The following is a 57,671-nucleotide window of genomic DNA, read 5'->3' on the forward strand; positions in this document are numbered from 1 at the left end:
GACCCAACGGCGCAGAACGCGGACCCCGCAGCCCCCGACCCGCACGGCGACGGGAACCGGGCGGTCGCCTCGCCCACCGGTACGTCCGCCGAGACCTCGGACGCCGACGGCGCAACCGAGGGCGCCGACGCCGTACAGCACCCCGCCCCCCACGACAACGCCGCCCAGGACACCCCCGCGCCGCACGGCGACGGCGATGTCCGAGCCGCCGGCAGCGGCACCCCCAGGGGGGACGCCGAGCACCCGCCCGCCCCCGGGACCGGCCCCGGCGAGGACGCCGACGCGGCGCACCGAGCGCCCGGCGCCCCCCACACCACCGACGATCACCGCACCCTCGCCCACTCCGGCGTCCCCACGAAGCCCCCGCCCCAGTCCCCCCAGCCGCGCGGCGGGCTGCTGATGGGCCGTCCCTTCGGGGTGCCCGTCTACGTCGCCCCCAGCTGGTTCCTCGTCGCCGCGCTCATCACCTGGGTCTTCGGCGGCCAACTGGACCGCGTACTGCCCGAACTCGGCGCCGCCCGCTACCTCGTGTCCCTCTTCTTCGCGATCGCCTTCTACGCCTCCGTCCTCGTCCACGAACTGGCCCACACCGTCGCGGCCCTCCGCTTCAAGCTCCCCGTCCGCCGCATCCAGCTCCAGTTCTTCGGCGGTGTCTCCGAGATCGAGAAGGAAGCCGAGACCCCCGGACGGGAGTTCGTGCTGGCCTTCGTCGGCCCCCTGCTCTCCCTGGTCCTCGCCGGCCTCTTCTACCTCGCCATGCAGCCCGTCGAACCCGGCACGGTCCCCGGCGTCCTGCTCGCAGGCCTGATGGTCTCCAACCTCATCGTGGCCGTCTTCAACCTCCTGCCCGGCCTCCCCCTCGACGGCGGCCGCATGCTCCGCGCGGTCGTCTGGAAGATCACCGGCAAGCCCATGAGCGGCACCATCGCCGCCGCCTGGGTCGGCCGCGCCCTCGCCGTCTGCGTCCTCATCGGCCTCCCCCTGCTCACCCAGTCCGGAGCCCTCGGCTCCTCCGCCGAGGACAACGTCGGCATGGACACCGTGATGGACGCCCTGCTCGCCGCGATCCTCGCCGCGATCATCTGGACCGGCGCCGGCAACAGCCTGCGCATGGCCCGGCTGCGCGAACACCTCCCCGACCTGCGCGCCCGTACGCTCACCCGCCGCGCGGTTCCCGTCGAGACCGACACACCCCTCTCCGAGGCCCTGCGCCGCGCCAACGACGCCGGCGCCCGCGCCCTGGTCGTCGTCGACGCCGACGGCACCCCGCTCTCCCTCGTCCGCGAGGCCGCCATCGTCGGCGTACCCGAACACCGCCGCCCCTGGGTCGCCGTCAGCGGCCTCGCCCAGGACCTCACCGACGGCATGCGCGTCTCCGCCGAACTCGCGGGCGAGGACCTCCTGGACACCCTCCGCGCGACCCCCGCCACCGAATACCTCGTCGTCGAGGAGACCGGCGAGATCTACGGCGTCCTGTCCGCGGCCGACGTGGAGCGCGCCTTCGTGAAGGCCATGGCCAGACCGTCCTAGTGGTCGGCGGCCCCTCCGTGGACCGGTAGGCTGTTCACATGTCCGAACCGACCGGTGCCGCCCGCAGGCGCGGGCCCTTCAAGGTCGGGGACCAGGTTCAGCTGACCGACCCCAAGGGCCGCCACTACACGTTCACGCTCGAAGAGGGAAAGAACTTCCACACCCACAAGGGTTCCTTCCCGCACGACGAGCTGATCGGCGCACCCGAGGGCAGCGTTGTCCGCACCACCGGTAACGTCGCCTACCTCGCGCTGCGCCCCCTGCTCCCCGACTACGTCCTGTCCATGCCCCGCGGCGCCGCCGTGGTCTACCCCAAGGACGCGGGGCAGATCCTCGCCTTCGCCGACATCTTCCCCGGCGCGCGCGTCGTGGAGGCGGGCGTAGGCTCCGGCTCGCTCAGCAGCTTCCTGCTGCGCGCCATCGGCGACCAGGGCATGCTGCACAGCTACGAGCGCCGCGAGGACTTCGCCGAGATCGCGAAGCAGAACGTGGAGCGCTACTTCGGCGGCCCGCACCCCGCCTGGCAGCTCACCGTCGGCGACCTCCAGGACAACCTGTCCGACACCGACGTCGACCGCGTCATCCTCGACATGCTCGCCCCCTGGGAGTGCCTGGAGGCCGTCTCCAAGGCACTCGTGCCCGGCGGCATCCTGTGCTGCTACGTCGCCACCACCACCCAGCTCGCCCGGACCGTCGAGTCCATCCGCGAGATCGGCTCCTTCAACGAGCCGACCTCCTGGGAGACGATGATCCGCAACTGGCACGTCGAAGGCCTGGCCGTCCGCCCGGACCACCGCATGATCGGCCACACCGGCTTCCTGCTCACCGCCCGCCGCCTCGCCGACGGCGTCGAGCCCCCCATGCGCCGCCGCCGCCCCGCCAAGGGCGCCTACGGCGAGGACTACACCGGCCCCAACGCCGACGGCGGCTCCGGCCGCTGAAGCGGCCCCTTGCCGCACCGCAACGTACAGGCGTCGGGGTGGAGTTCCCGCAGACCAGGGGAACTCCACCCCGACGCCTTCGTGTTGAGGCGGCGGCCCAAACCCCCGCAGGGGCGAACCAGCACAGGTACCCACCCCGCCGTTCCCCCCACCTGTGACGTGTGGCACCATGCTGGCCACCCACCCCACCGGCACAGCCCCCACAGGAGACGCTCCTAGTGCAGCAATCCGCCGTCCCGGAACTGGCACACACGCACACCCGCCCGATCCACTGGGTCGCCACCGCCACCGCCGTGGCGGGAGTCGTGGCCCTCTCCTCGGTCCTGCAGCCCAACCCCGCGACGGCGGCCCAGGCGGCCGGCCCCGGGGCCAGACCCGCCCCGGTGGTCACGACGGCGCCCGACCCCGCGGCCGTCCACTTCCCGATCGAGTGCGGCCCGGTCAAGGCGAAGGTGCAGAAGCGGGTCTCCGGAGACCTCGACGGCGACGGACGGCCGGAAACAGTCGTCGTGGTGCACTGCGACGCCCCCATGGGCACGCCTCCCGACGCCGTCTACGTCATCACGCGCGCGAAGAGCAACGGTGAACCCCGCATCGTCGCCACCCTGCTGAGCCCGAAGACCCGCAACACCGTCACCGACTTCACGGTGAGCGACGGAGCCGTCCTCGCGACCCTGCTCGGCTACTCCACGTCCGACGTGCCCAGTTGCTGCCCGGATGTGAAGGACGAGGCGAAATGGCAGTGGAAGGACGGCGCGTTCGTCCGCTCGACCCCCGCGGGCACGCACACCGTCTGACCGAAGCGGTCACATCTGTGAGAAATCAGACAGTGGTCACGCAGGGTGTCTTTCCGGTCACTCTGCGTCCGGTCCGTAGATCTCGACCCTGTCCGAAACTCGCCGTACGTGGATGCACTCGCCCGGACACTCCTTCGCCGAGTCGACCACATCGGTGAGAAGCGGCAGGGGTACGGGCGTTGTCGCGCCCCTGTCCTGGAGGAGCTCGTCGCCCGAGCCCTTCACGTAGGCCAGACCGTCGATGTCCAGCTCGAACACCTCCGGCGCGTACTGGACGCAGATGCCGTCACCCGTACACAGGTCCTGATCGATCCAGACCTCCAGGGTGTCGCCGTCGGCCCCGGCCTCCTGCTGCACTCTCATCTCTCCTGCCGTTTATGCGTCCGGCTGAACGGGAATCCGGCCAGCTCTGACGGGTGTTGAACACTTCGACCCTACCTTCGGCAGCTTTCCAATCATGTTCGGTGGGTATTCCCCTGGCGTGAGGGAGAGCGCAAGGGTGAAGATCGGACACACCTCGACAGTCTTTGTGATCTAGGGGTTTCAATCGACACCCACCCAGGTAGGGTCTGGAAGCGTCCAGCTCCCCTTGGAGGAGGTGAGGACCGTGGCAGCCCACGACGACGACATGAACCGCGGCATCCGCCCGGGACGAGGGTCCGACGACCCGTCCGGGCAGATTGCCTACCTTGAGCAGGAGATCGCCGTCCTGCGACGCAAGCTCGCCGACTCTCCGCGACACACGAGGATTCTCGAAGAGCGGATCGTCGAGCTGCAGACCAACCTGGCCGGCGTGTCCGCCCAGAACGAGCGACTCGCCAACACGCTCCGTGAGGCCCGCGACCAGATCGTGGCCCTCAAGGAGGAGGTCGACCGGCTCGCACAGCCGCCGGCCGGCTTCGGTGTCTTCCTCGAAGCGAACGAGGACGGCACCGCAGACATCTTCACCGGCGGCCGCAAACTGCGAGTGAACGTCAGCCCCAGCGTCGAGCTCGAAGAGCTCCGGCGCGGCCAGGAAGTAATGCTCAACGAAGCTCTCAACGTGGTCGAGGCCATGGCGTTCGAGAGCGTCGGCGACATCGTCACCCTCAAGGAGATCCTCGAGGACGGCGAGCGCGCCCTCGTACAGGGGCACACCGACGAGGAACGGGTGGTACGGCTCGCCGAGCCGCTACTGGACGTCACCATCCGCCCCGGCGACGCCCTGCTGCTCGAACCCCGATCCGGCTACGTCTACGAGGTCGTCCCCAAGAGCGAGGTCGAGGAACTCGTCCTCGAAGAGGTCCCCGACATCGGCTACGAGCAGATCGGCGGACTCGGCGGCCAGATCGAGGCCATCCGGGACGCCGTGGAGCTCCCCTACCTCTACCCGGACCTGTTCAAGGAGCACGAACTGCGCCCGCCCAAGGGCGTCCTGCTCTACGGACCCCCCGGATGCGGCAAGACGCTCATCGCCAAGGCCGTCGCCAACTCGCTGGCCAAGAAGGTCGCCGAGGTCACCGGCCAGGCCACCGGCAAGAGCTTCTTCCTCAACATCAAGGGCCCCGAGCTCCTCAACAAGTACGTCGGCGAGACCGAGCGGCAGATCCGCCTCGTCTTCCAGCGTGCCCGTGAGAAGGCCAGCGAGGGCACACCCGTCATCGTCTTCTTCGACGAGATGGAGTCCCTCTTCCGCACCCGCGGCTCCGGCGTCAGCTCCGACGTCGAGAACACCATCGTCCCGCAGCTCCTCGCCGAGATCGACGGCGTCGAAGGCCTGCAGAACGTGGTCGTCATCGGTGCCTCCAACCGCGAGGACATGATCGACCCCGCCATCCTGCGCCCCGGCCGGCTCGACGTGAAGATCAAGATCGAGCGGCCGGACGCCGAGGCCGCCAAGGACATCTTCGGCAAGTACCTGACCGAGCGCCTCCCCCTGCACTCCGACGACCTCGGCGAGCACGGCGGCAGCAAGGCCACCACCGTCCAGAGCATGATCCAGACGGCCGTGGAACACATGTACGCCGAATCCGAGGAAAACCGCTTCCTGGAAGTCACCTACGCCAACGGAGACAAGGAAGTCCTCTACTTCAAGGACTTCAACTCCGGCGCCATGATCGAGAACATCGTCGGCCGCGCCAAGAAGATGGCGATCAAGGACTTCCTCGACCACAACCAGAAGGGCCTCCGCGTCTCCCACCTCCTCCAGGCTTGCGTGGACGAGTTCAAGGAGAACGAGGACCTGCCCAACACCACCAACCCGGACGACTGGGCCCGCATCTCCGGAAAGAAGGGCGAGCGGATCGTCTACATCCGTACGCTCATCACCGGAAAGCAGGGCGCCGACACCGGACGCTCCATCGACACGGTGGCGAACACCGGTCAGTACCTGTAAACACAGGGTGGCTGCGGGTGCCCTCACCGGGGTACCCGCAGCCGACTGTTTTTCAGGCAACCAACCGGATCAAACGCGAGCAAGGCAATGACGCAAATGATCTCCCCACCGGCGCAGAGCCGTTCTAGGCTCTTCGGTACCGCCGAGTCGCGCAGTGCGGGGACGGGCACCGCACACGCACCGGAGCGCCAGCGGTACTTGAGCGCCGCCCCCGACCGAGGGCGCCGCCGGGCAAGGAGGGCCGCATGACCGTACGGCGAGTAATGGGCATCGAGACGGAGTACGGGATCTCCGTCCCCGGCCACCCCAACGCCAATGCCATGCTCACCTCATCCCAGATCGTCAACGCCTACGCGGCGGCGATGCACCGGGCCCGCCGGGCCCGCTGGGACTTCGAGGAGGAGAATCCGCTGCGGGACGCGCGGGGCTTCGACCTCGCCCGCGAAGCCGCCGACTCCAGCCAGCTCACCGACGAGGACATCGGCCTCGCCAACGTCATCCTCACCAACGGCGCACGGCTCTACGTCGACCACGCACACCCCGAGTACAGCGCCCCCGAGGTCACCAACCCCCGCGACGCCGTCCTCTGGGACAAGGCCGGCGAACGCATCATGGCCGAGGCCGCCGAACGGGCCGCCCAGCTCCCCGGCGCCCAGCCCATCCACCTCTACAAGAACAACACCGACAACAAGGGCGCCTCCTACGGCACGCACGAGAACTACCTGATGAAGCGCGAGACCGCCTTCTCGGACATCGTGCGCCACCTCACGCCCTTCTTCGTCTCCCGCCAGGTCTTCGCCGGAGCGGGCCGTGTCGGCATCGGCCAGGACGGCCACGAACACGGCTTCCAGCTCAGTCAGCGCGCCGACTACTTCGAGGTCGAGGTAGGCCTCGAGACCACCCTCAAGCGCCCCATCATCAACACCCGCGACGAGCCCCACGCCGACGCCGAGAAGTACCGCCGCCTCCACGTGATCATCGGCGACGCGAACCTCTCGGAGATCTCGACCTACCTGAAGCTGGGCACCACAGCCCTCGTCCTCTCGATGATCGAGGACGGCTTCATCGCGGTCGACCTGGCGGTGGACCAGCCGGTGCGGACGTTGCACCAGGTCTCCCACGACCCGACCCTCCAGCGGCTGGTCACCCTCCGCAGCGGCCGCACACTCACCGCGGTCCAGCTCCAGATGGAGTACTACGAGCTGTCCCGCAAGTACGTCGAGGAACGCTACGGCGCGGACGCCGACGACCAGACCAAGGACGTCCTGGCCCGCTGGGAGGACACCCTCAACCGCCTGGAGAACGACCCCATGAGCCTCGCAGGCGAGCTCGACTGGGTCGCCAAGCGGGAGCTCATGGAGGGCTACCGGCGCCGTGACGGCCTCGACTGGGACGCGGCCAAGCTGCACCTCCTGGACCTCCAGTACGCCGACGTGCGGGCCGACAAGGGCCTGTACAACCGACTCGCGGCCCGCGGCCGCATCAAGCGCCTGCTGGACGAGAACGAGGTCGAGCGGGCCCGCACCAAGCCCCCCGAGGACACCCGCGCGTACTTCCGCGGCCGCTGCCTGGAGCAGTACGCCGACGACGTCGCCGCGGCCTCCTGGGACTCGGTGATCTTCGACCTCCCGGGCCGGGACTCGCTCCAGCGGGTCCCAACCCTCGAACCGCTTCGCGGAACGCGAAATCACGTCAAGGAGCTCCTGGACCGCTGTCGCACGGCAGAAGACCTGGTCAGGGTACTGTCGGGCAACTGAACGGATGGCCGGGCCGGGTCGTCCCGCAGGGTGGAAAACCCGGCCAGAGGGAATCATCGAGATGGCCCCCGTACGTTGTAGGAACTGCGGGGCCGATGTCAGACCCTGCTTGTAGGGTCTGATCAAGAACGTCGAACCGAGCGGGGTGAGGGGTTATGGCGACCAAGGACACCGGCGGCGGACAGCAGAAGGCCACCCGCAACACCGAGGAGGTCGAGGAGCAGGCTGCGGAAGCGCAGGGTTCCGAGGACCTCAAGGAACGCCAGGAGAAGCTGAGCGACGACGTGGATTCCGTCCTCGACGAAATCGATGATGTGCTCGAAGAGAATGCTGAGGATTTCGTGAGGTCCTTCGTTCAGAAGGGTGGCCAGTAGGTTGCTTTTGCCTTCGAAGTGAAGGCGGGGCGGGGGAATCTGCATGGTCCAAGAGTCGGAGGTGCGGCGCTGCTCGCGGTGCAAGCAACACCTGCTGCGGGCAGCGTTCGCCAGTAACAAGTCCATGCCCGATGGACTCCAGGCGTACTGCCGGGAGTGCTCTGCGGAGTATTACCGGCAACGTCAGGAGAAAAAGGGGAAGAAGGTCCGGGTCAGGGCCCTGGTCCCGCAGGGACACAAGCGGTGCCCGCAGTGCGAAGAGGTGAAGCCGCACTCCGAGTGGGAGCGGAACAAGTCCTCGTCGGACGGCTGGTCGAGCTATTGCCGTGAGTGCCGTGCCGAACGGAACCGGGTCAGTTACTTCAAGCGCAAGTACGGTCTCACCCAGGCGGAGTTGGACGGGTTGATCGTGGCGCAGCGGGGAGTCTGCTGCATCTGCCTTGACGCTCCTGCCGAGCATGTGGATCACTGCCACAAGACGGGTAGGGTCCGAGGCGTACTGTGCTTCAGCTGCAATGCCGCACTGGGGCAGTTCAAGGATCGGCCCGATGCCATAAGGCGGGCTGCTGCTTACGTGGAAGGAATCGCGTGGAAGCCAACACTCGTAGCACCGGGCGTCTACCAGCTGCCTTCCTGACGCCTGGGTCGTCGTCCTTCATGGACTTCCTGTCCGAGCATCAGCCGGAGATGCTGCCGGGCAACCGGCAACTGCCGCCCACGCAGGGCGTGATCGAGGCGCCGCACGGGACGACCATCGTGGCCGTGACCTTCCCCGGCGGCGTCGTGCTCGCCGGTGACCGTCGGGCGACCATGGGGAATGTGATCGCCCAGCGGGACATCGAGAAGGTGTTCCCGGCCGACGAGTACTCGGCCGTCGGGATCGCCGGCACCGCCGGTCTCGCCGTGGAGATGGTGAAGCTGTTCCAGCTGGAGCTGGAGCACTTCGAGAAGGTCGAGGGCGCCCAGCTGTCGCTGGAGGGCAAGGCGAACCGGCTGTCCACGATGATCCGTTCCAACCTCGGCATGGCCATGCAGGGCCTGGCCGTCGTGCCGCTGTTCGCGGGGTACGACGTGGACCGGGAGAGGGGCCGGATCTTCTCCTACGACGTCACCGGCGGCCGTTCCGAGGAGCACAACTTCGCCGCCACCGGCTCCGGCTCGATCTTCGCGCGCGGTGCCATGAAGAAGCTCTTCCGCAACGACCTCACCGAGGACGAGGCCACCACCCTCGTGGTGCAGGCCCTGTACGACGCGGCCGACGACGACTCGGCGACCGGCGGTCCCGATGTCGCGCGCCGGATCTACCCGATCGTCACCGTGATCACCGAGGACGGCTTCCGCCGGCTCACCGACGACGAGTCCTCCGAGATCGCCCGTTCGATTCTCGAGCGGCGCCTTGAGCAGCCCGACGGCCCGCGGGCCGCGCTGCTGTAGGCGTCTGCTGTCTTGTTCAAGGTGATCGCAGTGACTTCCACAGAAAGGGACGGATAACCGGTGTCGACGCCGTTCTATGTTTCTCCTCAGCAGGCGATGGCCGACCGGGCCGAGTACGCCCGCAAGGGCATCGCCCGTGGTCGCAGCCTGGTCGTGCTGCAGTATGCCGACGGCATCGTGTTCGTCGGTGAGAATCCGTCCCGCGCGCTGCACAAGTTCAGCGAGATCTACGACCGGATCGGCTTCGCGGCCGCCGGGAAGTACAACGAGTACGAGAATCTGCGGATCGGCGGCGTCCGGTATGCCGACCTCCGTGGCTACACCTACGACCGTGACGACGTGACCGCGCGTGGTCTGGCCAACGTCTACGCCCAGACGCTGGGCACGATCTTCTCCTCGGCCGGTGAGAAGCCGTACGAGGTGGAGCTGGTCGTGGCGGAGGTCGGTGAGACGCCGGACGGCGACCAGATCTACCGGTTGCCGCACGACGGTTCGATCGTGGACGAGCACGGCTCCGTGGCGGTGGGAGGCAACGCCGAGACGATCAGCAGCTATCTGGACCAGCGTCACCAGGACGGTATGAGCCTGGCGGAGGCGCTGAAGCTGGCCGTGCAGGCGTTGTCCCGGGACACCAACGGCAGTGAGCGGGAGATCCCCGCGGAGCGGCTGGAGGTGGCGGTGCTGGACCGGACGCGTCCGCAGAAGCGCAAGTTCAAGCGGATCGTGGGGCGTCAGCTGGACCGGTTGCTGGAGGCCGGCGGTGCGTCCACCGAGGCGGAGAGCGCGGACGAGGCGGAGGGCTCCGAGAAGGAGTAGCCGTCCGTCCTGCCCGACCCTCACCCTTTCTGTGCCCCGGCCGATCACCTGGCCGGGGCACAGGGCGTTCAGGGGGTGCTGGGCGGGGCCGTGGAGCCTCGTACGACCAGCTCGACGGGGATGTCCCCGGCCTGCGGTGTACGGCCGTCCAGGACGGCCAGGAGGGCTTGCATGCCGCGCTCGCCGAACAGCTCGGCGTCCAGCCGTACGGTCGTGAGCTCGGGGTCGATGGCGGTGGCGAGGGCGAGGTCGTCCAGGCCGGTGACGGAGATGTCGTCGGGGACGCGCAGTCCGAGCCGTCGTACGGCCTTGTAGGCGCCGGCGGCGAGTTTGTCGTCGTCGCAGACCAGGGCGGTGGGGCGGGGGCCGGGGGCGGCGAGGGCGGCCGTGGCGGCGGTCAGGGCGCCGTCGATGGAGATGGGGGCGCGGGCCGTGCGGACGGAGGTGCCGGGGACCGTGGCGAGTTGTGCGGCCAGTTCGCGCGCGCGTACCTCGAAGGTCCAGGAGGGCACGTCGGCGGCGAGGTGCAGGAAGCGGCGGTGGCCGAGGCCCAGGAGGTGGGCGGCGACCTGGCGGACGCCGTCGGCGATGTCGAGGTTGACGGTGGCGGCGCCGAGGCTTCCGGAGGGGTCGCTGTCGAGCATGACGAGGGGGAGCTGGTCGCCGCGGATGGCGGTGAGGGCGTCGGCGGCCATGGAGGAGGCGATGACGCCGTCCAGGGCGGCCTGGGCGGAGGCGAAGGGGTCGCGGGCGGGGCCGATGCCCTCGGGGGAGGGGTAGAGGACGACGCCGAAGCCGTGGTCGGCGGCGACGCGCGCGGCGCCGGTGTAGACGCCGGCGAAGAACTCGGTGGTGAGGGCCGGGACGACGAGGAGGACCGTGCGGGTGTGGCCGAGGCGGAGGTTGCGGGCGGCGAGGTTGGGCCGGTAGCCGAGGTCGCGGGCGGCTTCCCGGACCCGTTCGGCGGTGGTCTCGGAGACGCGGCCGCGCCATTTGTCGCCGAGGACGAGTGAGACGGCGGCCTGGGACACGCCGGCCGCCTGTGCGACGTCACGGCTGGTCGGTCGCGTGCTGCTGCGTGCCACCGTGGGCCGCTCCTTCGTCTGGACGTCCGAACAGCGCACATGGTACGTATGGGAGGCGACGTTATACGTATTACTTGGAGGCGGGACATGGCCGCGGGATACCTGGAGATCCTCAGGGCGAGGCATGCGGCGCGCCTGCTGACGGGGACGCTGGTGGGGCGGCTGCCGAATGCCACCGCGGCGATCGCGATCGTGCTGTTCGTCCGGGCGGAGGGCGGCACGTACAGCCTCGCCGGGGGGCTCGCGGCCGTCTACGGGGTCGCCAACGCCGTGGGGCAGCCGCTGCTCGGGCGCCTCGTCGACCTGCACGGCCAGCCCCGGGTGCAGTTCCCCTCCGCCGTGCTGTCGGCCCTCGCGATGGCGCTCTTCGCCTTCACCGGCACCGACCCGCTCCCGCTCGCCTACGCGGCCGTGGCGGCCGCCGGGCTCTTCACGCCACCGCTGGAGGGCGGCCTGCGCGCGCTGTGGCCGAGCGTGCTGCGGCACGAGGGCCAGGTGCACACGGCGTACGCCATGGACGCGGTGGCGCAGGAAGTCATGTTCGCCGTGGGGCCGTTGCTGGTGACGCTGTGCGTGTCGCTGTGGTCGGCGCAGGCGGCGCTGCTGGTGCTGAACGTCGTCGGGGTGCTCGGCGCGCTCTCGGTCGTCCTGTCGCCGCCCTCGCGCGCGTGGCGGTCCGGTCCCCGTGAGGCGCACTGGCTCGGCGCCCTGCGCTCGCCCGGACTGCTGGCGCTGCTCGGTGCGTTCCTGTTCGTCGGTATCGCGCTCGGGTCCATCACGGTGGCCTCGGTGCCGTACGCGGACGAGCACGGCGGGGACGCGGTGTACGGCTGGCTGATGGCCGGGATCGGTCTGGGCGCCCTCCTGGGCGGTCTGGCGTACGGCGCTCGGCAGTGGGCCGGTGAGCCGGCGCGGCGACTGCAGGTCCTGGTGGGCTTCCTGGCGGTGTGTTACCTGCCGCTGACGCTGATGCCGGGCGCGGTGGCCATGACGCTGCTGACGGTGCTCGCGGGGGTGTTCCTGGCGCCCGTCATCGCGTGTGCCTTCGTACTGGTCGACCGGCACGCGCCGACGGGTACGGTCACGGAGGCGTTCTCCTGGCTGGTGACGACGTTCACCGTGGGCGCGTCGGTGGGAACGGGCCTCGCGGGCCCGGTCGTCGAGCGGGGCGGGGCCCTGTGGGGCTATGCCGTGCCGGGTGCCGCGGGGGGTGTGTCGCTGCTGGTTCTGCTGGTCACGGGAGGCGTCCTCACAGCTCCCGCCGGGCGGGGGGTGGTTGCGTCTTCATCGGAAAATGATCCAAACCGTGCTGCCGAACCCCGTTTCAGCTCGGGGGATCGGGCGTAATGTTCAGTCATGGACCGCCGCATTTTCGGGCTGGAGAACGAGTACGGCGTCACGTGTACGTTCAGGGGACAGCGACGCCTGTCTCCCGACGAGGTGGCTCGGTACCTCTTCCGCCGTGTCGTGTCATGGGGCCGCAGCAGCAATGTCTTTCTGCGAAACGGCGCACGCCTCTATCTCGACGTGGGCTCACATCCGGAATACGCGACACCCGAATGTGACAACGTGACCGAACTGGTCACCCACGACAAAGCGGGCGAGCGCATTCTCGAAGGACTCCTGGTGGACGCCGAACGACGCCTGCACGAGGAAGGAATCGCGGGCGACGTCTACCTCTTCAAGAACAACACCGACTCGGCCGGAAACTCCTACGGCTGCCACGAGAACTATCTCGTCGCACGCCACGGCGAGTTCTCCCGGCTCGCGGACATTCTCATTCCGTTCCTAGTCACCCGGCAGCTTCTCTGTGGTGCCGGCAAGGTGCTGCAGACCCCGCGGGGCGCGGTGTACTGCGTCAGTCAGCGGGCCGAGCACATCTGGGAGGGCGTCTCCTCGGCGACGACCCGCTCCCGGCCGATCATCAACACCCGCGACGAACCGCACGCCGACGCCGAGCGCTACCGCCGTCTGCACGTCATCGTGGGCGACTCGAACATGTCCGAGACGACCATGCTGCTCAAGGTCGGCGCCACCGACCTGGTGCTGCGCATGATCGAGGCGGGCACCGTGATGCGGGACCTGACCCTGGAGAACCCGATCCGGGCGATCCGCGAGGTCAGCCACGACATCACCGGCCGGCGCAAGGTGCGTCTGGCCAGCGGCCGGGAGGCCTCCGCGCTGGAGGTGCAGCGCGAGTACTACGAGAAGGCCGTGGACTTCTGCGAGCGCCGTGGCATCCGCACCGGGACCGTGGAGCAGGTTCTGGAGCTGTGGGGCCGCACGCTGGACGCGATCGAGGCGGAGGACCTCGACCGGATCGGCACCGAGATCGACTGGGTCATGAAGTACAAGCTCATCGAGCGGTACCGGGCCAAGCACAACATGACCATGTCGCACCCGCGGGTCGCGCAGATAGACCTCGCGTATCACGACATCCACCGCCGTCGTGGTCTCTACTACCTTCTGGAGAGGAAGGGCCAGGCCGCCCGGATCTGCAACGACTTGAAGATCTTCGAGGGCAAGTCCGTTCCGCCGCAGACCACTCGGGCCCGGCTGCGCGGTGACTTCATCCGCAGGGCCCAGGAACAGCGCCGGGACTTCACGGTCGACTGGGTCCACCTCAAGCTCAACGACCAGGCGCAGCGCACGGTGTTGTGCAAGGACCCGTTCCGGTCGGTCGACGACCGGGTCGAGAAACTGATCGCCGGAATGTGAGCCAAGCGTTCCGGATCACTGTCGGAACGCAACACGGGCGCCGTACGTTTCCCGTACGGCGCCCTTCGCACGCCGTAGAGTTGCGCGCACGCCATCAACAAGATCGACCGATTACGAGGCCCCCACCGTGCGCCGACGCTCCCTTCTCATCGCCGTTCCCGCAGGACTGGCCACACTCGCCGCTTGCGGTGACGACAAGTCCGACTCGAGCAAGGCGAGTGACAGCGCGTCGCCCTCGGCCTCGTCGTCGGCCACCCCGCCGCCGCCCCCGCCGCCGAAGATCGTCGACGGTCCGCTGCCGGCGGTCACCGCGGGGACGAAGTTCGGTGAGAAGCCGACGGTCGCCAAGGGCACCGGGGATCCGTCGAAGGCCCTCGCGGTCAAGACGCTCATCGCGGGCGGCGGCACCACCATCGCCGAGGGCGACTACATCCAGGCGCACTACCTCGGTCAGATCTGGAACACGGCCAAGGTCTTCGACAACTCCTACGACCGCAAGACGGCGCTGGTCATCCAGCTGGCGCAGAACAGCATCATCGACGGCTGGCGCTACGCCCTGTCGGGCAAGAAGGCCGGCAGCCGGGTGCAGTTCTCCATCCCGCCCACCTGGGGGTACGGCAAGGAGGGCAACGCGCAGGCGGGCATCAAGGGCACCGACACGCTGGTGTTCGTCGTCGACGTGCAGGACACCTTCAACGGCAAGAGCTCCGCCAAGGGCAAGAAGGTCGCGCAGGGCGACGCCAAGCTGCCCAAGGTCGGCACCAACACCGACGGCAAGGCCCCCTCGATCGAGATCCCCAAGGCGGACGCGCCGACCAAGCTGGTGGCGGAGTACGTCATCGAGGGTGACGGCGACGAGGTCGCGGCCGACAACAGCCTGCTCGTGCAGTACAAGGGCGTGGTGTGGGACTCCGGCAAGGAGTTCGACTCGACGTACAGCAGGGGGCAGCTGGCGTCGTTCTCGCTCCAGCAGGTCGTCAAGGGCTGGGCGCAGGGTCTGACCGGCAAGAAGGTGGGCAGCCGGGTGCTGATCTCCATTCCGCCGAAGCTGGGCTACGGCGACAACCCGCCGGCCGGCAGCGGTATCGAGAAGGACTCCACGCTGGTCTTCACCGTGGACATCCTGGCGAAGATGTGACGCACGGGGGACATGGCCGCAGGTCTTCGGGACGGGGATGCGAGACTGGTCCCTGTTGCCTTTCCGTGAACAAGCAGGAGCGATTGACGTGAGCATCGACAAGCCCGAGATCGACTTCCCGGGCGGCGAGCCCCCGGCGGACCTGGAGATCAAGGACATCTGGGAGGGCGACGGCGAGGTTGCGCAGGCCGGCCAGACCGTGACCGTCCACTACGTGGGCGTGGCCTTCAGCACCGGCGAGGAGTTCGACGCCAGCTGGAACCGTGGTCAGCCGTTCCGCTTCCCGCTGGGCGGCGGCCGGGTCATCAAGGGCTGGGACAAGGGCGTGCAGGGCATGAAGGTCGGCGGCCGTCGCCAGCTGACCATCCCCGCCCACCTCGCCTACGGCAACCAGAGCCCCACTCCGGCGATCAAGCCCGGCGAGACCCTGATCTTCGTGGTCGACCTGCTCGGCGTCTGATCGTCGTACCGGAGTCCTCCGAGGAGTCGTATCCGAGGAGTCATAAATGATCGCGTCGCGGTCGGATCGTCGTACGGCATCCGACCGGACCTGATCGACCGGGGTCCATGCCTGTCCGGGCATGGGCCCTCGGCTTTTGCCTTGCTCCTTCGGGGCGGTACGGTCATCGTCCGTAAGCACCATAGGGAGGCGAAGGGCGTCGATGGCCATTGCCAAGGCCGAGCGGCTGATGAATCTGGCGCTGTGTCTGCTCGGGACGCGACGGCCGCTGAGCAAGCGCGAGCTCAGGGAGTCCATCGAGGCCTACCTGGAAGCCAATTCCGACGACTCCTTCAACCGGATGTTCGAGCGCGACAAGGACGATCTGCGCGAACTCGGGCTCGTCATCGAGACCGTTGAGAATCTCGACGGCGAAGTCGGCTATCTGGCCCGCCGGGACAGCAACCGGCTGCCGCCCATCACGCTCGACGCCGAGGAGGCAGCCGCCCTGGGTCTTGCCGCCAAGGTGTGGCAGCAGGCCCGGCTCGCCGGCGCCGCGAGCGGCGCGCTGCAGAAGCTGCGCGCGGCGGGGCTGCCCGAGGACGTCGACCCGTACGAGGCGCACGGTGCCCTGGAGCCGCGCATCCCGGTGCACGAGGCCTCCTTCGAGCCGCTGATGCTGGCCTGCCGGGACCGCCGTCCGGTCGTCTTCGACTACCGCAAGGCCACCGCCGCCCGCCCCGAGCCGCGCCATGTCGAGCCGTGGGCGCTGGAGTGCTGGCGCGGCCACTGGTACCTGGCCGGATTCGACCGGGACCGGGGCGCCGAGCGGGTGTTCCGGCTCTCCCGGATCACCGGCAAGGTGCGCTCGCGCGGGGCGCAGTTCACGGCCCCGGTCCCCGACGTCGTCACCGTCCGCGAGACCGTGGCGAGCTGGGCGGGCGAGACCGCCGACCGCAGCGCGCTGATCCGGCTGCGCACGGGCGCCGGGTACCCCTTGCGGGCGAAGGCCACCTCGGTGCGGGAACTGGGCGAGGGCTGGGACGAGTTGGAGATTCCGTACGGCCATGGCCTGGACGCCTGGCTGGTGGAGTTCGGTCCCGACGTGGTGGTCCTGGAGCCCGCCGAGTTGCGGGCCGACGTGGTGGACCGGCTGCGTGCCGTGGCCAAGGGCTGAGGGGGAGCGGAAGAGAACTGTGGCAGGCAAACCGGTCAGGCCCACGAACGCCATCGACCAGACCCGGCGGATGCTCTCGCTGGTGACCTATCTGAAGGAGCGCCCCGGAGCCCGGGTCGAGGACGTGGCCCGCGCCTTCGGGATCACCGAGGACGAGCTGGTCTCCGACCTCGATGTGCTGCCCATGTGCGGCACCAGTTTCCGCGGCGGTGATCTGCTCGACATCGACACCGACGGCGAGCGGATCTGGTGGCACAACCCCGATGACGTGGCGGAGCCGCTCAGGCTCGCCGCCGACGAGGCGACCGCGCTGCTGGTGGCCGCCCGCGCGGTGTCCACGCTGCCCGGCCTGAGGGAGAGCGACCGGCAGGCGCTGCTGCGGGCCACCGCCAAGGTGGAGACCGCGGCCGGGGAGACCGCGGGTGCCAGCGCACGGCTCTCGGTGACCTTCGAGTCCGAGGGCGGTGTCTTCGCGGACGTCGACCGGGCCATCTCCGAGCGCCGCCGCCTGTGGATCCGCTACTACTCGCCCGCCCGGGACGAGGTCACCGAGCGCGAGATCGACCCGATCCGGCTGGTCAGCGTCGGACACACCTATGTCGAGGCCTGGTGCCGCCGCTCCGAGGCGCGGCGCACCTTCCGGCTCGACCGGGTCGCCGAGATCAAGATCCTCGACGAGCCGTCCGCACCGCCCGAGGTCGAGCTCCGGGACCTGTCCGCGGGGCTGGTGCAGCCCGCGGCCGAGGACCCCGAGGTGGTCGTCGAGGTCGGCCCCGGCGGCCGCTGGGTCGCCGAGTACTACCCGCACGACAGTGCGGATGAGCTTTCCGACGGCGGACTGCGTATTACCCTGCGCACCCCCGAGCCGGCATCGCTGCGGAGGCTTGCGCTCCGGCTCGGCCGTGACGGCCGTATCGTCTCGCCGCGCGACCTCGCCGACAGCGCCCGCGAGGCGGCCCGCGAGGCGCTGGCGGCCTACGACGGGGTCGAGGCGCAGGGCGCGCGGGCGGCGGACGCGGGGCGCGACGGGCAGGACGACGGTCAGTACGACAGGCAGGAGCAGGGGCTTTGAGCGAGTCGGTGACGTCTGGTGCGGGCATCACGGTGGCTGCCGCCTTCGCGGGGATGAGAAGCGTGGCCCCGGTGACCTTCAAGGCGGGCTGCCCGGACTGCCGGGAGCGGTTCGAGCTGGCCGCGAGCGCCTTCCGCCTCGCCATCGGCGCGACCAGCCGCACCACCTTCTACTCCTTCACCTGCCCCGAGTGCGGCGCGGCCGTCCGCAAGCCGGCGGGCGAGCGGATCGTGGAACTGCTGACCGGCGGCGGGGTGCGGACGCTGCGGCTGCACTCCACCCTCTGAGGCCCTCCACGTCCCTCCGGTTCCCTCCAGTCCCTCCAGACCCTCTAGGCTCGGTGTCATGTTCTGGCCGATGTTCGCGGTAGCTGTGGGTTTCCTGGGTCTCGCCGTGCTGGGCGTGCTCGCCGTCCGGGTCTTCCTGGAGGCGCAGCGGCTCGGGCGACAGGTCACGGACTCCGCGCGGCGCATCAACCGGGCCGCGGAGGACCTGGAGCGGGCGGCGGTGAGCACGGCGCGTTCCGCCGACTCGCTGTGAGTGAGGCCGAGAGTTGGGTGTGAGTGCAGCGGCGCATGCGTTTTGGGCCACTTCGCCCTGTCACCGTGGCAGTGTCGGCAGGTACGCTGCTGGTCGCGGTCCGGATAACGAGGCTCGGTCGCGAACCGGGAGTACGCACAGGGATTGCCAGGCGTTCACCCCTGAGCGTTACGATCGCTGCCAGCACGACTGATCGGACACATGTCCGACCGGTCGGACAGCACCCCACAAGCCGCCTCGGTGAGAAGGTAAAGACTTATGTTCGGAAGGCTCGGCGCCCCCGAGATCATTCTCATCCTCGTCGTCATCATCCTGCTGTTCGGCGCGAAGAAGCTTCCCGACATGGCGCGCTCGCTCGGCAAGTCCGCTCGCATCCTCAAGAGCGAGGCCAAGGCGATGAAGGAGGAGGGCGGCAGCAACACGGCCACCCCGGCCGGCCCGCCCACCACCGACGAGCAGAACCCGGCTCAGCGCACCATCCAGGCCGCCCCCGGCGACGTGACCAGCTCGCGCCCGGTCACCGAGCCGACGGACACGACCAAGCGCTGACGCGGGGCCGGTGATCACCGGCCCGCCCGCACGAGATGGGAACGTGGGTTGCTCAAGTCTGCCCGCAAAGAGGAGAAGGATCCCGAGGGGCGGATGCCTCTCGCGGATCACCTTCGTGAGCTCCGCAACCGGCTCGCGAAGGCCTTGCTGGCCATCGTCATCGTGACGGTCGTCGCCGCCTTCTTCTACAACGACATCATCAACTTCCTCACGAAGCCGATCCTGGACTCGATCGGGTGCAGCAAGAGCTTCGAGGAACTCGCCAAGGCATCGTCGGACGACGCCACCCAGAAGTGCGCCCGGATCACCATCAACGGCCTGCTCGCGCCGTTCACGCTGGCCCTCCAGGTCTCACTGACGGCGGGTGTCGTCCTGGCCTCGCCGATCTGGCTCTACCAGCTCTGGGCGTTCGTCGCCCCGGGACTGCACCGGCACGAGAAGAAGTACGCGTACGCGTTCGTCTTCACCGGTGCCCCGCTGTTCATGGGCGGTGCCTACTTCGCGTACTCGGTGCTCCCCACCACGGCGAAGGTGCTGATCGACTTCACGCCGAGCGGCAGCATCGACAACCTGCTGCCACTCGACGATCTGCTGCAGCTCGTCACGCGCATGGTGATCGTCTTCGGTCTCTCCTTCGAGCTGCCACTGCTGCTCGTCATGCTCAATCTCACCGGCATGATCACCGGCAAGCGGATGCTCGGCTGGTGGCGGGGCATGATCATGGGCATCACCGTGTTCGCCGCCGTCGCGACCCCGAGCACGGACCCGCTGAGCATGCTCGCGCTGGCCGGCCCGATCTGGGTGCTGTACTTCTTCGCCGTGCTCTTCTCCCTGCTCAACGACCGGCGCAAGCGCCGCCGCGAGGCCGAGGGACCCGACGACGACGAGGCCTCCGACCTGGACCTCACCCCCGAGGACATCGGCGAGGTCGAGACCGTCTCCGCGAGCCGGGCGCTGCCCGAGCAGTCGGGCACGGACCGGGTCAACGGTTATGACGACGTGACCTGACGAGCGGGAATCGGCTCGTAAGGTCACGTCCGTGACCAGCGAGATCACCCTCTTCGTCAACCCCACCGCGGGCCGCGGCCGGGGCGCCCACGCGGCGCAGCCGGCCGCTTCCGCGTTGCGGGCGGCGGGCTTCGCCGTGCGGACCGTACTCGGCGCGGACGCCGCCGACGGCCTGGCACGCGCGCGTGCCGCCGTCAGGGACGGCACCGGCGCCCTGATCGCGGTCGGCGGCGACGGCATGGCGAACCTCGCCCTCCAGGCCGTGGCCGGCACCCGCACCCCCTTCGGCCTGGTCGCCGCCGGCACCGGCAACGACTTCGCCCGCGCCCTGGGACTGCCGGTGCGCGACCCCGCCGCCGCGGGCCGGCTGATCGCCGGGGCCCTCAAGGAGGGCCGCGTACACGACACCGACCTGGGCCAGGCCGGCGGTCACTGGTTCGGCACCGTCCTCGCCTCCGGCTTCGACTCCCGCGTCAACGACCGCGGCAACCGCATGAGATGGCCCGCGGGCCGCCTCAAGTACGACCTCGCGATGCTCGCCGAACTGGCAGCCTTCCGGCCCGTCCCGTACCGGATCACGCTCGACGACGGCGAGGTCCGCGAGGTCGAGGCGACCCTGGTGGCCGTCGGCAACGGATCGTCGTACGGCGGCGGCATGCGGATCTGCCCGGGCGCGGACCTCACCGACGGGCTGTTCGACATCACCGTGGTCGGCGACTGCAGCCGTACGACGCTGCTGCGGGTGTTCCCGAGCGTGTACCGGGGCACCCACGTCGACCATCCCAAGGTCACCGTGCTCAGAGCGGCGAAGGTCGGGATCGCCGCGGCGGACGTCACGGGCTACGCGGACGGCGAACCGCTGGGACCCCTGCCGCTGAGCGCGCGTTGTGTGCGCGGGGCGGTGGCCGTGGTGGGCCCGTGAACTGCGTGAAGAGCGGGTTTCGCGGACTCCGATCCGGATAATGATCGTCCTGTTGTCAGTGCCGCCGGGTACGCTCGAAAGCACGATGACAGAGGACCTCTCCCCGGCCGAGCGGTACGCGGCAGCCCGCCTGCGGGCAGCCGAGCAGGCCACCGCGCTCGCGGGCTTCCGCGAGATGTACGACTTCGATCTCGACCCCTTCCAGATCGAGGCCTGCCGGGCTCTCGAAGCGGGCAAGGGCGTGCTGGTGGCCGCCCCCACCGGCTCCGGCAAGACGATCGTCGGCGAGTTCGCCGTCCACCTCGCCCTCCAGCAGGGCAAGAAGTGCTTCTACACGACCCCCATCAAGGCGCTGTCCAACCAGAAGTACGCGGACCTCAGCCGCCGTTACGGCGCCGACAAGGTCGGCCTGCTCACCGGCGACAACAGCGTCAACTCCGACGCCCCCGTGGTCGTGATGACCACCGAGGTGCTGCGGAACATGCTCTACGCGGGCTCGCAGACCCTCCTCGGCCTCGGATACGTGGTCATGGACGAGGTGCACTACCTCTCCGACCGCTTCCGGGGCGCCGTATGGGAAGAGGTGATCATCCACCTTCCCGAGTCGGTGACCCTGGTGTCGCTGTCGGCGACCGTGTCCAACGCCGAGGAGTTCGGCGACTGGCTCGACACCGTCCGCGGCGACACCCAGGTGATCGTCTCCGAGCACCGGCCCGTGCCACTGTTCCAGCACGTGCTCGCCGGGCGGCGGATGTACGACCTGTTCGAGGAGGGCGAGGGCAACAAGAAGGCCGTCAACCCCGATCTCGCGCGGCTGGCCCGGATGGAGGCCCAGCGGCCGTCGTACCAGGACCGCAGGCGCGGCCGGGCGATGCGCGAGGCCGACCGGGAGCGCGAGCGGCGGCAGCGGTCGAAGGTGTGGACACCGAGCCGGCCCGAGGTCATCGAGCGGCTGGACGCGGAAGGCCTGCTGCCCGCCATCACGTTCATCTTCAGCCGCGCCGCCTGCGAGGCGGCCGTACAGCAGTGCCTGTACGCCGGTCTGCGGCTGAACGACGACGAGGCGCGGGGCAAGGTGCGCGCCCTCGTCGAGGAGCGCACGGCGTCGATCCCGCACGAGGACCTGCACGTCCTCGGCTACTACGAGTGGCTGGAGGGCCTGGAGCGCGGTATCGCCGCCCACCACGCGGGCATGCTGCCGACGTTCAAGGAGGTCGTCGAGGAGCTGTTCGTACGCGGCCTGGTCAAGGCCGTGTTCGCGACCGAGACGCTCGCCCTGGGCATCAACATGCCCGCGCGTTCGGTGGTGCTGGAGAAGCTCGTCAAGTGGAACGGCGAGCAGCACGCCGACATCACGCCCGGCGAGTACACCCAGCTGACGGGGCGTGCGGGACGGCGCGGCATCGACGTCGAGGGCCACGCGGTGGTGCTGTGGCAGCGCGGGAGCAGCCCCGAGCACCTGGCGGGACTGGCCGGCACGCGCACGTACCCGCTGCGCTCCAGCTTCAAGCCGTCGTACAACATGGCGGTCAATCTCGTGGAGCAGTTCGGGCGGCACCGCTCGCGTGAACTCCTGGAGACGTCCTTCGCGCAGTTCCAGGCCGACAAGTCGGTCGTCGGGATCTCGCGCCAGGTGCAGCGCAACGAGGAGGGTCTGGACGGCTACAAGGCCTCCATGACCTGCCACCTCGGCGACTTCGAGGAGTACGCGCGGCTGCGCCGCGAGCTCAAGGACCGGGAGACCGAGCTGGCCCGGCAGGGGGTCGCCCAGCGGCGGGCCGAGGCGGCCGTGGCGTTGGAGAAGCTCAAGCCGGGCGACATCATCCATGTGCCCACGGGCAAGTACGCCGGTCTCGCGCTGGTCCTGGACCCGGGCCTGCCCGCCGGACGGTCCAACGGCCACCGGGGCTTCGATCACCATGACGGCCCGCGGCCGCTGGTGCTGACCGCCGAGCGGCAGGTCAAGCGGCTCGCGTCGATGGACTTCCCGGTGCCGGTGGAGCCGTTGGACCGGATGCGGGTCCCGAAGTCCTTCAACGCGCGCTCGCCGCAGTCCCGTCGGGACCTGGCCTCAGCGCTGCGCACCAAGGCCGGGCACATTCCGCCGGAGCGGGCCCGCAAGCAGCGGTCGCAGGCCGCCGACGACCGCGAGATCGCGCGGCTGCGCACGGCGATCCGGGCGCACCCCTGCCATGGGTGCAACGACCGCGAGGACCACGCCCGTTGGGCCGAGCGCTATCACCGGCTGCTGCGCGACACCTCGCAGCTGGAGCGGCGCATCGAGGGGCGGACGAACACCATCGCGCGGACCTTCGACCGCATCGTCGCCCTGCTGACCGAACTGGACTACCTGCGCGCGGACGAGGTCACCGAGCACGGCAAGCGGCTGGCCCGCTTGTACGGCGAACTCGACCTGCTCGCCAGCGAGTGCCTGCGCGAAGGCGTCTGGGAGGGGCTCGGCCCCGCCGAACTGGCCGCGTGCGTCTCCGCGCTGGTGTACGAGTCCCGGGTGGGCGACGACGCCATGGCGCCCAAGCTGCCGTCCGGCAAGGCCAAGGCCGCGCTCGGTGAGATGGTGCGGATCTGGGGGCGGCTCGACGCCCTCGAGGAGGACTTCCGGATCAACCAGACCGAGGGGGTCGGGCAGCGGGAGCCGGATCTCGGGTTCGCCTGGGCCGCGTACATGTGGGCTTCGGGCAAGGGGCTGGACGAGGTGCTGCGGGAGGCGGAGATGCCGGCCGGGGACTTCGTGCGGTGGTGCAAGCAGGTGATCGATGTGCTGGGGCAGATCTCGGCCGCGGCACCGGTTTCCGGGGGCGAGGGGTCCACGGTCGCGAAGAATGCGCGTAAGGCCGTTGATCTGCTGCTGCGGGGGGTTGTGGCGTATTCGTCGGTGGGGTGACCTACTCGACGTTCAGATAGGGCCGCCAGCCTCCGTACGACGTGATGTCCTTGGCGTCCGTCAGGGCGGACGGTTCGCAGAGGAAGCCGGGTGCACCGGTGCCGTCGGCCAGTTGCACGCGGCCGAGCGCCATGGGGCGGGGGAGGGCGGAAAGGAGCCGGCCGAGGCCCGCTGCGGGCAACTTCCAGACCTCCACCTCGATCTCCGCGCCGCCCTCGCCCACGTGGACCAGGCCCGGCTTCGGCGGGTCGGTCCGCAGGGCGTGCAGGCGGTACACCGGGGCCGTGGTCGTCGTACGGTCCAGGCGGGCGCCCAGCGACAGGAGTTGCGGGTTCAGCGGCTGGCCCGTCAGGTGGGCGCCGACCACCGCGAGCCGGGTCTCCGGCTGGAGCAGGCGCGCGATGCTCGCCAGGCGCTCGTCGGTGTGCGCCGGGCCGATCAGCATCACGCCGAACGGGAGACCGTTCACCTCGCCCGCCGGGACAGCCACCGCGGCCAGGTCGAAGAGGTTCGTGGAGTTGGTGAAGCGGCCCAGGCGGGCGTTGGCGCCCAGCGGGTCGGCGGCGACCTCCGCGAGCGTGGGGTGGCCCGGCGTGGTGGGCAGGAGAAGGGCGTCCGCGTCGGCCAGTTCGGCCAGCGCCCGGGTGCGGAGCCCGGCCAGGCGGTCCATGTCGGCGTACAGCTGATGGGCCGGGAGGTCGCGGGCGCGGGTGATGATGGCGGCGACCGTGGGGTCCAGGAACGGGTCGTTCGCCGCTGTCGCCTTGTCGACAAAGGCCCCTACGGCTGTGTAGCGCTCGGCGACGAACGCGCCCTCGTAGAGCATCGCCGCCGCCTCGGTGAAGGGCGTGAGGTCGAGTTCGCGCAGCGTCGCGCCCGCCGCCGCGAGCTGCTCCACCGCCTGCTCGTACGCCTCCGCCCAGCCCTCGTCGAGTTCGCCGAGCTGCTCGCGCGGGGGGATCGCGATCCGCCAGGGGCCGGGGCGGCGTCCGGGCAGGGACGGGGCGGTGCCGGTCGTCATGTGGGCCAGCGCCTGCTCGGCCTCGGGGAGGGTGCGGGCGAACACCGTCACGCAGTCGATGGAGGCGCAGGCCGGGACGACCCCGGCCGTGGGGACCAGGCCGCGGGTGGGCTTGAGGCCGACGATGCCGTTGAAGGCGGCCGGGACCCGGCCCGAGCCCGCCGTGTCGGTGCCGAGGGCGAAGTCGACGATGCCCAGCGCCACGGCGACCGCCGAGCCGGAGCTGGAACCGCCGCTCACCCGGGTGGGGTCGTACGCGTTGCGGACCGCGCCGTGCGGGGAGCGGGTGCCGACCAGGCCCGTCGCGAACTGGTCCAGGTTCGTGGTGCCGAGCACGATCGCGCCGGCCGCGCGGAGCCGGGCGACCACCGGGGCATCGGCCTCCGGATCGTAGGCGTACGACGGACAGCCCGCGGTGGTGGGCAGGCCGGCCACGTCGATGTTGCCCTTGGCGGCGAACAGGCGGCCCGCGAGAGGGAGTCGCTCGCCTTGCGCGAGCCGTTCGTCGATCGCGCGGGCCTCCCGCTCGACCTCCTCCCGCGGGCGCAGATCGATCCAGATCTCGGGGCGGTCCACGGCCTCGACGCGGTCGTAGGCGGCACGGACCCGGGTGACGGTGCTGGACATGGCTCGTTCCTCTTTCACTGTGCGGGCGGGGCCAGGACGAGCAGCGCCGTCCCCGCCTCCACCTGGTCGCCCGGCCTGGCCAGGATCTCCGCGACCACACCGGCCGTCGGCGCGTGCACCCTGGACTCCATCTTCATCGCCTCCAGGGCGAGGAGCGGCTGCCCCGCCGTCACCTCGTCGCCGGGCTCGACGTTCAACTGCCATACGGAGGCGGCGAACTCGGCCTCGATCAGGCGGCCGCCCGGGGGGACCGCGATGTCGACGGGGCCGGCTGCCGGCGCGGTCGCGGACTCGGCGCGCGCGAACTCGCCCGCCGCCTCCCAGGCGTCCCGCTCGACGGAGAACGCCGCCTGCTGGGTCGCCCTGAACTCCGTTATGGACTCGGCGTGTTCGGTGAGGAAGGCCTGGTACTCGGCGAGCGAGAAGGTGCCTTCCTCGATGCGGGGCACGAAGCGGCCGGAGGTGATGTCGGCGCGCAGCTCCAGGAGTTCGTCCGCGTCCACCGGATACCACTTGATGCGGTCGAAGAAGCGCAGCAGCCAGGGCGAGCCCGGCTCGAACGCGCCGCGCTGCTGCCAGGGCGACCACACCTGGGTCGTACGGCCCACGAACTGGTAGCCGCCCGGGCCCTCCATGCCGTAGACGCACAGGTACGCGCCGCCGATGCCGACCGAGTTCTCGGCCGTCCAGGTGCGTGCCGGGTTGTACTTCGTGGTCACCAGGCGGTGGCGCGGGTCGAGGGGAGTGGCCACGGGGGCGCCCAGGTAGACGTCACCCAGGCCCAGCACCAGGTACTCCGCGTCGAAGACCGTGCGGTACACGTCGTGCACCGAGTCCAGGCCGTTGACGCGGCGGATGAACTCGATGTTCCACGGGCACCAGGGCGCGTCGTCGCGAACCCCCGCCATATAGCGGGCGATCGCCTCGCGGGTCGCCGGGTCGTCCCAGGAGAGCGGCAGATGGACCGTGCGGGAGGGGACGACCAGTTGGTCGGACGGGGGGAGGGAGGCGGTGATCTCCCGTACGGCGGCGAGGAGTTCGTGCTGGGGGAGGCGGTCCGGGTCCGTCTGGATCTGGAGGGAGCGGATGCCGGGGGTGAGGTCGGTGATGCCGTCCGGGCCCTGCTCGGCCACCGCCTCCATCAGGGCGTGGACGCGCATGCGGAGCGCCAGGTCCAGCTGCATGGGGCCGAACTCGACCAGCAGGTTGTCGTCGCCGCTGCGGCGGTACGTCACATCGCCGTCGCGGGCGAGGATGCCGCCGTCCACGATCGCCGCGCGCGCCGAGCCGTCCGTGTTCACCGGCACGAAGCGCACCGTGTCACCGGGGCGCAGCTGGCCCAGCTTCCAGCGCTCGGTGCTGATGACGGTCGCCGGGCACACGAACCCGCCGAGCGAGGGCCCGTCCGGGCCCAGCAGCACCGGCATGTCGCCCGTGTAGTCGACCGCGCCGACCGAGTACGGGGTGTCGTGGATGTTGGACGGGTGCAGGCCGGCCTCGCCGCCGTCGGCGCGGGCCCAGCGGGGCTTGGGGCCGACCAGGCGGACTCCGGTGCGGGCCGAGTTGAAGTGGACCTTCCAGTCGGCGGCGTAGAAGTCGCGGATGTCGTCCTCGGTGAAGAACTCCGGGGCGGCGTGCGGGCCTTCGGCAGCGGCGATGTGCCAGGTGGAGGTGTAGGCGGGGCGGTCGTCGAGCGGTGCTTCGGTGACCGGCGTCCCCTGGTCCCGGCGTCCGCCGTGCAGGACGTCGCCGGTCCGCAGTGCCCGCCCGCCGTGTCCGCCGAAGCGGCCCAGCGTGAAGGTGCTCGCGCTCCCGAGGAAGGCCGGGACGTCGAGACCGCCGCCCGCGAACAGGACGTACGTCCGCAGGCCGTGTTCGGCGGGCGCGCCCACCTCCAGGACCCCGCCCGCGGGCACGTTCACGGCCTCCCACTGCGCCACCGGTGTGCCGTCGACGGTGACCGGGGCCGGCGCGCCCGTCACGCAGACGGTCGTGGGGTGGGTGAACCTCAACGACGGTCCCTGCAAGGTGCATTCGAGGCCGGGGGCGCCTTCCGGGTTGCCCAGCGCCTGGTTGCCGAGCCGGAACGAACGGTCGTCCATCGGGCCGCTCGGCGGAACTCCGACCTGCCAGTATCCGGTGCGGCCCGGCCAGTCCTGGACCGTGGTGAGGGTGCCGGCGGCCACGACCTCGATGCGCGGGGTGGGGTCCTGAACCGCGGAGAGGGTCGCCGTGGAGTGGACGGCGGCCTTGAAGCCGCCGTCGGCCAGCGCCGCCCGGACCAGGCCCAGGTTGGTCTCGATGCCGTCGACTCGGGTGCGTGCCAGGGCTTCGTCCAGCCGTTGGAGCGCGTGGGCGCGGTCCGGGCCGTACGCGATGATCTTCGCGAGCATCGGGTCGTACGATGTCGTCACCTCGGTGCCGGTCTCCACCCAGCCGTCGACACGGACCCCGGTGGGGAACTCGACCCGTGTCAACAGGCCCGCACTGGGCCGGTGTTCGCGACTCGGGTCCTCGGCGTAGACGCGGGCCTCGACGGCGTGGCCGTGCGGGGGGCCCGGTTCGCGTACGACGTCCCGCTCGCCCCGGGCCAGGCGGAGCATCCAGGCGACCAGGTCGACGCCGTAGATCTCCTCGGTGACCGGATGCTCCACCTGGAGACGGGTGTTGACCTCCAGGAAGTAGGCCTCCTCGCGGGCGGCGTCGTAGACGAACTCGACGGTTCCCGCGGAGCGGTAGCCGACGGAGGCGCACAAGTCGCGGGCGCTGGCGGTGAGTTGTGCGCGGAGGTGGACGGGGAGCCCCGGTGCCGGAGCCTCCTCCACGACCTTCTGGTTGCGGCGCTGGAGGGAGCAGTCGCGGTCGCCGAAGGTGACGACCGTGCCCGCACCGTCGCCGAAGACCTGCACCTCGACATGGCGGGCGTGCTCGACGAGCCGTTCGAGGAAGACTCCGGCGGAGGAGAAGGATGCGGCGGCGACGCGCTGCACCCGGTCCCAGGCGTCGGTCAGTTCACCGGCGGAGTGGCAGGCCGACATGCCGATGCCGCCGCCACCGCCGGTGGCCTTGAGCATCACGGGATAGCCGATGGCCGCGGCGGCTTCGAGGGCGTCGTCGAGGGAGGGCAGCAGACCGGTTCCCGGCGCCAGCGCGACCCCCGCCGCCTCCGCCGCGGCCCGTGCCGTGTGCTTCGCGCCGAACAGCTCCAGCTGCTCGGGCGTCGGGCCCACGAACACGATGCCCGCGTCCTCGCAGCGGCGGGCGAACGCGGCGTCCTCGGACAGGAACCCGTAGCCGGGGTGGATGGCGCCCGCGCCCGAGTCCTTGGCCGCCTTCAGCACCAGGTCGGCGTCGAGGTACGACTCCTTGGCGGGCGCCGGGCCGAGGCGTACGGCGTGGTCGGCGAGCCGGACGTGGGGGGCCGCCCGGTCGGCGTCGGAGTACACCGCGACGGTGCGCAGGCCGAGTTCGCGGGCGGTGCGGATGATGCGGACGGCTATCTCGCCCCGGTTGGCGATGAGGAGGGTGTCGAAGGTCATTCGGCGGCACCGATCGTCATCTGCACCGGCGTCGGGTCGAAGCCGTTGCAAGGGTTGTTGATCTGGGGGCAGTTGGAGACCAGGACGAGGACGTCTCGTTCGGCGCGCAGGGTCAGGGAGAGGCCCGGGGCGGAGATGCCGTCGACGATGCCGAGGGTGCCGTCCTTCTCGACCGGGACGTTCATGTACCAGTTGATGTTGGAGACGAGGTCGCGCTTGCCGAGACCGTGCTTCGCGCCCTCGGCGAGGAAGTTGTCCACGCAGGCGTGCTGCGACCAGGTGTGATGGCCGTAGCGCAGGGTGTTCGACTCCTTGGAGCAGGCGCCGCCGACCGTGTCATGGCGGCCCACGTCGTCGGCGGTGACCGTCATCAGCGGGGTGTGCTCGTTGGACATCAGCACGCTGCCCGTGGTGAGGAAGATGCCGCCCTGCGCGTGGATGGTGTCGGGGGCGCTGTAGCGGACCGCCGTGTCGTGGGCGTCGTAGACCAGGAAGTCCACGGCCTGGTTGCCGTGCAGGTCGGTGATGGTGAGTGTCTCGCCCTCGCGGATGACGGCGGACCAGGCGGCCCGGGCCGGAACGACCGTCTTCCGGGGTGTCCCTTCCAGCTTCATGCGCGTCCCTTCGAGGCAAGGAAATCGGCGGTGTTGAGGTAGGCGCGGCGGCCTTCGGGGGTGGCTTCCCAGAGGGGGTCGCCGGCACGGGTGGGCTCGGCGCGCCAGGCCAGCACTTCGAGCGGCGTGCTGACGTATGCGGGGCGTGGGTCCGCGGGATGGGGGACGTTCGCGATCAGTACGGTCACGTCCTGCTCGGTGCGCAGGGTGACGGCGGCGCCGGGGCCCGCCGAGCCGGTGAAGTCGAGGGTGCCGTCCTCGCGGATGCGCACGCCCTGGAAGAAGGAGAGGGAGGGCGGGAGGTCGCGGGGTTCGAGGCCGTTCTTCGCGGCCGCCAGCTTGAAGAGCTCGCGGCCGGCGGGGGAGGGGCTCTGGGGGGTGCCGTCGCCGTAGCGCTCGGTGTTGCGGGCCAGGGTGGAGGTGCCGCACAGGGCGTCGTGGCGGCCGGAGGTGTCGGCGACGACGCTCGCGAGGACGCGGCCCTGGTCGGACAGGAGCAGTTGGCCCTCGCCGAGGTAGGCGTTCCACTGGACCTTGACCGTGTCGGCGACGTTCAGGCGCTCCCAGGGGCGGCCCTCCGCGTACAGCAGGAGATGGGCGCAGGCGTCTCCGCGCAGGTCGGTGAGGCGCAGTTCGGTGCCGCGGGCGAGGACGCGGTGGGTGTAGTTGCCGCCCGCGACGGTCTCGGCCCACACGAGGGGGCCCGCCTCGGCGGGCGGGCCCGGCCAGTCGGCGGCCGGGACGACGGGCATGGCCTCGGCCCGGGTGCCCTCCTGGGCACGGGCGTGGTCTCGGGCTCCGTACGTGGTCTCTGTGGCCATGGCGGACCTCCGGCTCCGGGGGGTGTTTCTGTCGCTTGACAGAAATTAGGGGTGGGGGAGGTCGGGGGGGTTGCTCGGGTGTTGCGGGGGAGTTACTGGGCGCTCACGGCTCACGGCTCAGGGCTCACGGGGTGGAGGGTTGGGTGTGAGCGGCTGTGTCGGTGGGGGGGGGGGGGGGGGGGGGGGGGGCGGGGGGGGGCTGGTCGCGCAGTTCCCCGCGCCCCCGGGGGGTTGGGGCGTGCCGGGGTGTTGCGCCCCCGAGGGTGTTGCGGCTCGCCGGGGTGTGATGCACGCCCGGAGATGCCTTCGCCTCCCTGGCGCTCGCCCCGCGTGCTCGGGCGCCGTCTGCTGCGACCCCGTGTTCTCGGGTGCCGCGTCCTCGGGCGGGGTGACCCCGCGTCGCCGGGCGCCGTCTGTCGTGGTCCCGTGTGCGAGGATCGAACGCATGGGTACGACAGGTGGGGCGGCGGAGACCGGGCGGCGGGTCGGCAGGCCGCGGGCCGCGCGACGGCCGGACAGCGGGCTGGCGCCGCGCGAGGAACTCCTCGTCGCCGCGGCCGAGTTGTTCACTTCCCTGGGGTACGCCGCGACCAGCACCCGGGCCGTCGCCGAGCGGGCGGGCATGCGGCAGGCGTCCATGTACCACTACGTCTCCGGCAAGGAGGAGCTCCTCGCCGAGCTCCTGGAGTCCACCGTCACGCCCTCGCTGGCGTACGCCCGTGAGCTGCTCGCCGACGACACGGCCCCGGCGGAGAACCGGCTGTGGGAGCTGTGCCGTGCGGACGTCGAAGTGCTGTGCGACGGGCCGTACAACCTCGGCGGCCTCTATCTGCTGCCCGAGGTGCGCGCCGAGCGGTTCGCCGGTTTCCACGCGGTCCGTGCCGAACTCAAGGACGCCTACCGGCAGTTGCTCGCCGCGACGGCCGCGGGCGGCGCCCTCGCCAAGAGCGAGCTCGATCTCCGCACGGACCTGCTGTTCGGCCTGATCGAGGGCGTGATCCTCGTCCACCGCTCCGACCCCGACCGCCCCGTCTCGGTCTTCGCGGAGGCCACCGCGGACGCGGCCCTGCGCATCGCCGGTATCTGAGCCCGGCGCCCGCCGCCGGAAGCAGATCTTCATTCGCCACGGTGAGTGACTTTCGTACGCGCATGCGCGATGACTCACCGTGTTCGAGTGACGTCGGAGCGTGTAAATGACCGAGGGTACTCCAGTCAGGATGCCCGTTTCAGGCGCTTGCTGAATATGACACGGCGATGATCCGGTCGGACTAAGCTCGCCCGCAGCGCACCGAGTTGATGTGTATTCGTGCGCTTGTTCCCTATATGTGCGACTCCCCGTCGATACGTCTCAGAGGGCCCACATGGTGAGTGTTCAATCCCCCCCAGGACGCCGTGAACTGCCGTATGCGCGCGTACTGTTGCTCCCCGCCATAGTCATGGCCGCGGCGACCGGGGCCGCTGCCGCGCTGGTGCAGGAGCCGGCCAGGGCCGCTGTCGCCTGGTGCGGTGCGGTCGCCACGCTGCTGGTGATCGCGGTGGCCGCCGAAGCCGTCCGGCGCGGTCGTGAACTGCGCGAGCAGCGACTCGAGCACATCCGTCACACGGCCCATCTGAAGCAGCGCATCGCCGACCACGACCAGGACCTGATCCGGTTCGCCAAGGAGATCGCGCCCACCGCGCTGGACTGGCTGCGCCGCGGAAGTTCCCCCGGAGAGGTGATTCGCCAACTCGGTGAGTACGAACCCGCGTGGGCGGACCTCCCGGAGCCGCAGATCCGGCTGCTGAAGACGGTGCTCAACATCGTCGACACCGAGGAGATCATGCGTGACGCCGCGCAGCGCTCCTTCGTGAACATCGCCCGCCGCGTGCAGGCCATCGTCCACCAACAGGCCAACGAACTGCGGGAGATGGAGGAGGACCACGGCCGCAACCCCGAGGTCTTCGACGACCTCCTGCGCATCGACCACGGCACCGCGCTGATCGGCCGGCTCGCCGACTCCATCTCCGTCCTCGGCGGCGGCCGCCCCGGCCGCCAGTGGCCCGAGCCCGTCGCGCTGTACAGCGTGCTGCGCGGCGCCATGTCCCGGATCCTGGAGTACCGGCGCATCGACCTCTCCTCGATCGCCAAGGTCAACGTCAAGGGCACCGCCGTCGAGCCGGTCATCCACGCCGCGGCCGAACTCCTCGACAACGCCACGCGCTACTCCCCGCCGCAGAGCAAGGTCCACGTCACCGCCACCGAGGTGCAGACCGGCGTCTGCATCGAGATCGAGGACGCCGGCGTCAGCCTCAGCGAGGAGGCCCGGCTGCGGGCCGAGGGCATGCTGGAGCGCGCCAAGGCCGGCGTGGACCTCCAGGACCTGGGCGAGTCGCCGCGCCTCGGCCTCGCCGTCGTGGGCCGGCTCTGCGCGGCGTACGACATGCAGGTCTCCCTGCGGGCCTCCGCGTACGGCGGCGTCCGCGCCATCCTCGTCGTGCCCAGCGGCATGCTTACCGACGAGCCCGGCGTCGGACTCGCCCACGGCATCGGCGCCACCGCCGTGCCCAAGGCGGAACTCGGCGCGCTGCCCGGACCCAAGCGCACGATCAAGAAGCGCCGCCCCACCAGCCCCAAGTTCACCACCCCGGTCTCCATGGAGGACGACGTCCCCGAGGTCACCGAGTGGACGGCCAACGGGCTGCCGCAGCGCCGCAGCCGGGTCAAGACCTCGCTCACCCAGCGCTACGCCGAGCAGGCCGAGATCGAACGCGCCGAGCGGGAAGGACGCCCGACCATCTGGTCGACGGCCGCCCGTGCGCCGGAGCCCGAACCGAAGCCGGACGACACCCCGCCGGGCCTGTGGGTCCAGGCGTTCATGGACGGCCTCAAGCGCCCCACCGCTTCCACAGCCAGTCAGCCGACCGACGAACCGGCCCGTACCGAGGCCGAAGACGAGGGGAACCTCAAGTGATCCAGCAGCGAGGCAACTTCGACTGGATGCTCCAGGACCTCGCCAAAGGCGTACCGGGCATCCAGATGATCGTGGTGCTCTCCGCCGACGGCCTGCGCATCGCCCGGCACGGCGGTGACCCGGACACCGCCGACCGCGTCGCCGCGGCCTGCGCGGGCCTGCAGAGCCTGGCGGGCGCCGTCGCCCAGGAGATCCCGGGCAGCGACGGCAAGATGAAGATGGTCCTCATCGAGATCCACGGCGGCTACTTCTACCTCATGGCCGCAGGACCCAACGCCTATCTGGCGGTGCTCTCCGACATCATCACCGAACCCGGCCACATGAGCGCCCGCATGAGCGATCTGGTCGTCCGCATCGGCGCGCACCTCACCAGTCCGCCCCGCCGCAACGGGCAGACCGTATGACTCCTCCGCAACGCCGACGGCGATTCCCCAAGCCCACCCCGGAACCGGACCCGCAGGCCCCGCAGGCCTCACAGGAGGGCCAGGATCCCCCCGAGGGACCGAAGAAGAACCCCGAGCGGCTGTACGTCATCACCGGCCCCGACGGAGCCGAGCGCTCGGAACTCGACCTGGTCACCTTAATCGTGGCGCACGCCGACCCACCGCCCTCCGCCACGCCCGAGCAGGCGGCGCTGCTCAGGCTCTGCACGGCCCCGCTGTCCGTGGCCGAGCTGTCCGCCTATCTCAGCCTGCCGTTCAGCGTGGTGACCGTGCTGCTCACCGAGCTGCTGGCGGCCGAACTGGTGACGGCGCGCGCCCCTGTGATCCGCCAGGCGCTGGCCGACCGTTCCCTCCTCGAAGCGGTGATGCATGGACTTCAAAGGCTCTGACACCATCCCCGGTCCGCGCACCGAGGACCACCTCCCCCAGACCACCGAGGCCGCGGTGAAGATCGTCATCGTCGGCGGCTTCGGCGTCGGCAAGACGACCATGGTCGGCTCGGTCAGCGAGATCAAACCGCTGACCACCGAGGAGACCATGACCCAGGCCGGCATCGGGGTCGACGACAACTACGGCTCCGAGACCAAGACGGCCACCACCGTCGCCATGGACTTCGGCCGCATCAGCATCACCGAGCAGCTGGTGCTCTACCTCTTCGGCACCCCCGGCCAGGAGCGCTTCTGGTTCCTGTGGAACGGCCTGTTCGAAGGCGCACTCGGCGCGGTGGTCCTGGTGGACACCCGGCGCCTCGAAGTCAGCTTCGACGTCATGGACCGCCTGGAGGAACGGGGCGTGCCCTTCGTCGTCGCCGTCAACACCTTCCCCGACGGTCCCCGCCACCCCATCGAGGACCTGCGCACCGCGCTCGATCTCAGCGCGGACATCCCCATCGTCGAATGCGACGCGCGACGGCGGGCGTCCAGCCGGGACGTGCTGATGACCTTGTTGCAGTTCCTTCATTCGCTGGCGGGGGAGAAGGCGTCGGTGTGAACCGGAACCGGATCCCCGCCGAGCGGTCCTTCCGTACGACTCCCCCCGCGCTCCCGGCGTCGCTCGAACCACTCGGACCGGGGGCAGCCCATCCCTTCCTGACAAACCAGATCAGATCGACCTCAGCTTCGGAGCGACCATCGTGACGCCTGAACCCTTTTCCCCGGCCGGCACGGACGAGCACACGGCCGCCCCGCCCCCCGGCTGCCCCGCGCACGGCATCGGCGTCGGCGGACTGCGCCGGCTGTACGGCCCCGGGGCGGAGGACCTGGAAGCCGTGTACGAGGAGCTCCGGGCCGAACACGGGCCTGTGGCTCCCGCGCTGCTTCACGACGACGTGCCGATCTGGGTGGTGCTCGGCCACAGCGAGAACATGCACATGCTGCGCACCCCCTCGCACTACAGCCGGGACACGCGGTTGTGGGCGCCGATGCAGGACGGCACGGTCAAGCCGACTCACCCGATGATGCCGCACCTCGCCTGGCAGCCCCTCTGCTCCCACGCCGAGGGCGACGAGCACCTGCGGTTGCGCGGCGCGGTCAACGGCGCCATCTCGACCATCGACCACCGGGGCGTCCGCCGCCACATCAACCGGGCCACCCAGCATCTCGTCAACAGGTTCTGCGAGCAGGGCAGGGCCGATCTGGTCAGCCAGTTCGCCGAGCGTCTGCCGATGATGGTGATGTGCGAGATCTTCGGCATGCCCGACGAGTACAACGACCGGCTCGTGGAGGCCGCCCGCGACCTTCCCAAGGGCACCGCGACGGCCATCGAGAGCAACGCGTACATCATGGACGTCCTCACCCGGCTCACCGTCCGCCGCCGGGCCGCACCCGAGGACGACTTCACGAGCCATCTCATCAACCACCCGGCGCGGCTCAACGACGAGGAGGTCAGCCAGCACCTGCGCCTGATCCTGATCGTCGCGTACGAGAGCACCGCCAACCTCCTCGCCAACGTACTGCGGGTGGTGCTCACCGACCCGCGGTTCCGCGCGCAGCTCAACGGCGGCCAGATGACGGTGCCCCAGGCGGTCGAGCAGTCGATGTGGGACGAGCCGCCGTTCAGTGCCGTTCTGGGCTACTTCGCCAAGCAGGACGCCGAGCTGGGCGGCCAGCGCATCCGCAAGGGTGACGGCCTCCTCATGGGGATCGCGCCGGGCAACGTCGACCCGCGCGTCCGCCCCGACACCCACGCCAACATGCAGGGCAACCGCTCCCACCTCGCCTTCAGCGGCGGCCCCCACGAGTGCCCCGGGCAGGACATCGGCCGTGCCATCGCCGACGTCGGCGTCGACGCGCTGCTGACCCGCCTGCCGGACGCGGAACTCGCCTGCGACGAGGACGAGCTGGAGTGGCAGGAGACGATCTCCAACCGGCATCTGGTGGCCCTGCCGGTGAAGTTCGTGCCCAAGCCGCAGCAGGACGTCATGGCACGGCCGGCGCATCGGACCCCGTCGCCACGCTCCAGCGACTGGCAGATCAGCACACCACTGCCGCAGGCGACACCCCCGGAGCCCAGCGTGCCGGTCTCAGCCCCCACGCCCGAACCGAGCAGGCGCCCCGGGGCGTTCCAACGTCTCCTGCGCTGGTGGCGTGGCGAGTGAGCCGACCGGCACCGTGGCGGGTGCCTACCCGGCTGCCCATTCGTCGTACGACGACCAGGCCCGCAGCACACGCGGGCTGACGAACCGGTGCTCGCGTCCTGTTACCGGGTCGGTGAATTCCAGTACCCGCGCGAGCAGTTGGAGCGGGCGCCGGAAGTCGCCGGGCGCCACCGGGTCGGTGACCACGGGGTAGAGGGGGTCCCCGAGGATCGGCACCCCCAGGGCGCTCATGTGCACCCTCAACTGATGCGTCTGCCCGGTACTCGGAGTCAGCCGGTACCGGGCACGCCCGCCCCGGTGCTCCAGCAACTCGACCCGGCTGACGGCGTTGGGCTCGCCCTCCACCTCGCGGGCGGCCGGCACCCCGCGCTCCTTGACGATGCGGCTGCGCACGGTGCGCGGCAGGGGCAGTGCCGGATCGTACGGAGCCACGGCCTCGTACTCCTTGGTCACCCGCCTGTCCCGGAACAGCGTCTGATAGGCGCCGCGTTCCTCCGGCTGAACGGTGAACATCACCAGACCGGCCGTCAGCCGGTCCAGCCGGTGCGCGGCGCCCAGCGTGGGGACGGCCAGTTCGCGGCGCAGCCGTGCCAGGGCCGTCTCGGCGACATGGCTGCCGCGCGGGGTGGTGGCGAGGAAGTGCGGTTTGTCGGCCACCACCAGGTGCTCGTCCCGGTAGACGACGTCGATCGGGAACGGGACCCGCTCCTCCTCGGGCAGCTCCCGGTGGAACCACACGAACATCCCCGGCACGTACGCCGTGTCACGCGTCACCGCCTGCCCGGCGGCGTCCACGATGTGCCCCCCCTCCAGCATCGCGTCGATCACCTCGGCCCCGGCCGCGAGCCGCGCCACGAGATGGTCCCGCACGGTCGCCCACGCGTCACCGGGCGGCAGCCGCACCCGCACCGGATCGACCCCGTCGCGCTGCGGCAGGGGAGAAGGCGGGGGCGGCGTACGGCGTCTCATCACGATCAAGCCTACGACCGGGCGTCGAGGGCGGGAGCAGCGCCGCGGCCCAGCCCCGGCTCACCCTCCGGCAGCCCCGGCGGAGGATCGGGCTCATGGGATCATTTCTGCTCCGTTCCGGCCGGAGAACAGTGCGCTTCTGGTCCGTACGGCGGATGCGCAGGCGAGGGCGAGCCGCTGGAGTTCCGTCACCTCGAAGTACGTGGCCCAGCGGTCGCGCAGCCAGCCCCGCACGATCGTCGAGCTGTCGGCGTAGAGCCTGTCGAGTTCCGGCCCGACGTTGACGGGGTCCGCCTGGTCCGTGCAGGAGCACCCGGAACGGGAGAAGTGCTCGGCCAGCCGGGGCGCGTACGTCCACTCCGTGCTCGGGCGCAGCTTCTTGCGCACGATCGTCTCGGTGCCGTCGTGCACCCGTTCCCGGCCTCCCCGTGCGTACAGACACGTGCCCACCACGAAACCTGCGACAACCCGCTGCCACTGCTCTCCACCGACCGCGCAGTTGTGGCTCAGGCAGACCTCCAGGATGTCCCAGAGCTGATCGCTGTCGGGCAGCCGCAGGACCAGATTGTTGCGGTTGCCGTTCTCCGTGTCGCGTCCCTGGTCGATCAGGTCATGGGCGAGCACGGCGACCATCGTGGTCTCATCGACGATCTCCCGGAAACGCTCGGAGCGGTCGTCCTGGACGGTGTAGATGTGCACCCCGATGTCTGCGCCCCTGATGCGGATGTACTCCTCGGGGCTGAAAAGATCGGGCAGTTGGAGGATTCCGGTCAGGTTGTCGACGAGCTGAACGGCCCCGCATTCCAGCTGCGCGGCCACCACGAGTTCGCCCTCGGCCCCGTGCCACCGCACGCATTGCCGGGAAGCGGCCACCGCATCCCGCGCGAGCCGGCCGATCTCCCGCACCTGTGGTGTCGTTCCCGCGTAGTACTCGCTGATTCCCGCCAGAATGCCCCAGAGGAACGTGGTCCTGGCTTCGAGAGCGCTGCTCGACTCGGGTGCGGTGCACAGAGCGGTGAAGAGACCCGCCATCTCCATCGCGAAGGAGTGGTGAGCCGTATGGCCCACTGCTCGTCGGCACCACTGCTGGGCTCGGTCGACGGAGAGTTCGTCCCGCACGTCGATCAGCGGCGGACTCTGCGAGCTGCGTGTCAGACGGTCGCACGCGAGAGTCAGCAGTCCGCCCGTGTCCCTGCCGAGCAGCGTCTGCCAGTTCAACTGGGGCTGCTCACGGCGCAGCAGGGAACGCACGGTCCGCAGACCGGGGGACCGGACCGCGTCGAGGTGCGAGCTGGGTGATCGCAGGACGGATCGACTGCTGTTGGCGGTCTCCGCCTCGATCGCGTGGCACAGAATTCCGGTCAATGCCGTGGCCTGCGGGTCGGAAAGGAGAGCATCAACCGAGTTCCGCCACTGGCCGGGCTCGAGGACCGGCATGATCTGACCAGGAGAGCCGGGGCTCAGGGCGCCCGCCAGGCCCGCCAGGTCACTCACCTGACGCTCCCTCTGCTCGGAGCCCGCCTCCCCTGGTGCGCATGTGTGGGTGATTCGCCCGGTGTGGCGAAAGGCCGGAAAAAATCCCCCTGTTGTACGTCCGCGCATAAGATATCGAGGACGAGGTAATACTCATCGTGCTGATCTCCCGTCGCGTAATCAAGACCTGGAATGATCAGTCCCTTTCAGGTCCTTCGGCTTGGGTGGAACACGGAGTTGGAAGACGTTCCGAGGTGCTCGGGACGCAAGGGGGCGCGGGTCACGGCCAGAGTGACGTGCGCCGAGCGAGGCGTGCGCGCCCGATCAGTGGAACGGCCCGGGCGACTCGCCTGGAGCAGAGCCATTCATGATGCCCTCCGGGTGACGGAGCCGACCAAGTCCATGAACTACGTGTGGTGTTCCATTCGCTGCGAACGCAGCGTGGCTGAACTCGTGCACGAACCAGGCCTCGTCAACCGCGCGCCCGCCGACCGGGGTGTGCGCGGCGGCAGCCGGGCAGTGCGGAGAAACGGTGGCCACCACCGCCACGACAGCGTTGTCGCAGGCGAGGTCGTGGATCATCCCTACCTTCCAGCGCCACCATGCGTTTCGTCAACTGTGCGGGGCGAGTTGGCGCTGGTGCGAGGTACTGCGGCGGACGGCCGCGAGGGGTGCGTCGGGTGGCAGCCGGTTCGCCGTTCTCGGCGACATTCCGGACGGTCCGGTCGCCGGAAGGCAGTCGGCCGGCCCTCGCGTATTCGCGCGAGTACATGACCGCACCGACCGCACCGGTGCGTCGCGCGGAACGCGTTCCGGAGGCGCACCGCCGACCGTCGCAGGCATTCGGCCACCACCCTCACGGGCCCGGGTGCGACACCGCTCATGCTCGCAATTGACCCTGTCAGCCCACCACTTCGCACCATGCGACGATTTCCGGCCGCGGGAAAGGGGGCGCAGCCCCGGCGCACGAAGCGGATTCCCTGGCCGCCGGATGCACGGCCGCGCATTCCGGCCTGTCGACGCGCTGCGGGTACCACCCCTGTTTGCGGCAGTTGGGAAGCAAGTTCGTCGCGGGGACGGCCTGTCCGGCCCGCGTGCCCCGGGCGCGGACACCGGTCGGTCCGGGGAGCGGACGCGGGGCCCGTGTCCGGTCGCCGTCAAGAGGAAAATTCGTTGGGACGCGGCACCCACGGTTGGCAGGATGCGGTCATGCCGTACCTCACCGGCCCGGTGCTCGCACCCGGCACCCTCGCCGATACCGCCCAGCCCACCCTCCCCACCGACGACGGCCTGCTCCTGCGCCCCTGGCGGCCCGAGGACGCGCCGGCGGTCCACGCGGCGTTCCAGGACCCGGTGCTGCGCCAGTGGTATGCCCGCGGCGCCGACTCCGTGGACGAGGCAGGCGGCTGGATCGAGGAGTGGCGCAAGGCCTGGGCCTCGGAGAAGACCGCTCAGTGGGCCGTCGTGGACGCGGACACCGGTCTGCTGCTCGGCCGGGTGGCCCTGCGTGAGATCCATCTCGGCGACGGGCAGGCCGAGATGGCGTACTGGACGACCGCGGAGGCCCGCGGGCGGGGAGTCGCCGCGCGGGCCACGGTCGCCCTGTCCCGCTGGGCCCTCGACGGCGTCGGATTCCACCGGCTGGAGCTCATGCACGCCGTCCGCAACGAGGCGTCGTGTCGCGTCGCGACCAAGACGGGCTTCGTGCTCGAAGGGACCAAGCGGAGTGCGGTGCTGCATCCGGACGGCTGGCACGACATGCATCTGCACGCGCGCGTGCGGGGCGACTGACGGGAGTACGGGAGTACGGGAGTGGGGAGGGCGGGGTGCCACCGGTGCGCGGCGGCGTCACAGCCGGTCGCCGGCGCCGTGCCGGATCCGGAGCCGGATGACCGACGCCCAGCACCCCGCGCCCGTCTCCCCCACGCCCGCCTCCCCTGCGCCTACCCCACCGGCGTACGCCCCCTGAGTGCCCGCCACGCCGCACCCGCCACCAGCGTCGCCGCCAGGAACAGCACCGTGAACCACTGGAAGTACCAGTGCCCGCCCGCCGGGTCGTACACCTCGGCGCGGGGCCAGGCCAGGTTGACGGTCATGAGGAGGCCGTAGAGGAGGGCCAGGGCGTTGACCGGGATGCCCCAGCGGCCGAGGGAGAAGAGGCGGGCGCCCGACTCGTCGGTGCCCGACGAGGTGAACTCGCCCCGCACGCGGCGGATCAGCAGCGGGCCCGTGACCATCGCGTACGCCAGGTAGAGCATCACGATGCAGGTCGTGCCGATCGCCAGGAACGCCTCCGGGGAGGCGAAGTTGAGGAGGAGCAGCGCGGCGGCCAGGATGCCGACGACCAGGGCGGGGGCGGTGGGCATGCCCGTACGGGGGTTGACGCGGGCGAGGCGGCCCGCGAAGGGCAGTTGGCCGTCGCGGGCCATGGAGAAGAGCATGCGGCAGGCGGCCGTCTGGATGGCGAGGGTGGCCACCGCGATCGCGACCACCACATCGGCCAGCAGCGCCTTGCCGACACCGTCGCCCAGGCTGCTGGTGAGGACGTAGCTGAGGCCGTCGACCGACAGGTGCCCGTCGGTGAGGCTGGGAGCGGCGAGCAGACCGCCCAGGACGATCAGACCGCCGAGCAGTCCGGCCGCGGCGAGCGCCGTGAGGATGGTTCGGGGCGCGGTGCGGCGCGGGGAGCGGGTCTCCTCGCTCATCTCACCCGCGCTGTCGAAGCCGATCATCACGTAGGCCGCCGTGAACGAGCCCACCAGCAGCGCCCCGAACAGGCCGTCCTGCGCGGCGCCCGTGGTGTGGAAGGTGATGCTCGGTGTGCGCTCGGAGTGGGTCAGCAGCAGCACGATGATCAGGATTGCGCCGATGATCTCGGCGGTGACGCCGACCCGGTTGATCAGGGACAGGACACGGTTGTCGACGATGTTCACGACGGTGGTCAGGACCAGCAGGATCACGCCGAGGACCGCCGCGTTCGCCGCGCCGTCCGCCGAGGTCGGTGCCGCGTCCGTGCCGACCAGCTGGAAGCCGGACCAGATCGCCGGGAGCACCATCTGCAGGGCCAGCGCCGCCGCGGCGACCACGACGATCTGCCCGATCACCATGATCCAGCCGGCGAACCAGCCGAAGCTCTGGTTGGAGAGGCGGGACGACCACTGGTAGATCGCGCCCGAGAGGGGGTAGCGCGCCGCCAGTTCGGCGAAGCAGGCCGCCACGAGCAGCTGCCCCACCAGTACCGCCGGCCAGGCCCAGAAGAAGGCGGGGCCGCCGAACGCGTACCCGAAGGCGAAGAACTGGAAGACGGTCGTCAGGACCGAGATGAAGCTGAACCCCGCCGCGAAGGAGGCGTACCGGCCCAGGCTGCGGTGCAGCTCCTGGTGGTAGCCGAACTCGGCGAGGGACCCGTCGTCGGGGGAGGGGGAGTGCGGTGGATCGGGACGGACGTCGGAGGGACTGGTCGTCGTCACGGCGGCACCTGCCTTCGGCGGCATGAGGGCGGAAGAGCGGAACAGCGGTGCGGGAGCTGTATTCCTGTCGGGTGACAGAAATTAGGGAGGGGCTGTTTCGGGTGCGTCACGCAGGCATGTCGAAGTGGATCCCAAGTCCTCACGCCGTTCAGGGGAGGTGCCGGCACGGCTGTGTGGTGCCAGGCCGGCCCTCGGCCCGACCCCGCCGGGCACGCGAAAGGGGCGGCACCCGGGAAGGTGCCGCCCCCTTTTCGGACCGTATGACTAAGCGGCCGGTGCCGCCCCCTCCTGCTCCGCCTCGATGCGCGCGTTCCAGTCCCGCTTGGAGGCCTGCCAGCCGTCCTCGTTGTGGCCCAGGCGCCAGTAGCCGGAGATCGACAGGTCCTCGCGCGGGACTCCGCGTTCGACCCGCAGCAGATGGCGCAGCTGCTTCACGAAGTGCGCCTCGCCGTGCACGAAGGCGCACAGCCGGCCCTCCGGGAAGTCGAGCGCGCGGACGGCCTCCACCAGGGCCTCGCCGACGGGGCGGGAGCCGCGGTGCAGCCAGACGACGTCCACGTCGGAGTCGATCTTCTGCTCCTCCTCGGGGCTGGAGACCTCCACGAAGGCGTACGCCCGGGCGCCGTCGGGCAGCGACTCCAGGGAGCGGGCGATCGCGGGCAGCGCGCTCTCGTCCCCGACCAGCAGATGCCAGTCGGCGTCGAGGTCGGGGGCGTAGGCCCCGCCCGGACCCATGAAACGCACGGTCTCGCCGGGCTGGACACGCACTGCCCAGGGGCCGGCCAGGCCCTCGTCGCCGTGGATCACGAAGTCCAGGGTGAGTTCGAGGTGTTCGGCGTCCCAGTGGCGCACGGTGTACGTGCGGGTCACGGGCCACTGCTCGCGCGGGAACTCCTCGCGGATGCGCTGGATGTCGAAGGGCTCGGGATAGGTGACACCGTCGGCCGGGAACAGGATCTTGACGTAATGGTCGGTGCAGGTCTCCGGCGCGAACCCGGCGAGCCCGTCGCCGCCGAGCACCACGCGCTGCATGTGCGGCGTGAGGCGTTCGGTGCGGACCACCTGCGCGGAATGAGGCTTCCGCGGCTTGCGTCCCGGTCCTTCTGCCATGGCGGCCTCCCAGTCCCTGTGCTTAGGCTTACCTAAGTTAGCATCCGCCCCCCTGGCGATGGCATGCCACTCGTGGAAAGCGAGGGCAATATTTACGCGCCGAGCGTCGCCATCAGCCGCTGCAACGACCCACCCAGCCCCCAGCGTTCTGCCAGCTTCTCCAGCGCCGCCGGATCGCGCGGCGTGCGCGGGACCGCCGTCTCGACCTGCGGCAACGGGACGTCGCCCGCCACTCTCACCACCTTCGGTGCCACGGCCACGTACGGCCGCGACTCGTCCAGCCGCTTGCGCTGCGACGGCGTGAGCCTGGCCTTCGGGTCGTCGACGGCGGCCATGATCCCGGCCACGTCGCCGAACTCGGCGAGCAGCTTGGCCGCCGTCTTCTCGCCGATGCCGGGCACGCCCGGCAGGCCGTCGCTCGGGTCGCCGCGCAGCAGCGCCAGATCCGCGTACCCACGGCCGTCGACGCCATACTTCTCACGCAGCCACGCCTCGTCGGTCAGCTGGAGCGTGCCGACGCCCTTGAGCGGATACAGCACCCGTACCTGCCGTTCGTCGTCCACGAGCTGGTACAGGTCGCGGTCGCCGGTGACGATGTCGACCGGGCCCGTCGCCCGCGCGGTGAACGTGCCGATCACGTCGTCCGCCTCGTACCCGGCCACGCCCACGCGCGCGATGCCGAGCGCGTCCAGGACGGCCTCGATGACCGGCACCTGCGGCGACAGCGTGTCCGGCACCTCCTCCTCGTCCGGGCCCACCTCGTGCTCCTCCGCGACACGGTGCGCCTTGTAGGAGGGGATGAGGTCGACCCGCCACTGGGGCCGCCAGTCGGCGTCCATGCAGGCGACCAGCAGGTCGGGGCGGTGGTCCTTGACCAGGCGGTCGATGAATTCGAGGAGGCCGCGCACGGCGTTCACCGGCGTGCCGTCCGGCGCCTTCACGGACTCCGGAACGCCGAAGTAGGCACGGAAGTAGAGCGAGGCGGTGTCGAGGAGCATCAGTCGTCCGGTCACGCCTCGCATCATGCCGTACGGCACCGACAGCGGCCGTCGCCGCTTAACTCGTCCGGCGGGTGTGAGCATCCTGTGAACTGCGACATCGGTGTGTTTGGCCGAAAGGCTTCGGGGCAGGCGCGGCCCCGGAGCGAGGCAGGTTGCACCTTCAACTGTTCGCGGCCCTTCGTCTCCCCCCTGTCGCCGGGGATCCCCTGTTGTCGAGGAGACGAGAGATACGCGTGTCATCAAGGCTTGAGGCAGAGCAGCTGTACAAGGTGTTCGGAAGACGGCCCGAGGAGGCGGTCGAGCGGCTCCGCGAGGGCGCCGACCGGGAGGGACTGCGCGCCGAAGGGGTCACCGCCGCCGTGATCGACGCCTCCTTCACCGTGGACCCCGGCCAGATCTTCGTCGTCATGGGCCTGTCCGGCTCAGGGAAGTCCACCCTGCTGCGCATGCTGAACGGCCTCCTGGAGCCGACCGCGGGCCGTGTCCGCTTCGACGGCCAGGACCTCACCGCGCTCACCGACCGCGAACTGCGCGCCGTACGCGCCCAGAAGATCAGCATGGTCTTCCAGCACTTCGCGCTCTTCCCGCACCGCAGCGTCCTGGAGAACGCCGCCTACGGCCTCGCCGTCCAGGGCGTCGCCAAGGCCGAGCGCGTCGAGCGGGCCACCGAGGCCCTGGAACTGTGCGGCCTCAAGGGCTGGGAGAAGTCCTGGCCCGACGAGCTGTCCGGCGGCATGCAGCAGCGCGTGGGCCTGGCCCGCGCCCTCGCCACCGACGCCGACCTGCTCCTCATGGACGAGTCCTTCAGCGCGCTGGACCCGCTGATCAGGCGTGACATGCAGGACCAGCTCCTCAGCCTCCAGAAGACCCTGAAGAAGACCATCGTCTTCATCACCCACGACCTCAACGAGGCCATGCGGCTCGGCGACCGGATCGCCGTCATGCGCGACGGCCGGATCGTCCAGATCGGCAGCGCGGAGGACATCCTCGTGCGGCCCGCCGACGACTACGTGGCCTCCTTCACCAAGGACGTCGACCGCTCCCGCGTCCTGACCGCGTCCGCCGTCATGGACACCGACGTCCGCGGCGAGCAGGCCGACTGCGGCTGCGAGAGCGACTGCGAGACCGCGACGCCCGACACGCCGTTCACCGAACTGTGCGCGATGAGCGCCCGGTCGAGCCACCCGGTGGCCGTCCTCGACGGGAAGCGGAAGCTCGTCGGCGTGGTCCGGCAGGAGCGCCTGGTCGGCTTCCTCGGCGATACCGAGTCCCCCCGGGAGGAGGCCGCCCATGCCTAGGATCCCGCTCGGCGACTGGGTCAACGACACCGTCGACTGGCTGCTCGACCACGTGGCCTGGCTCTTCGACTTCCTCAAGACCGTCTTCACCGGCACCTACGACGGGATCGACGCCGTCCTCCAGGCGCCCCAGCCCCTGCTCCTCGCGGGCATCTTCGCCGTGATCGCCTTCTGGCTGCGCGGCACCCTGGCCGGCGTCCTCACCTTCGCGGGATTCGCGTTCATCGACTCCCTCGAACTGTGGGAGGACGCCATGACGACCCTCTCGCTGGTCCTCGTCGCCACGATCATCGCCCTCGTGATAGCCGTCCCCGTGGGCATCTGGGCGGCCCGCTCGAACCGGGTCAGCGGCCTGGTCCGCCCGGTGCTGGACTTCATGCAGACGCTGCCCGCGATGATCTACCTCATCCCGGCGATCCTGTTCTTCGGCACCGGCGCCTCCGCGGGCATCGTCGCCACCCTGATCTTCGCCCTCGCCCCCGGCGTCCGCATGACCGAGCTGGGCATCCGCCAGGTCGACAAGGAGCTCGTGGAGGCCGCCGAGGCGTTCGGCACCACCCCGCGCGACACCCTCCTGCGCGTCCAGCTGCCGCTCGCGCTGCCCACCGTGATGGCCGGCGTCAACCAGGTCATCATGCTGGGCCTGTCCATGGCCGCGATCGCGGGCATGGTCGGCACCGGCGGCCTCGGCGGCGACGTCAACGAGGCGATCGGCCAGCTCAACGTGGGCCTCGGCTCCGAGGCCGGGGTCGCCATCGTGATCCTCGCGATCTACCTCGACCGCATGACCGGCGCGCTCGGCACCCAGGTCTCCCCGCTGGGCCGCCGCGCCGCCGCCAAGGCCCGCGCGTCCCAGGGCGGCCTGAAGATCTGGTCCTACCGCCCCCGCCCCCAGATCGCCGTCATCGGTGTCGTCGTCCTCGCCCTCGTCGCGGGCGGCATGGGGATCTTCGGCGGGGCCTCCGGCGAGGCCACGGCCGTCTCCGGCGGCAAGGACGTCGGCCAGGGCAAGAAGATCACCATCGGCTACGTCCCCTGGGACGACGGTGTCGCCTCCACCTTCCTCTGGAAGGAGATCCTGGAGGAGCGCGGCTACCAGGTCGAGGCCAAGCAGTTCGACGCCGGGCCGCTCTACACCTCCGTCGCCTCGGACAACGTCGACTTCATGACCGGCGCCTGGCTGCCGACGACCCACGAGCAGTACTGGAAGAAGTACGGCAGCAAGCTCGACGACCTCGGCGCCTGGTACGACAAGACGTCTCTCGAGCTGAGCGTCCCGTCGTACATGAAGGACATCAACTCCCTGGCCGACCTCAAGGGCAAGGCCTCGCGGTTCGGCGGGAAGATCACCGGCATCGAGTCCAGCGCCGGCGAGATGGCCCTGCTCAAGAGCAAGGTGCTGGGGGCCTACGGCCTCGACAAGGAGTACGAGGTCGTCGACAGCTCCACGCCCGCCATGCTGGCCGAGCTGAAGCGGGCGTACGCCCAGAAGGACCCGGTCGTCGTCACGCTCTGGTCGCCGCACTGGGCGTACAACGACTACAAGCTGAAGAAGCTCAAGGACCCCAAGGGCGCCTGGGGCGCGGGCGACGGCATCCACACGGTGGCCCGCAAGGGCTTCGCCGACGACGATCCGGTCGTCGGGCAGTGGCTGAAGAACTTCAAGCTGGACGAGAAGCAGCTCACCAGCCTGGAAGCCGAGATCAACAAGGCCGGCAAGGGCAGGCAGCAGGACGCCGTGCGCACCTGGCTCAAGCAGCACCCCGGCCTGGTGGACAAGCTGGCCCCCGTCAAGGACAGCGGCACTCCGGCCGAGGCGAAGCGGCCGGTCGACGTGGCCTGGTTCCCCTGGGACGAGGACATCGCCGTCACGTATCTGTGGAAGAACGTCCTGGAGAAGCGCGGCTACAAGCTCAATCTCAAGCAGATGGACGTCGGCCCGGTCTACACCGGCCTCGCCTCGGGCGACCTGGACCTCAACTTCGACGCCTGGCTCCCGTACGCCCAGAAGAACTACTGGGACCAGAGCAAGGACAGCCTCAAGGACCTCGGCACCTGGTACCGGCCGACCTCGCTGGAGGTCGCCGTGCCGTCGTACGTCAAGGGCGTGAAGACGTACGAGGACCTCAAGGGCAAGGCGTCCCTGTTCGACGGGAAGATCATCGGCATCGAACCGGGCACCGGCGAGATGAACCTCCTCAAGACGAAGGTCCTGCCGGGCTACGGCCTCGACAAGGAGTACGAGGTCGTCGACGGCTCCACGCCCGCGATGCTGGCCGAGCTCAGGCGCGCCTACGCCAGGAAGCAGCCCGTCGCCGTCGTCCTGTGGTCCCCGCACTGGGCGTACAGCCAGTACGACCTGACCAAGCTGAAGGACGGCAAGAAGCTCTTCGGCGAGGGCAACACGATCCGGACCATCTCCAACGAGAAGTTCCCCGAGGAGTACCCGCAGCTCACCAAGTGGATCAAGGGCTTCCACATGAGTGAGGACGAGCTCGGTACCCTGGAGAGCGAGATCAACAGGTACGGCCAGGGGCACGAGGAGCAGGCGGTCGCGGCCTGGCTGAAGAAGCACCCCGAGATGGTGGGGCGGATGACACCGTCATAACCGCTCGGAGAGCACGGTAGGAATTCGGCCAACCACATAGAGCTACGCCATCGCCCGAACTCCGGCGCCGACGAGGGGACTTGAACGGCCCGCGGCGGACGGGTGACCGAAAGTCGGCCCCCTGGCAGTTTCCGGGGGGCCGTTCGGCTGGCGTGAACTGTGAGGTACGGTCGCACGCCGTATGACATCGATGTGACGGCCGCATGAAACGGTTTGCCGAACATGCGTAGGGTGCAGACAACTCATCAGGGGACCCGTCACCGGACCGACGAGCGGAGGAGGGAGCCGGAGCCATGGGCGACCACAAGGAACAGCCCCTCCGCGTCGGCGCGGCCGTGCGCCGCAGGCGCCGCGCGCTGGAGCTCACCCTCGCCGTCGTGGCCGAGCGCAGCGGCCTCTCGGTCCCCTTCCTGAGCCAGATCGAGAACGAACGCGCCCGCCCCAGCCGCAGCTCCCTGGAGAAGGTCGCCGACGCCCTGCGCACCACGGCCGTCGAACTCCTCGCGGCCGCCGACCCGGCGTGCAGCGTCGACGTCGTGCACGCCGAGGGCCCGGAGCCGGACTACGTGCCGCGGATGCGGTCCCTGGTGCGCGGCCACCACCAGATGCACGCCCAGGAGTTCACCGGCGACCATGACGCGGGGCGCGAATTCCAGTACCGCAACGACCAGTTGATGTACGTCGCCGACGGCGCGGTGGACGTCGAGGCCGAGGGCCGTGCCTACCGCCTCGGCCGCGGCGACACCCTGTACCTCACCGGCGGGGTGCGGCACCGCTGGCGGGCGACCGTGCCGGACACCCGCGTGGTCGTCGTCGCCGTGGCCGAACACATCGAGGCGCTCCAGGACCGGCCCCGGCAGTGAGAGTCGTCTCCCTGGTCCCCTCGCTGACCGAGGCGATCGCCCGCTCGGCACCCGGCGCCCTGGTCGGCGCCACCGACTGGTGCTCCCACCCGGCGGACCTCGACGTCACCCGGATCGGCGGCACCAAGAACCCCAAGCTCGACCGGATCGCCGCCCTCGCCCCCGACCTGGTGATCGCGAACGAGGAGGAGAACCGAGAGCCGGATCTCGCCGCCCTGCGCGACGCGGGCCTCAGGGTCCTGGTCACCGAGGTGCGGGACGTCCCGCAGGCCTTCAGGGAACTGGCGAGGGTCGTGGAGGCGTGCGGGGTGTCCGTACGCCCGCGCTGGCTGGACGAGGCCGAGGAGGCGTGGTCGGCGCTCGAACCCCCCGCGCGCCGTACGACGGCGGTCGTGCCGATCTGGCGTCGGCCCTGGATGGTGCTGGGCCGGGACACCTTCGCGGGCGACGTCCTCTCCCGCCTCGGTGTGGACCATCTCTACGCCGGCCACGAGGACCGCTATCCGAAGGTCGCCCTGGAGGACCTGCGGGCGGCCGCCCCCGACGTGGTCGTCCTCCCCGACGAGCCGTACCGCTTCACTCCTGACGACGGCCCGGAGGCCTTCCCCGGCCTGCCCTGCGCACTCGTCAGCGGACGGCACCTGACGTGGTACGGGCCGTCGCTGGCCGAAGCACCACGGGCACTGGGCGAGGCCCTGCGAGCAGCGTTCCGCTGAGGATTCCGCGCGCGGTGCGCACGGCGGCCGTGGCCCAGGCGGCGAGGAGGGCGGCGTAGAGCGCGGCGGCGAGCCAGTCGTAGACGACGAGCCCCGTGTGCCGGGCCAGCGCCTCGGCGCCCGTGACACAGGTGCCGACCGGGAAGGTGAACGCCCACCAGGTCATCGAGAAGCCCATCCCGTGCCGGCGGGCCCGCACGACGTGCGCGGAGGCGAGCGCCAGCCACAGCAGTGCGAAGCCCATGACGGGAACGCCGTAGAGGACCGCGAGGACGGCGAAGCCCTGGTCGTAGGGGGCCGGTACGACACCGGGGGCCACGTCCGCGAACTTGCCGACGGCGGTGGTGGACTGGCCGAGCGGGCCGAGGACCAGGAAGAGGGCCGGGGTGAGGGCGAGGGGGAGCGGACCGCCGGTGACGATCCGGGCGAAGACCAGCGGCAGCATGACGAGGGTCGCGAGAAGGCTGAGCCCGAACATCGCGACGCAGGCGAGGAGCAGGGTCTCGCGCGGCTGACCGGCCGGGAGATGGGGCACCAGGAGCGGCCCTAGGGCGGCGGACACCATGGGCGCGACCAGCGGCAGCAGCCACACCGGAGTGGCCTGCTGCGGGCCGGCCTTCCGCCCTACGGCCATGAGGTACGGCACGACGACGGCGGCCGCGAGCCCCACGGCCGTGCCGGCGCTGAACAGCACGGCGTCGAGAGCGACCGCGGCCGTCGTCCCGATCCAGTACCGGCCGACGGTGAGGGCACCCCCGCCGACAGCCAGAAGGGCCATCGCGAGGCAGCCGTAGAAGGGGGCCGTGGCGGGGTCCAGGAGGTGGGCGCGGGCCTGGTCGGCGTGGTGGCGCCAGTGCAGGGCGCGGGCGCAGAGGAGGGCGAGCAGCAGGGCGAGGGACAACAGCCAGACGGCGGCGCAGGTCGTGCGCAGGCCGGGGAGGCGCACGGGGAGCGCGACGCCGGCGGTGGCGACGATCGCGGTGCCCATGACGGCGGCGTACCAGTTCGGCCCGAGGTGACGGACGGCGGTGACCATGGCTCCACGGTGCCGCCGGGGGAGGGCCGCGACCAGGGAGTACGGCTCTATGAGGGCATAAGCTGTCTTTATGAGCGGTGTGGAGGAGCGAAGGGCGGCGGTGGGCGGTGGGCTGTCGCACCGGGTGCCCGATCTGGGGGCGCTGGAGCTGTTGCTGGCCGTGGCGCGCCTGGGCAGTCTGGGCGGGGCGGCGCGGGAACTGGGCATCACCCAGCCGGCGGCGAGCAGCCGGATCCGCTCGATGGAACGGCAGTTGGGGGTCGCCCTGGTCGACCGCTCGCCCCGGGGCTCGCGGCTCACGGACGCGGGGGCACTGGTCACCGACTGGGCGCGGCGGATCGTGGAGGCGGCGGAGGCCTTCGACGCCGGGGCGCAGGCGCTGCGGGTCCGCCGGGACTCCCGGCTGCGGGTGGCGGCGAGCATGACGATCGCGGAGTACCTGCTGCCGGGGTGGCTCCTCGCCCTGCGCGCGGGGCGCCCGGACACGGCGGTGTCGCTGCACGCGGGGAACTCGGCGACGGTCGCGGAACGCCTGCTGTCGGACGAGGCGGACCTCGGCTTCGTGGAGGGCCTGACGGTGCCGTCCGGCCTGGACTCGGTCGTGATAGCCCACGACCACCTGATCGTGGTGACGGCCCCCGGTCACGCGTGGGCCCGCCGCCGGCGCCCGCTGGAAGCCGCCGAACTGGCCGCGACGCCGCTGATCCTGCGCGAGAAGGGCTCAGGCACCCGCCAGGTACTGGACGCGGCCCTGGGCGGCCTGGCCCGGCCCCTGATCGAGCTCTCGTCCACCACGGCCGTCAAGGCGGCGGCGGTGAGCGGGGCGGGACCGGCGGTCCTGAGCGAACTGGCGGTGGGCGACGAACTGGCGCTGCGGCGACTGGTGCGGGTACCGGTGCAGGGGGTGTCCCTGGCGCGGGACCTCCGGGCGGTGTGGCCCACGGGGCACCGGCCGGTGGGACCGGCCCGGGAGTTGCTGTCGCTGACGCGGGTGTGACCTCGCCTCGCCCCCGCAGGAGCGCGCGGGCGTGACGCTCACCCCCGCCGGGGCGGAAAACCCTTGGCCCCGCAGCGCCGCTGACCCGCACCATGAACCGTATGACCGCCACCGCCCCACCCGCCACCGGCGTCCGCGTCCCCTGGGAGGAGCTCCCCGCGGCCGTACGCGACACCGTCGCGGACCTGCTCGGCGAACCGGTCGCCCAGGCCACCACCCAGCCCGGCGGATTCTCTCCCGGCGCCGCCACCCGCGTCCGCACCGCCACCGGCCGCCGCGCCTTCGTCAAGGCCGTCAGCGGCGACACCAACCCCCACAGCCCCGGGCTCCACCGCGCCGAGGCCCGCAACGCCGCCGCGCTTCCCGCCACCGTCCCGGCACCCCGTCTCCTCGGCACCTACGACGACGGCACCTGGGTGGCCCTCGTCTACGAGGACGTCCCCGGCCGCCATCCCCATGTCCCCTGGCGCAGAGCCGAGTTGGCGCGCGTCCTGGACGCCGTGACGGAGCTGAGCCGCACCCTCACCCCGCCCCCGCTCGACGCACCGCCCGCCGGCACGGCCCTGGCAGGCACCTTCACCGGCTGGCAGCAGCTCCTCCACCACGAGGACCTCGCCGAGCGCCTCGGCCCCTGGGCCGCCGGCCGCCTGCGCCGCCTCGCGGAACTCGCCGCGCCCTGGCCCGAGGCCGTCACCGGTGACACCCTCGCGCACGGCGACCTCCGCGCCGACAACATCCTGCTCACCGACGACGGCCGCACCGTCTTCGTCGACTGGCCGCACGCCCTGCGCGGCGCCCCCTGGTTCGACCTGCTGGTGATGCTGCCGTGCGTCCGCGCCCAGGGCGGCCCGGATCCGGAGGAACTGTTCACCGCGCATCCGCTGGGCGCGACCGCCGACCCGGACGCCGTCACCACCGCCCTCGCCGCCCTGACCGGCTACTTCCTGTACCACTCCCTGTTGCCCCCACCCCCGGGCCTCCCGACCCTCCGGGCCTTCCAGCGGGCCCAGGGCGACACGGCCCTGACCTGGCTCCGGCGACGGCTCACCTGGAGCTAGCGGCCGTCACCAGCCCCCGCATCACCCGCGGATCCTCGCCCATCTCCGGATGCCACTGCACCCCCAGCACCCACTGCGGGCCGGGGAGTTCGACGGCTTCGACCGTGCCGTCCGCCGCGTGGGCCGAGGGCAGGAGGCCCTTGCCCAGGCGGTCCACTGCCTGGTGGTGGTACGTGGGTACGGAGGTCTCCTCCGGGGCCAGGCCGCCGTAGACCGTCCCCGGGACCGGCTTGACCGGGTGGCGGCCGAAGACGCCGGGGGCCACCGCGTGGCCGTCGATGTGCTGGGTGAGGGTGCCGCCCAGGGCGACGTTCAGGAGCTGCATGCCCCGGCAGATGCCCAGCAGGGGGACGCCCGCCGTCAACGCGGCCCGGATCAGGGCCAGTTCCCAGGCGTCGCGGGCGCGGGCGGGTGGACCGGTGCGGGGGTCGGGGGCGGCGCCGTAGTGGACCGGCTCCACGTCCGGACCGCCCGCGATCACCAGGCCGTCCAGACGGGCCACCGTCGCCGCCGCGTGCTCCGGGGCGTCCGGCGGGAGCATCGCGGCCAGCCCGCCGGCCCGCTGCACCAGCCGTGGATAGCCGGCCGGGAGCAGCACCGCCTCCAGCTCCCAGACGCGCCAGCGCGCGTCGGCCTCCAGATAGGTGCTGACGCCGATCAGCGGTCGTACGGTCGACACTCGGTCCTCCCAGGCTTGCAATGGCCCACACGTATACCTTTGCGTCTCGGTGGCCCGGGAGGCAAGGTCACGCCAGGAACCCGCGCAACAGTGCCGCCGTCCCCGCGCAGTGCTCCCGCATCATCTCCCGCGCCCCGTCGGCGTCCTGGTCGAGGACCGCCTCGACCAGCGCCGCGTGCTGCCGCTGCGAGTGCTCCAGGTTGCGGACCAGGAGCGGGATGCAGTCCAGGAGGTCGTTCACCGAGGCCCGCACCGCCGCGTACTGCGCGGTCAGGGTGGGTGAGCCGCACAGTTCCGCCAGGGTGAGGTGCAGCAGGGTGTCCAGGCGCCGGTAGTCCGCCAGCGGGGCCTCCTGCGTGGCCGCCAGTGCCTCGCGCAGCCGCTCCGCCTGCTCGTCCGTGAGGCCGTGCGCCGCGCACAGGCCCGCCGCGCCCACCTCCAGGACCTCCCGGAAGCGCAGCACGTCCTCGATGTCCACCACGGCTATCCGGCGCCGCAGCTCCTCCTCGCCCACCGCGTCCGGGGTGCGGGGCAGCACGAAGGTGCCCCCGTACCGCCCGCGCCGCGACTCCACGAGACCCTGGTCCTGGAGCACCTTCAGCACCTCGCGCAGCGTCACCCGGCTGATCCCGAGCCGCTCCGCGAGCTCCCGCTCGGCCGGCAGCCGCTCACCCCCCGGCACCAGGCCCAGCCGCACCACCTGGAGGATCTGCTCCAGCGCCTCCTCGAAGCCGTTGCCCGCCCTGACCGGCCGCAGCACCGGCGTCAAACGGTCGTCCGGGCCGCCGTCAGCGTCCACCGACATATGGCCGAGCCCCCTTCCCAAGCAATGGTTCAGAGCAATACCTTATGGCTCCCGGCCCGGTCGGAAAAACGCGCAGCAGCCGAAGGAGCTCTCCCGTGGCAGACCGCACACCCCCGCTCAGCGTCGAGGAGCTGCACACCCTCGTCGCGAGCGGCGAGATCGACACCGTCGTCCTGGCCTTCCCGGACATGCAAGGACGGCTGCAGGGCAAGAGGTTCGCGGCCCGCTTCTTCCTCGACGAGGTACTCCACCACGGCACCGAGGGCTGCAACTACCTCCTCGCCGTCGACACCGAGATGAACACGGTCGACGGCTACGCCATGTCCTCCTGGGACCGCGGCTACGGCGACTTCGCCATGCACCCCGACCTCCGCACCCTGCGCCGCGTGCCCTGGAACGCCGGTACGGCCATGCTGATCGCCGACCTCGCCTGGAACGACGGCTCGCCGGTGGTCGCCGCGCCCCGCCAGATCCTGCGCCGCCAGCTGGACCGCCTCGCCGAACTCGGGTACACCGCCCAGGTCGGCACCGAGCTGGAGTTCATCGTCTTCAAGGACACCTACGAGCAGGCCTGGGACGCCCACTACCGGGGGCTGACGCCGGCGAACCAGTACAACATCGACTACTCGGTGCTCGGCACCGGACGCATCGAGCCGCTGCTGCGGCGGATCCGCAACGACATGACGGCCGCCGGTCTCACCGTCGAGTCCGCCAAGGGGGAGTGCAACCCCGGCCAGCACGAGATCGTGTTCAAGTACGACGACGCCCTGACCACCTGCGACCAGCACGCCATCTACAAGACCGGCGCCAAGGAGATCGCCGCCCAGGAAGGCGTGTCGCTCACCTTCATGGCCAAGTACAACGAGCGCGAGGGCAACTCCTGCCACATCCACCTCTCGCTCGCCGACGCCGCCGGCAACAACGCGATGGCGGGCCCGGACGGCATGTCGGACGTGATGCGGTACTTCCTCGCGGGCCAGCTCGCGGCCCTGCGCGACTTCTCGCTGCTCTACGCCCCCAACATCAACTCCTACAAGCGGTTCCAGCCGGGCTCCTTCGCCCCCACGGCCGTCGCCTGGGGCCACGACAACCGCACCTGCGCGCTGCGCGTCGTGGGCCACGGCCGCTCCCTGCGCTTCGAGAACCGGCTGCCCGGCGGGGACGTCAACCCGCACCTCGCGGTCGCCGGACTGGTCGCGGCGGGCCTGTACGGCATCGAGCAGAGACTGGAGCTGCCCGAGGTCTGTACCGGCAACGCCTACACCGCTGAGTACGCCCACGTCCCGACCACCCTGCGCGAGGCCGCCGAGCTCTGGGAGAACAGCCCGATCGCCAAGGCCGCCTTCGGCGACGAGGTCGTCGCGCACTACCGCAACATGGCCCGCGTCGAACTCGAGGCCTTCGACGCGGCGGTCACCGACTGGGAGCTGCGCCGCTCCTTCGAACGCCTGTGATCCCGAGTGTCTGTGATCATGACTGCCCGTGAAAGGTTCTTCGTTGTCGTACGAGCATGAGCTGACCGTCCTCAACCCGGCCACCGAGGAGGTCGTCGCCACCGTCCCCGCCGCCACCGCGGCCGACGTGGACGCGGCGGTCACCCGCGCCACGAAGGCGCAGGCCCGCTGGTCGGCCCTCGCCCCCGCCGACCGGGCCCGGCTGCTGCGCCGGTTCGCCGACGTCGTCGACGGGCACGTCGAGGAACTGGCCCGGTTGGAGGTCCGCGAGGCCGGTCACCTCCTCGGCAACGCCCGCTGGGAGGCCGGCAACGTCCGTGACCTGCTGGCCTACGCGGCAGGCGGAGTGGAGCGGCTGAACGGCCGCCAGATCCCGGTCGCCGGCGGCCTCGACGTCACGATCCTCGAACCGCTCGGTGTGGTCGGCGTCATCGCGCCCTGGAACTTCCCCCTGCCGATCGCCGCCTGGGGGACCGCACCCGCGCTCGCCGCCGGCAACGCCGTCGTCCTCAAGCCCGCCGAGACCACCCCCCTCACCGCCCTTCGGCTCGCCGAACTCGCCCTGGAGGCAGGGCTGCCGGTGGGCCTGTTCCAGGTGCTGCCGGGACACGGGCCGGTCGCGGGCACCGCCCTCGTCGAGCACCCCGGCGTCGCGAAGATCGTCTTCACCGGCTCCACCCGCACCGGCCGCGACGTCATGGAGCGCTGCGCCCGCCAGATCAAGCCCGTCACCCTCGAACTCGGCGGCAAGAGCCCCAACATCGTCTTCGCCGACGCGGACCTGCGCACGGCCGTCGACCCCTTCTCCTTCCTCGACAACTCCGGCCAGGACTGCTGCGCCCGCACCCGGATCCTGGTCCAGGAGTCGGTCTACGACGAAGTACGGGAACTGCTCGCCGACGCGCTGAGCGCGGTGGTCGTGGGCGACCCGGCCGACGAGAAGACCCAGATGGGCCCGCTGATCTCCCGTCAGCAACTGGACCGGGTACGGGCGTTGGTGCCCGAAGACGCCCCCGGCCTGCGCGGCAGCGCGCCCGACGGGCCCGGCTTCTGGTTCGCGCCGACCGTCCTCACCGACGAGGCACCCGACTCCGAGGCCGCCCGCGAGGAGATCTTCGGCCCGGTCGCCGTCCTGCTGCCCTTCACCGACGAACAGGACGCGATCCGGCTCGCCAACGACACCCCCTACGGCCTCTCCGGCTCCCTGTGGACCCGCGACATCGGCCGTGCCCTGCGCCTGTCCCGGGCCGTCAAGGCGGGCAACCTGTCCGTCAACTCCCACTCCAGCGTCCGCTACTGGACCCCCTTCGGCGGCTACAAGCAGTCCGGACTCGGCCGCGAGCTCGGCCCGGACGCCCTGACCGCCTTCACCGAGACCAAGAACGTCTTCATCAGCACGGAAGGCCCCGCCCAGTGACCTCTTCGACCTCTTCGACCTCTTCGACCTCTGCGACCGATCAGATCGTGTGCCGTCGCCTCGTCGGCCGTACGGCCGTCATCACCGGCGCCGGCAGCGGCATCGGCCTCGCCACCGCCCGCCGGCTCGCCTCCGAGGGCGCGAACGTGGTCTGCGCCGACGTCGACGAGGCCCGCGGCAAGGCCGCCGCCGACGAGGTCGGCGGGCTGTTCGTCAAGGTCGACGTCACCGACCCCGAACAGGTCGAGGCGCTGTTCAAGACGGCGTACGACACCTACGGCAGTGTCGACGTCTCCTTCAACAACGCGGGCATCTCCCCGCCGGACGACGACTCCATCCTGGAGACGGGCCTGGAGGCGTGGAAGCGCGTCCAGGAGGTCAACCTGACCTCCGTCTACCTGTGCTGCAAGGCCGCGATCCCCTACATGCGGCGGCAGGGCAGGGGGTCCATCATCAACACGGCGTCCTTCGTGGCGAGGATGGGCGCGGCCACGTCCCAGATCTCCTACACCGCCTCCAAGGGCGGGGTGCT

Annotated in this window: 51 protein-coding genes (1 of these 51 running past the window's edge); 37 read left to right on the forward strand and 14 right to left on the reverse strand. The window is 70.7% G+C overall.

The features are described 5' to 3' along the window. The 3 genes from ACFYZ8_RS25170 to ACFYZ8_RS25180 all read left to right on the forward strand — a co-directional run. Positions 1–1,530, forward strand: a 1,530-nt coding sequence (locus ACFYZ8_RS25170) for a site-2 protease family protein (protein WP_388536071.1), incomplete at its 5' end; no start/stop codon positions are given. 38 nt (positions 1,531–1,568) lie between these two features. Beyond that, entirely contained in the window at positions 1,569–2,471 is a 903-nt protein-coding gene (locus tag ACFYZ8_RS25175) for a tRNA (adenine-N1)-methyltransferase (protein ID WP_388536068.1), read from the forward strand. Positions 2,472–2,689: 218 nt separating this feature from the next. Beyond that, on the forward strand, positions 2,690–3,268 hold the full coding sequence (locus ACFYZ8_RS25180; protein ID WP_359035283.1) for a hypothetical protein: 579 nt from the start codon (positions 2,690–2,692) through the stop codon (positions 3,266–3,268). A gap of 57 nt (positions 3,269–3,325) precedes the next feature. Here the strand turns inward: ACFYZ8_RS25180 and ACFYZ8_RS25185 are convergent, their stop codons facing one another. After that, positions 3,326–3,631: a ferredoxin gene (locus ACFYZ8_RS25185; protein WP_359035285.1), complete on the reverse strand. Its 306-nt coding sequence runs from the start codon at positions 3,629–3,631 to the stop codon at positions 3,326–3,328. Positions 3,632–3,875: 244 nt separating this feature from the next. Between ACFYZ8_RS25185 and arc the strand changes: the two genes are divergently transcribed. The 6 genes from arc (at position 3,876) to prcA (ending at position 10,023) form a co-directional block, all read left to right on the forward strand. Further along, positions 3,876–5,642: a proteasome ATPase gene (gene arc, locus ACFYZ8_RS25190; RefSeq protein ID WP_359035287.1), complete on the forward strand. Its 1,767-nt coding sequence runs from the start codon at positions 3,876–3,878 to the stop codon at positions 5,640–5,642. 245 nt (positions 5,643–5,887) lie between these two features. After that, positions 5,888–7,399 (forward strand): depupylase/deamidase Dop, encoded by a 1,512-nt coding sequence (gene dop / locus ACFYZ8_RS25195; protein WP_359035289.1) that lies wholly within the window; start codon positions 5,888–5,890, stop codon positions 7,397–7,399. Between the two features lie 155 nt (positions 7,400–7,554). Beyond that, on the forward strand, positions 7,555–7,773 hold the full coding sequence (locus ACFYZ8_RS25200) for a ubiquitin-like protein Pup (RefSeq protein ID WP_388536062.1): 219 nt from the start codon (positions 7,555–7,557) through the stop codon (positions 7,771–7,773). A 124-nt stretch (positions 7,774–7,897) separates the two neighbouring features. After that, entirely contained in the window at positions 7,898–8,410 is a 513-nt protein-coding gene (locus ACFYZ8_RS25205; RefSeq protein WP_359035517.1) for an endonuclease VII domain-containing protein, read from the forward strand. Beyond that, positions 8,362–9,207, forward strand: coding sequence for a proteasome subunit beta (prcB, locus tag ACFYZ8_RS25210; protein ID WP_359035292.1), 846 nt, complete (start codon positions 8,362–8,364; stop codon positions 9,205–9,207). Before ACFYZ8_RS25205 ends, prcB begins: the two co-directional genes overlap by 49 nt. 60 nt (positions 9,208–9,267) lie before the next feature. Then, positions 9,268–10,023 carry a proteasome subunit alpha gene (prcA, locus tag ACFYZ8_RS25215; RefSeq protein WP_359035294.1) on the forward strand — a complete coding sequence of 252 codons (756 nt, stop codon included), beginning with the start codon at positions 9,268–9,270 and terminating at the stop codon, positions 10,021–10,023. Between the two features lie 68 nt (positions 10,024–10,091). Here prcA and ACFYZ8_RS25220 read toward each other — a convergent pair whose 3' ends face one another. Beyond that, on the reverse strand, positions 10,092–11,108 hold the full coding sequence (locus tag ACFYZ8_RS25220; RefSeq protein WP_359035296.1) for a LacI family DNA-binding transcriptional regulator: 1,017 nt from the start codon (positions 11,106–11,108) through the stop codon (positions 10,092–10,094). Positions 11,109–11,195: 87 nt separating this feature from the next. On the opposite strand from ACFYZ8_RS25220, the gene ACFYZ8_RS25225 reads away from it, so the two are divergent. The 12 genes from ACFYZ8_RS25225 (at position 11,196) to ACFYZ8_RS25280 (ending at position 23,573) form a co-directional block, all read left to right on the forward strand. Then, positions 11,196–12,455 (forward strand): MFS transporter, encoded by a 1,260-nt coding sequence (locus ACFYZ8_RS25225; protein ID WP_388536055.1) that lies wholly within the window; start codon positions 11,196–11,198, stop codon positions 12,453–12,455. A gap of 9 nt (positions 12,456–12,464) precedes the next feature. After that, positions 12,465–13,826, forward strand: a complete 1,362-nt coding sequence (gene pafA, locus ACFYZ8_RS25230) for a Pup--protein ligase (protein ID WP_059196529.1) — start codon at positions 12,465–12,467, stop codon at positions 13,824–13,826. A gap of 127 nt (positions 13,827–13,953) precedes the next feature. Then, positions 13,954–14,964, forward strand: a complete 1,011-nt coding sequence (locus ACFYZ8_RS25235) for an FKBP-type peptidyl-prolyl cis-trans isomerase (RefSeq protein ID WP_359035301.1) — start codon at positions 13,954–13,956, stop codon at positions 14,962–14,964. 88 nt (positions 14,965–15,052) lie between these two features. Beyond that, positions 15,053–15,424, forward strand: coding sequence for an FKBP-type peptidyl-prolyl cis-trans isomerase (locus ACFYZ8_RS25240; RefSeq protein WP_359035303.1), 372 nt, complete (start codon positions 15,053–15,055; stop codon positions 15,422–15,424). A gap of 202 nt (positions 15,425–15,626) precedes the next feature. Continuing rightward, positions 15,627–16,580 (forward strand): WYL domain-containing protein, encoded by a 954-nt coding sequence (locus tag ACFYZ8_RS25245; RefSeq protein WP_359035305.1) that lies wholly within the window; start codon positions 15,627–15,629, stop codon positions 16,578–16,580. A gap of 19 nt (positions 16,581–16,599) precedes the next feature. Further along, positions 16,600–17,652 (forward strand): WYL domain-containing protein, encoded by a 1,053-nt coding sequence (locus ACFYZ8_RS25250; protein ID WP_359035307.1) that lies wholly within the window; start codon positions 16,600–16,602, stop codon positions 17,650–17,652. After that, a complete protein-coding gene (locus ACFYZ8_RS25255) occupies positions 17,649–17,939 on the forward strand; it encodes a hypothetical protein (protein WP_359035309.1) in 291 nt (96 codons plus the stop codon). The genes ACFYZ8_RS25250 and ACFYZ8_RS25255 overlap by 4 nt, the downstream gene beginning before the upstream one ends. Before the next feature lie 58 nt (positions 17,940–17,997). Further along, the gene (locus ACFYZ8_RS25260; protein WP_388536048.1) at positions 17,998–18,192 is read left to right on the forward strand and encodes a hypothetical protein; all 195 of its coding nucleotides are present in this window, start codon (positions 17,998–18,000) and stop codon (positions 18,190–18,192) included. Between the two features lie 258 nt (positions 18,193–18,450). Beyond that, positions 18,451–18,741 (forward strand): Sec-independent protein translocase subunit TatA, encoded by a 291-nt coding sequence (tatA, locus tag ACFYZ8_RS25265; RefSeq protein WP_359035312.1) that lies wholly within the window; start codon positions 18,451–18,453, stop codon positions 18,739–18,741. A gap of 48 nt (positions 18,742–18,789) precedes the next feature. Then, entirely contained in the window at positions 18,790–19,749 is a 960-nt protein-coding gene (gene tatC / locus ACFYZ8_RS25270; protein WP_359035314.1) for a twin-arginine translocase subunit TatC, read from the forward strand. 31 nt (positions 19,750–19,780) lie between these two features. After that, positions 19,781–20,671, forward strand: a complete 891-nt coding sequence (locus ACFYZ8_RS25275; protein WP_388536045.1) for a diacylglycerol kinase — start codon at positions 19,781–19,783, stop codon at positions 20,669–20,671. Positions 20,672–20,711: 40 nt separating this feature from the next. Further along, on the forward strand, positions 20,712–23,573 hold the full coding sequence (locus tag ACFYZ8_RS25280) for a DEAD/DEAH box helicase (RefSeq protein WP_359035318.1): 2,862 nt from the start codon (positions 20,712–20,714) through the stop codon (positions 23,571–23,573). 1 nt (position 23,574) lies between these two features. Here ACFYZ8_RS25280 and atzF read toward each other — a convergent pair whose 3' ends face one another. The 4 genes from atzF to ACFYZ8_RS25300 are packed head-to-tail and all read right to left on the reverse strand — an operon-like array spanning position 23,575 to position 30,195. Next, entirely contained in the window at positions 23,575–25,221 is a 1,647-nt protein-coding gene (gene atzF / locus ACFYZ8_RS25285) for an allophanate hydrolase (protein ID WP_388536042.1), read from the reverse strand. 14 nt (positions 25,222–25,235) lie between these two features. Continuing rightward, positions 25,236–28,760 carry a 5-oxoprolinase/urea amidolyase family protein gene (locus ACFYZ8_RS25290; protein ID WP_388536041.1) on the reverse strand — a complete coding sequence of 1,175 codons (3,525 nt, stop codon included), beginning with the start codon at positions 28,758–28,760 and terminating at the stop codon, positions 25,236–25,238. After that, complete coding sequence (locus tag ACFYZ8_RS25295; RefSeq protein WP_388536039.1) at positions 28,757–29,374, reverse strand: urea amidolyase associated protein UAAP2; 618 nt, start codon at positions 29,372–29,374, stop codon at positions 28,757–28,759. Before ACFYZ8_RS25295 ends, ACFYZ8_RS25290 begins: the two co-directional genes overlap by 4 nt. After that, positions 29,371–30,195, reverse strand: a complete 825-nt coding sequence (locus ACFYZ8_RS25300) for an urea amidolyase associated protein UAAP1 (RefSeq protein ID WP_388536036.1) — start codon at positions 30,193–30,195, stop codon at positions 29,371–29,373. The genes ACFYZ8_RS25295 and ACFYZ8_RS25300 overlap by 4 nt, the downstream gene beginning before the upstream one ends. Positions 30,196–30,640: 445 nt before the next feature. Here ACFYZ8_RS25300 and ACFYZ8_RS25305 point away from each other — a divergent pair, with 445 nt between their 5' ends. The 6 genes from ACFYZ8_RS25305 to ACFYZ8_RS25330 all read left to right on the forward strand — a co-directional run bounded on the left by ACFYZ8_RS25305 (position 30,641) and on the right by ACFYZ8_RS25330 (position 36,185). Beyond that, positions 30,641–31,282, forward strand: a complete 642-nt coding sequence (locus ACFYZ8_RS25305) for a helix-turn-helix domain-containing protein (RefSeq protein ID WP_359035329.1) — start codon at positions 30,641–30,643, stop codon at positions 31,280–31,282. 274 nt (positions 31,283–31,556) lie between these two features. Further along, the gene (locus ACFYZ8_RS25310; protein ID WP_388536032.1) at positions 31,557–33,146 is read left to right on the forward strand and encodes a sensor histidine kinase; all 1,590 of its coding nucleotides are present in this window, start codon (positions 31,557–31,559) and stop codon (positions 33,144–33,146) included. Next, on the forward strand, positions 33,143–33,550 hold the full coding sequence (locus ACFYZ8_RS25315; protein ID WP_306983983.1) for a roadblock/LC7 domain-containing protein: 408 nt from the start codon (positions 33,143–33,145) through the stop codon (positions 33,548–33,550). Before ACFYZ8_RS25310 ends, ACFYZ8_RS25315 begins: the two co-directional genes overlap by 4 nt. Next, complete coding sequence (locus ACFYZ8_RS25320; RefSeq protein ID WP_359035334.1) at positions 33,547–33,978, forward strand: DUF742 domain-containing protein; 432 nt, start codon at positions 33,547–33,549, stop codon at positions 33,976–33,978. The genes ACFYZ8_RS25315 and ACFYZ8_RS25320 overlap by 4 nt, the downstream gene beginning before the upstream one ends. Beyond that, positions 33,959–34,579: an ATP/GTP-binding protein gene (locus tag ACFYZ8_RS25325; RefSeq protein WP_359035336.1), complete on the forward strand. Its 621-nt coding sequence runs from the start codon at positions 33,959–33,961 to the stop codon at positions 34,577–34,579. The genes ACFYZ8_RS25320 and ACFYZ8_RS25325 overlap by 20 nt, the downstream gene beginning before the upstream one ends. Before the next feature lie 142 nt (positions 34,580–34,721). Continuing rightward, positions 34,722–36,185, forward strand: a complete 1,464-nt coding sequence (locus tag ACFYZ8_RS25330) for a cytochrome P450 (RefSeq protein WP_388536029.1) — start codon at positions 34,722–34,724, stop codon at positions 36,183–36,185. A gap of 24 nt (positions 36,186–36,209) precedes the next feature. On the opposite strand, the gene ACFYZ8_RS25335 is transcribed toward ACFYZ8_RS25330, so the two are convergent. Together ACFYZ8_RS25335 and ACFYZ8_RS25340 are read right to left on the reverse strand one after the other, a co-directional pair. Further along, positions 36,210–37,154 (reverse strand): RluA family pseudouridine synthase, encoded by a 945-nt coding sequence (locus ACFYZ8_RS25335; protein WP_388536026.1) that lies wholly within the window; start codon positions 37,152–37,154, stop codon positions 36,210–36,212. 93 nt (positions 37,155–37,247) lie between these two features. After that, positions 37,248–38,648: a hypothetical protein gene (locus tag ACFYZ8_RS25340; protein ID WP_388536024.1), complete on the reverse strand. Its 1,401-nt coding sequence runs from the start codon at positions 38,646–38,648 to the stop codon at positions 37,248–37,250. 1,188 nt (positions 38,649–39,836) lie between these two features. Here ACFYZ8_RS25340 and ACFYZ8_RS25345 point away from each other — a divergent pair. Beyond that, positions 39,837–40,418 carry a GNAT family N-acetyltransferase gene (locus ACFYZ8_RS25345; protein WP_388536022.1) on the forward strand — a complete coding sequence of 194 codons (582 nt, stop codon included), beginning with the start codon at positions 39,837–39,839 and terminating at the stop codon, positions 40,416–40,418. A 152-nt stretch (positions 40,419–40,570) separates the two neighbouring features. On the opposite strand, the gene ACFYZ8_RS25350 is transcribed toward ACFYZ8_RS25345, so the two are convergent. The 3 genes from ACFYZ8_RS25350 to ACFYZ8_RS25360 form a co-directional block, all read right to left on the reverse strand. After that, the gene (locus tag ACFYZ8_RS25350; protein WP_359035346.1) at positions 40,571–42,097 is read right to left on the reverse strand and encodes an amino acid permease; all 1,527 of its coding nucleotides are present in this window, start codon (positions 42,095–42,097) and stop codon (positions 40,571–40,573) included. A gap of 264 nt (positions 42,098–42,361) precedes the next feature. After that, positions 42,362–43,207 carry a siderophore-interacting protein gene (locus tag ACFYZ8_RS25355; protein WP_388536020.1) on the reverse strand — a complete coding sequence of 282 codons (846 nt, stop codon included), beginning with the start codon at positions 43,205–43,207 and terminating at the stop codon, positions 42,362–42,364. Between the two features lie 92 nt (positions 43,208–43,299). Next, on the reverse strand, positions 43,300–44,229 hold the full coding sequence (locus ACFYZ8_RS25360) for a 5'-3' exonuclease (RefSeq protein WP_359035519.1): 930 nt from the start codon (positions 44,227–44,229) through the stop codon (positions 43,300–43,302). A gap of 212 nt (positions 44,230–44,441) precedes the next feature. On the opposite strand from ACFYZ8_RS25360, the gene ACFYZ8_RS25365 reads away from it, so the two are divergent. From ACFYZ8_RS25365 to ACFYZ8_RS25380, 4 genes are all read left to right on the forward strand, one after another. Continuing rightward, positions 44,442–45,506 (forward strand): glycine betaine/L-proline ABC transporter ATP-binding protein, encoded by a 1,065-nt coding sequence (locus ACFYZ8_RS25365; protein WP_388536018.1) that lies wholly within the window; start codon positions 44,442–44,444, stop codon positions 45,504–45,506. Continuing rightward, the gene (locus ACFYZ8_RS25370) at positions 45,499–48,114 is read left to right on the forward strand and encodes an ABC transporter permease/substrate binding protein (RefSeq protein ID WP_388536016.1); all 2,616 of its coding nucleotides are present in this window, start codon (positions 45,499–45,501) and stop codon (positions 48,112–48,114) included. Before ACFYZ8_RS25365 ends, ACFYZ8_RS25370 begins: the two co-directional genes overlap by 8 nt. A 293-nt stretch (positions 48,115–48,407) precedes the next feature. Then, the gene (locus tag ACFYZ8_RS25375) at positions 48,408–48,977 is read left to right on the forward strand and encodes a helix-turn-helix domain-containing protein (protein WP_388536013.1); all 570 of its coding nucleotides are present in this window, start codon (positions 48,408–48,410) and stop codon (positions 48,975–48,977) included. Continuing rightward, positions 48,974–49,693 (forward strand): helical backbone metal receptor, encoded by a 720-nt coding sequence (locus ACFYZ8_RS25380; RefSeq protein ID WP_388536012.1) that lies wholly within the window; start codon positions 48,974–48,976, stop codon positions 49,691–49,693. The genes ACFYZ8_RS25375 and ACFYZ8_RS25380 overlap by 4 nt, the downstream gene beginning before the upstream one ends. Here the strand turns inward: ACFYZ8_RS25380 and ACFYZ8_RS25385 are convergent. After that, the gene (locus tag ACFYZ8_RS25385) at positions 49,605–50,729 is read right to left on the reverse strand and encodes a TDT family transporter (RefSeq protein WP_388536011.1); all 1,125 of its coding nucleotides are present in this window, start codon (positions 50,727–50,729) and stop codon (positions 49,605–49,607) included. The two genes, ACFYZ8_RS25380 and ACFYZ8_RS25385, sit on opposite strands and share 89 nt — an antisense overlap. Positions 50,730–50,799: 70 nt before the next feature. Between ACFYZ8_RS25385 and ACFYZ8_RS25390 the strand changes: the two genes are divergently transcribed. Then, positions 50,800–51,726 carry a LysR family transcriptional regulator gene (locus ACFYZ8_RS25390; RefSeq protein WP_388536009.1) on the forward strand — a complete coding sequence of 309 codons (927 nt, stop codon included), beginning with the start codon at positions 50,800–50,802 and terminating at the stop codon, positions 51,724–51,726. 101 nt (positions 51,727–51,827) lie between these two features. Beyond that, on the forward strand, positions 51,828–52,784 hold the full coding sequence (locus ACFYZ8_RS25395; RefSeq protein ID WP_388536007.1) for an aminoglycoside phosphotransferase family protein: 957 nt from the start codon (positions 51,828–51,830) through the stop codon (positions 52,782–52,784). Here ACFYZ8_RS25395 and ACFYZ8_RS25400 read toward each other — a convergent pair. Both ACFYZ8_RS25400 and ACFYZ8_RS25405 read right to left on the reverse strand, forming a co-directional pair. Then, entirely contained in the window at positions 52,771–53,463 is a 693-nt protein-coding gene (locus ACFYZ8_RS25400; protein ID WP_388536004.1) for a gamma-glutamyl-gamma-aminobutyrate hydrolase family protein, read from the reverse strand. The genes ACFYZ8_RS25395 and ACFYZ8_RS25400 overlap by 14 nt on opposite strands. Positions 53,464–53,530: 67 nt before the next feature. After that, complete coding sequence (locus ACFYZ8_RS25405; RefSeq protein WP_359035366.1) at positions 53,531–54,268, reverse strand: FCD domain-containing protein; 738 nt, start codon at positions 54,266–54,268, stop codon at positions 53,531–53,533. 95 nt (positions 54,269–54,363) lie between these two features. Between ACFYZ8_RS25405 and ACFYZ8_RS25410 the strand changes: the two genes are divergently transcribed. The 3 genes in view from ACFYZ8_RS25410 to ACFYZ8_RS25420 are tightly spaced (at most 43 nt apart) and all read left to right on the forward strand, a layout consistent with a single transcriptional unit that may run on beyond the window. Beyond that, on the forward strand, positions 54,364–55,722 hold the full coding sequence (locus ACFYZ8_RS25410; protein ID WP_359035368.1) for a glutamine synthetase family protein: 1,359 nt from the start codon (positions 54,364–54,366) through the stop codon (positions 55,720–55,722). A 43-nt stretch (positions 55,723–55,765) separates the two neighbouring features. Further along, positions 55,766–57,139, forward strand: coding sequence for an aldehyde dehydrogenase family protein (locus ACFYZ8_RS25415; RefSeq protein WP_388536000.1), 1,374 nt, complete (start codon positions 55,766–55,768; stop codon positions 57,137–57,139). Beyond that, positions 57,136–57,671, forward strand: partial view of a 3-oxoacyl-ACP reductase gene (locus tag ACFYZ8_RS25420; protein WP_388535997.1) — the 5' portion only. The gene runs 283 nt beyond the window's last position; only the first 536 of its 819 coding nucleotides appear in the window; the start codon lies at positions 57,136–57,138; its stop codon lies beyond the right edge, outside the window. Before ACFYZ8_RS25415 ends, ACFYZ8_RS25420 begins: the two co-directional genes overlap by 4 nt.

The sequence above is a fragment of the Streptomyces sp. NPDC001668 genome (genome assembly GCF_042893155.1).
GTDB lineage: Bacteria > Actinomycetota > Actinomycetes > Streptomycetales > Streptomycetaceae > Streptomyces.

Coding starts and splice junctions, on each gene's coding strand:
- ACFYZ8_RS25175 (WP_388536068.1), top strand. CDS start 1,569: ATGTCCGAACCGACCGGTGCCGCCCGCAGGCGCGGGCCCTTCAAGGTC.
- ACFYZ8_RS25185 (WP_359035285.1), bottom strand. CDS start 3,631: ATGAGAGTGCAGCAGGAGGCCGGGGCCGACGGCGACACCCTGGAGGTC.
- dop (WP_359035289.1), top strand. CDS start 5,888: ATGACCGTACGGCGAGTAATGGGCATCGAGACGGAGTACGGGATCTCC.
- ACFYZ8_RS25200 (WP_388536062.1), top strand. CDS start 7,555: ATGGCGACCAAGGACACCGGCGGCGGACAGCAGAAGGCCACCCGCAAC.
- ACFYZ8_RS25205 (WP_359035517.1), top strand. CDS start 7,898: ATGCCCGATGGACTCCAGGCGTACTGCCGGGAGTGCTCTGCGGAGTAT.
- ACFYZ8_RS25225 (WP_388536055.1), top strand. CDS start 11,196: ATGGCCGCGGGATACCTGGAGATCCTCAGGGCGAGGCATGCGGCGCGC.
- pafA (WP_059196529.1), top strand. CDS start 12,465: ATGGACCGCCGCATTTTCGGGCTGGAGAACGAGTACGGCGTCACGTGT.
- ACFYZ8_RS25245 (WP_359035305.1), top strand. CDS start 15,627: ATGGCCATTGCCAAGGCCGAGCGGCTGATGAATCTGGCGCTGTGTCTG.
- ACFYZ8_RS25260 (WP_388536048.1), top strand. CDS start 17,998: ATGTTCTGGCCGATGTTCGCGGTAGCTGTGGGTTTCCTGGGTCTCGCC.
- tatA (WP_359035312.1), top strand. CDS start 18,451: ATGTTCGGAAGGCTCGGCGCCCCCGAGATCATTCTCATCCTCGTCGTC.
- ACFYZ8_RS25280 (WP_359035318.1), top strand. CDS start 20,712: ATGATCGTCCTGTTGTCAGTGCCGCCGGGTACGCTCGAAAGCACGATG.
- atzF (WP_388536042.1), bottom strand. CDS start 25,221: ATGTCCAGCACCGTCACCCGGGTCCGTGCCGCCTACGACCGCGTCGAG.
- ACFYZ8_RS25290 (WP_388536041.1), bottom strand. CDS start 28,760: ATGACCTTCGACACCCTCCTCATCGCCAACCGGGGCGAGATAGCCGTC.
- ACFYZ8_RS25295 (WP_388536039.1), bottom strand. CDS start 29,374: ATGAAGCTGGAAGGGACACCCCGGAAGACGGTCGTTCCGGCCCGGGCC.
- ACFYZ8_RS25300 (WP_388536036.1), bottom strand. CDS start 30,195: ATGGCCACAGAGACCACGTACGGAGCCCGAGACCACGCCCGTGCCCAG.
- ACFYZ8_RS25305 (WP_359035329.1), top strand. CDS start 30,641: ATGGGTACGACAGGTGGGGCGGCGGAGACCGGGCGGCGGGTCGGCAGG.
- ACFYZ8_RS25310 (WP_388536032.1), top strand. CDS start 31,557: ATGGTGAGTGTTCAATCCCCCCCAGGACGCCGTGAACTGCCGTATGCG.
- ACFYZ8_RS25320 (WP_359035334.1), top strand. CDS start 33,547: ATGACTCCTCCGCAACGCCGACGGCGATTCCCCAAGCCCACCCCGGAA.
- ACFYZ8_RS25325 (WP_359035336.1), top strand. CDS start 33,959: ATGGACTTCAAAGGCTCTGACACCATCCCCGGTCCGCGCACCGAGGAC.
- ACFYZ8_RS25335 (WP_388536026.1), bottom strand. CDS start 37,154: ATGAGACGCCGTACGCCGCCCCCGCCTTCTCCCCTGCCGCAGCGCGAC.
- ACFYZ8_RS25345 (WP_388536022.1), top strand. CDS start 39,837: ATGCCGTACCTCACCGGCCCGGTGCTCGCACCCGGCACCCTCGCCGAT.
- ACFYZ8_RS25355 (WP_388536020.1), bottom strand. CDS start 43,207: ATGGCAGAAGGACCGGGACGCAAGCCGCGGAAGCCTCATTCCGCGCAG.
- ACFYZ8_RS25360 (WP_359035519.1), bottom strand. CDS start 44,229: ATGCGAGGCGTGACCGGACGACTGATGCTCCTCGACACCGCCTCGCTC.
- ACFYZ8_RS25370 (WP_388536016.1), top strand. CDS start 45,499: ATGCCTAGGATCCCGCTCGGCGACTGGGTCAACGACACCGTCGACTGG.
- ACFYZ8_RS25375 (WP_388536013.1), top strand. CDS start 48,408: ATGGGCGACCACAAGGAACAGCCCCTCCGCGTCGGCGCGGCCGTGCGC.
- ACFYZ8_RS25385 (WP_388536011.1), bottom strand. CDS start 50,729: ATGGTCACCGCCGTCCGTCACCTCGGGCCGAACTGGTACGCCGCCGTC.
- ACFYZ8_RS25390 (WP_388536009.1), top strand. CDS start 50,800: ATGAGCGGTGTGGAGGAGCGAAGGGCGGCGGTGGGCGGTGGGCTGTCG.
- ACFYZ8_RS25395 (WP_388536007.1), top strand. CDS start 51,828: ATGACCGCCACCGCCCCACCCGCCACCGGCGTCCGCGTCCCCTGGGAG.
- ACFYZ8_RS25405 (WP_359035366.1), bottom strand. CDS start 54,268: ATGTCGGTGGACGCTGACGGCGGCCCGGACGACCGTTTGACGCCGGTG.